The 54,598-nt window shown below is 73.0% G+C and carries 42 protein-coding genes; 25 read left to right on the top strand and 17 right to left on the bottom strand.

Annotation, left to right across the window (positions count from 1 at the left end):
* From IF99_RS0119480 to IF99_RS0119455, 6 genes are all read left to right on the top strand, one after another.
* The coding region (locus IF99_RS0119480) for an alpha/beta fold hydrolase (protein WP_030997857.1) at positions 1 to 1,291 on the top strand (1,291 nt) is incomplete at its 5' end.
* 104 nt (positions 1,292 to 1,395) lie between these two features.
* On the top strand, positions 1,396 to 1,611 hold the full coding sequence (locus tag IF99_RS0119475; RefSeq protein WP_030997856.1) for an MbtH family protein: 216 nt from the start codon (positions 1,396 to 1,398) through the stop codon (positions 1,609 to 1,611).
* A gap of 219 nt (positions 1,612 to 1,830) precedes the next feature.
* Positions 1,831 to 2,442 (top strand): signal peptidase II, encoded by a 612-nt coding sequence (gene lspA / locus IF99_RS0119470; protein WP_078655170.1) that lies wholly within the window; start codon positions 1,831 to 1,833, stop codon positions 2,440 to 2,442.
* Between the two features lie 181 nt (positions 2,443 to 2,623).
* Positions 2,624 to 3,805, top strand: a complete 1,182-nt coding sequence (locus IF99_RS0119465; protein WP_324604385.1) for an NAD(P)/FAD-dependent oxidoreductase — start codon at positions 2,624 to 2,626, stop codon at positions 3,803 to 3,805.
* Positions 3,690 to 5,075: an MFS transporter gene (locus IF99_RS0119460; RefSeq protein WP_078655169.1), complete on the top strand. Its 1,386-nt coding sequence runs from the start codon at positions 3,690 to 3,692 to the stop codon at positions 5,073 to 5,075. The genes IF99_RS0119465 and IF99_RS0119460 overlap by 116 nt, the downstream gene beginning before the upstream one ends.
* A gap of 227 nt (positions 5,076 to 5,302) precedes the next feature.
* Positions 5,303 to 5,824 (top strand): hypothetical protein, encoded by a 522-nt coding sequence (locus IF99_RS0119455; protein ID WP_030997850.1) that lies wholly within the window; start codon positions 5,303 to 5,305, stop codon positions 5,822 to 5,824.
* Between the two features lie 53 nt (positions 5,825 to 5,877).
* On the opposite strand, the gene katG is transcribed toward IF99_RS0119455, so the two are convergent.
* Both katG and IF99_RS0119445 read right to left on the bottom strand, forming a co-directional pair.
* Positions 5,878 to 8,094 carry a catalase/peroxidase HPI gene (katG, locus tag IF99_RS0119450; protein ID WP_030997849.1) on the bottom strand — a complete coding sequence of 739 codons (2,217 nt, stop codon included), beginning with the start codon at positions 8,092 to 8,094 and terminating at the stop codon, positions 5,878 to 5,880.
* A gap of 556 nt (positions 8,095 to 8,650) precedes the next feature.
* Positions 8,651 to 9,709 carry a LacI family DNA-binding transcriptional regulator gene (locus IF99_RS0119445; protein WP_030997848.1) on the bottom strand — a complete coding sequence of 353 codons (1,059 nt, stop codon included), beginning with the start codon at positions 9,707 to 9,709 and terminating at the stop codon, positions 8,651 to 8,653.
* 367 nt (positions 9,710 to 10,076) lie between these two features.
* On the opposite strand from IF99_RS0119445, the gene IF99_RS0119440 reads away from it, so the two are divergent.
* The 5 genes from IF99_RS0119440 (at position 10,077) to IF99_RS0119420 (ending at position 18,290) form a co-directional block, all read left to right on the top strand.
* Positions 10,077 to 11,153, top strand: a complete 1,077-nt coding sequence (locus IF99_RS0119440) for a DUF1996 domain-containing protein (protein ID WP_030997847.1) — start codon at positions 10,077 to 10,079, stop codon at positions 11,151 to 11,153.
* 197 nt (positions 11,154 to 11,350) lie between these two features.
* Complete coding sequence (locus IF99_RS0119435) at positions 11,351 to 13,096, top strand: discoidin domain-containing protein (protein WP_030997846.1); 1,746 nt, start codon at positions 11,351 to 11,353, stop codon at positions 13,094 to 13,096.
* Between the two features lie 475 nt (positions 13,097 to 13,571).
* Complete coding sequence (locus tag IF99_RS0119430; RefSeq protein ID WP_051703580.1) at positions 13,572 to 15,761, top strand: discoidin domain-containing protein; 2,190 nt, start codon at positions 13,572 to 13,574, stop codon at positions 15,759 to 15,761.
* Between the two features lie 403 nt (positions 15,762 to 16,164).
* On the top strand, positions 16,165 to 17,391 hold the full coding sequence (locus IF99_RS0119425; RefSeq protein WP_030997844.1) for an MFS transporter: 1,227 nt from the start codon (positions 16,165 to 16,167) through the stop codon (positions 17,389 to 17,391).
* 71 nt (positions 17,392 to 17,462) lie between these two features.
* Positions 17,463 to 18,290 (top strand): aldo/keto reductase, encoded by an 828-nt coding sequence (locus tag IF99_RS0119420; protein ID WP_030997843.1) that lies wholly within the window; start codon positions 17,463 to 17,465, stop codon positions 18,288 to 18,290.
* A gap of 123 nt (positions 18,291 to 18,413) precedes the next feature.
* On the opposite strand, the gene IF99_RS0119415 is transcribed toward IF99_RS0119420, so the two are convergent.
* A complete protein-coding gene (locus IF99_RS0119415) occupies positions 18,414 to 19,406 on the bottom strand; it encodes an NADP-dependent oxidoreductase (protein ID WP_030997842.1) in 993 nt (330 codons plus the stop codon).
* Positions 19,407 to 19,557: 151 nt separating this feature from the next.
* Here IF99_RS0119415 and IF99_RS0119410 point away from each other — a divergent pair, with 151 nt between their 5' ends.
* Positions 19,558 to 21,123 carry an ATP-dependent DNA ligase gene (locus IF99_RS0119410; protein ID WP_030997840.1) on the top strand — a complete coding sequence of 522 codons (1,566 nt, stop codon included), beginning with the start codon at positions 19,558 to 19,560 and terminating at the stop codon, positions 21,121 to 21,123.
* Positions 21,124 to 21,589: 466 nt separating this feature from the next.
* Positions 21,590 to 22,924 (top strand): SpoIIE family protein phosphatase, encoded by a 1,335-nt coding sequence (locus IF99_RS0119405; RefSeq protein WP_030997839.1) that lies wholly within the window; start codon positions 21,590 to 21,592, stop codon positions 22,922 to 22,924.
* A 126-nt stretch (positions 22,925 to 23,050) separates the two neighbouring features.
* On the opposite strand, the gene IF99_RS0119400 is transcribed toward IF99_RS0119405, so the two are convergent.
* Positions 23,051 to 24,553 (bottom strand): hypothetical protein, encoded by a 1,503-nt coding sequence (locus IF99_RS0119400; protein ID WP_030997838.1) that lies wholly within the window; start codon positions 24,551 to 24,553, stop codon positions 23,051 to 23,053.
* Between the two features lie 253 nt (positions 24,554 to 24,806).
* On the opposite strand from IF99_RS0119400, the gene IF99_RS0119395 reads away from it, so the two are divergent.
* Entirely contained in the window at positions 24,807 to 25,940 is a 1,134-nt protein-coding gene (locus IF99_RS0119395; protein ID WP_030997837.1) for an aminoglycoside phosphotransferase family protein, read from the top strand.
* A 380-nt stretch (positions 25,941 to 26,320) separates the two neighbouring features.
* Positions 26,321 to 28,318, top strand: a complete 1,998-nt coding sequence (locus IF99_RS0119390; RefSeq protein ID WP_030997836.1) for an N-acetylmuramoyl-L-alanine amidase — start codon at positions 26,321 to 26,323, stop codon at positions 28,316 to 28,318.
* 334 nt (positions 28,319 to 28,652) lie between these two features.
* Here the strand turns inward: IF99_RS0119390 and IF99_RS0119385 are convergent, their stop codons facing one another.
* From IF99_RS0119385 to IF99_RS0119370, 4 genes are all read right to left on the bottom strand, one after another.
* Positions 28,653 to 29,153 carry a hypothetical protein gene (locus IF99_RS0119385; protein ID WP_030997835.1) on the bottom strand — a complete coding sequence of 167 codons (501 nt, stop codon included), beginning with the start codon at positions 29,151 to 29,153 and terminating at the stop codon, positions 28,653 to 28,655.
* 248 nt (positions 29,154 to 29,401) lie between these two features.
* Positions 29,402 to 30,337 (bottom strand): universal stress protein, encoded by a 936-nt coding sequence (locus tag IF99_RS0119380; protein WP_030997834.1) that lies wholly within the window; start codon positions 30,335 to 30,337, stop codon positions 29,402 to 29,404.
* Between the two features lie 318 nt (positions 30,338 to 30,655).
* Entirely contained in the window at positions 30,656 to 31,513 is an 858-nt protein-coding gene (locus IF99_RS0119375; RefSeq protein WP_030997833.1) for an oxygenase MpaB family protein, read from the bottom strand.
* Between the two features lie 88 nt (positions 31,514 to 31,601).
* Positions 31,602 to 32,009 (bottom strand): hypothetical protein, encoded by a 408-nt coding sequence (locus tag IF99_RS0119370; protein WP_051703579.1) that lies wholly within the window; start codon positions 32,007 to 32,009, stop codon positions 31,602 to 31,604.
* Between the two features lie 262 nt (positions 32,010 to 32,271).
* Here IF99_RS0119370 and IF99_RS0119365 point away from each other — a divergent pair, with 262 nt between their 5' ends.
* From IF99_RS0119365 to IF99_RS0119355, 3 genes are all read left to right on the top strand, one after another.
* Entirely contained in the window at positions 32,272 to 33,582 is a 1,311-nt protein-coding gene (locus IF99_RS0119365) for an MFS transporter (protein ID WP_030997831.1), read from the top strand.
* 189 nt (positions 33,583 to 33,771) lie between these two features.
* On the top strand, positions 33,772 to 34,749 hold the full coding sequence (locus tag IF99_RS0119360; RefSeq protein ID WP_030997830.1) for a rod shape-determining protein: 978 nt from the start codon (positions 33,772 to 33,774) through the stop codon (positions 34,747 to 34,749).
* 34 nt (positions 34,750 to 34,783) lie between these two features.
* Entirely contained in the window at positions 34,784 to 35,059 is a 276-nt protein-coding gene (locus tag IF99_RS0119355; protein WP_030997829.1) for a hypothetical protein, read from the top strand.
* Positions 35,060 to 35,171: 112 nt separating this feature from the next.
* Here IF99_RS0119355 and IF99_RS0119350 read toward each other — a convergent pair whose 3' ends face one another.
* The 4 genes from IF99_RS0119350 to IF99_RS0119335 are packed head-to-tail and all read right to left on the bottom strand — an operon-like array spanning position 35,172 to position 39,813.
* Entirely contained in the window at positions 35,172 to 36,560 is a 1,389-nt protein-coding gene (locus IF99_RS0119350; protein WP_051703578.1) for a GH1 family beta-glucosidase, read from the bottom strand.
* Positions 36,557 to 37,492 (bottom strand): carbohydrate ABC transporter permease, encoded by a 936-nt coding sequence (locus tag IF99_RS0119345; protein WP_030997827.1) that lies wholly within the window; start codon positions 37,490 to 37,492, stop codon positions 36,557 to 36,559. The genes IF99_RS0119350 and IF99_RS0119345 overlap by 4 nt, the downstream gene beginning before the upstream one ends.
* The gene (locus tag IF99_RS0119340) at positions 37,485 to 38,489 is read right to left on the bottom strand and encodes a carbohydrate ABC transporter permease (RefSeq protein WP_030997826.1); all 1,005 of its coding nucleotides are present in this window, start codon (positions 38,487 to 38,489) and stop codon (positions 37,485 to 37,487) included. The genes IF99_RS0119345 and IF99_RS0119340 overlap by 8 nt, the downstream gene beginning before the upstream one ends.
* Positions 38,490 to 38,499: 10 nt before the next feature.
* A complete protein-coding gene (locus IF99_RS0119335; RefSeq protein WP_030997824.1) occupies positions 38,500 to 39,813 on the bottom strand; it encodes an ABC transporter substrate-binding protein in 1,314 nt (437 codons plus the stop codon).
* 156 nt (positions 39,814 to 39,969) lie between these two features.
* Here IF99_RS0119335 and IF99_RS0119330 point away from each other — a divergent pair, with 156 nt between their 5' ends.
* The gene (locus tag IF99_RS0119330; protein WP_030997823.1) at positions 39,970 to 41,286 is read left to right on the top strand and encodes an ROK family protein; all 1,317 of its coding nucleotides are present in this window, start codon (positions 39,970 to 39,972) and stop codon (positions 41,284 to 41,286) included.
* A 616-nt stretch (positions 41,287 to 41,902) separates the two neighbouring features.
* Complete coding sequence (locus IF99_RS0119325; RefSeq protein ID WP_030997822.1) at positions 41,903 to 42,523, top strand: NAD(P)-dependent oxidoreductase; 621 nt, start codon at positions 41,903 to 41,905, stop codon at positions 42,521 to 42,523.
* Here the strand turns inward: IF99_RS0119325 and IF99_RS0119320 are convergent, their stop codons facing one another.
* From IF99_RS0119320 to IF99_RS0119310, 3 genes are all read right to left on the bottom strand, one after another.
* Positions 42,524 to 43,087, bottom strand: coding sequence for a 2'-5' RNA ligase family protein (locus IF99_RS0119320; RefSeq protein ID WP_030997821.1), 564 nt, complete (start codon positions 43,085 to 43,087; stop codon positions 42,524 to 42,526).
* Positions 43,088 to 43,216: 129 nt separating this feature from the next.
* Positions 43,217 to 44,578, bottom strand: a complete 1,362-nt coding sequence (locus tag IF99_RS0119315; protein WP_030997820.1) for an NAD(P)/FAD-dependent oxidoreductase — start codon at positions 44,576 to 44,578, stop codon at positions 43,217 to 43,219.
* 286 nt (positions 44,579 to 44,864) lie between these two features.
* Complete coding sequence (locus tag IF99_RS0119310; RefSeq protein ID WP_199806520.1) at positions 44,865 to 48,224, bottom strand: GH92 family glycosyl hydrolase; 3,360 nt, start codon at positions 48,222 to 48,224, stop codon at positions 44,865 to 44,867.
* A 214-nt stretch (positions 48,225 to 48,438) separates the two neighbouring features.
* Between IF99_RS0119310 and IF99_RS0119305 the strand changes: the two genes are divergently transcribed.
* Positions 48,439 to 49,200, top strand: a complete 762-nt coding sequence (locus IF99_RS0119305; protein WP_030997818.1) for a Clp protease N-terminal domain-containing protein — start codon at positions 48,439 to 48,441, stop codon at positions 49,198 to 49,200.
* Positions 49,201 to 49,504: 304 nt separating this feature from the next.
* Here IF99_RS0119305 and IF99_RS0119300 read toward each other — a convergent pair whose 3' ends face one another.
* Complete coding sequence (locus tag IF99_RS0119300; protein ID WP_030997817.1) at positions 49,505 to 50,224, bottom strand: (2Fe-2S)-binding protein; 720 nt, start codon at positions 50,222 to 50,224, stop codon at positions 49,505 to 49,507.
* Positions 50,225 to 50,458: 234 nt separating this feature from the next.
* On the opposite strand from IF99_RS0119300, the gene opcA reads away from it, so the two are divergent.
* The 4 genes from opcA to dhaM all read left to right on the top strand — a co-directional run bounded on the left by opcA (position 50,459) and on the right by dhaM (position 53,857).
* Positions 50,459 to 51,391, top strand: coding sequence for a glucose-6-phosphate dehydrogenase assembly protein OpcA (gene opcA / locus IF99_RS0119295; RefSeq protein ID WP_030997815.1), 933 nt, complete (start codon positions 50,459 to 50,461; stop codon positions 51,389 to 51,391).
* Positions 51,392 to 51,701: 310 nt separating this feature from the next.
* Complete coding sequence (dhaK, locus tag IF99_RS0119290) at positions 51,702 to 52,694, top strand: dihydroxyacetone kinase subunit DhaK (protein ID WP_030997813.1); 993 nt, start codon at positions 51,702 to 51,704, stop codon at positions 52,692 to 52,694.
* Positions 52,695 to 52,793: 99 nt separating this feature from the next.
* Complete coding sequence (gene dhaL / locus IF99_RS0119285; protein ID WP_030997812.1) at positions 52,794 to 53,447, top strand: dihydroxyacetone kinase subunit DhaL; 654 nt, start codon at positions 52,794 to 52,796, stop codon at positions 53,445 to 53,447.
* Positions 53,444 to 53,857, top strand: coding sequence for a dihydroxyacetone kinase phosphoryl donor subunit DhaM (gene dhaM / locus IF99_RS0119280; protein ID WP_030997810.1), 414 nt, complete (start codon positions 53,444 to 53,446; stop codon positions 53,855 to 53,857). Before dhaL ends, dhaM begins: the two co-directional genes overlap by 4 nt.
* A 28-nt stretch (positions 53,858 to 53,885) precedes the next feature.
* Here the strand turns inward: dhaM and IF99_RS30935 are convergent.
* Positions 53,886 to 54,598 (bottom strand): glycoside hydrolase family 75 protein (locus IF99_RS30935; RefSeq protein WP_030997808.1); only part of this gene is annotated, 713 nt, incomplete at its 5' end.

Genomic DNA, 54,598 nt, shown 5'->3' with positions numbered 1-54,598 from the left:
AGCAACCGTCATCCCCCGCCAAGACCACCCCGGCGACACCCGACTCGTCGCCTACATCACCACAGAGGGCGCGGCGGAACCCGAACTCACCGCCACACTGCGCACATTGGCCACCCGGAACCTGCCCGACTACATGGTCCCCACCGCCTACGTCCTCCTCGACACCCTCCCCGTCACCACGAACGGCAAGCTCGACCGGCGCGCCCTGCCCGCACCGGAAATTCCCACCGCCAACCCCGGCCGCGAGCCACGAACCCCGCGCGAGGAAGTGCTCTGCGGCCTGTTCGCCGAGGTGCTGGGACTGCCCTCCGTGGGGGTGGACGACGACTTCTTCGCCCTCGGCGGGCACTCCCTGCTCGCCACCCGGCTGATCGGGCGGATCAGGGAGACCTTGCGTTTCGAGCCGGCCATCCGGGACCTGTTCGCCGCGCCCACGGTCGCCGCGCTCGCCGGCCTCGCGCAGGAGGACGCCGGGGACGGCTCCTTCGACGTGCTGCTGCCGCTCCGCGCGACCGGGGACGCGGCCGCGTTGTTCTGCGTGCATCCGGTCTCCGGGGTCGGCTGGGTCTACGCCACGCTGCTGCGGCACATCGGCCCGCGCCACCCCGTGTACGCGCTCCAGGCCCGTGGACTCCGGGACCCTGAACCCACCGGCACCGGGGAGCAGTTGCCGGGCAGCCTGGAGGAGTTGGTGCGCGACTACGTCGAGCAGATCCGCGCCGTCCAGCCGCACGGCCCGTACCACCTGCTGGGCTGGTCGTTCGGCGGTGTCGTCGCGCACATGATGGCGACGGCGCTCCAGCGGGCGGGCGAGGAGGTCGCCTTTCTGGCGGTGCTGGACGCCTCACCCGAGCCGGTGACCGCCGGAGAGGACGACGAGGACCTCCCGGAGGGCGCCGAGGTCGTCCGGCTGCTCACCGAGTACTTCGGCCCCGGGGAACAGCGGCAAGCGGGGCACCCCGGAGAACGCCCCGCGGGGGATGCTGGAGCACTCGGCGCCGACGGGGTCGCGGCCGTCCTGGACGGCCTGGAGACGCGGCGTCTGGCGGCGGTGGTACGCAACTTCGGGCGTCTGTCGGCCGGGGTCGCGCTGGAACCGTACCGGGGTGAGCTGACTCTCTTCGTAGCGAAGGGCGGCACGGCCACCGCCCCGGAACGGGAGACTCAGTGGGCGCGGTACGTGGACGGCCCAATCGACACGCACCTCGTGGACTGCGCGCACGACGACATGCTGAAGCGCGGCCCGGCCGGGGAGATCGGCCCCGTGGTCGCGCGTCGGATCGGGGGCTGACGGCGCTGTGCCGGAGCACCCGCGGAAGCGTCCCGCGCCGTACGCGGCGCGGGCGGAAGAAGTACTGGGACAAGAACGACTACGAGAGCAAGAGGGAGAACACCATGAGCACCAACCCGTTCGACGACGAGACGGCCGAGTTCTTCGTCCTGGTGAACGACGAGAACCAGCATTCGCTGTGGCCCGCGTTCGCCGAGGTCCCGGCCGGGTGGACCGTCGCCTTCGGCAAGGACTCCCGGCAGGCGTGCGTCGACTTCGTGGAGGAGAACTGGGTCGACATGCGTCCGCGCTCGCTGGTGGTGGCGATGGAGAGCGACTGAGGGTTCGTACCGAAACCCTCAGTATGATCCGGGGGCACGAGCTTGCGTCAGCCCGGAGCCAGGGCCGCCCGCCCGGTACGGCGGAGAGCCGGGTCCGTCCGTTGCCGGGCGGACGCGGCGCGGTCGCGCGCCGGTACCGGCACCGGCCGTCCCCCGCGGGACCGGGGCCGGCGAAGGCGGGCGGGCGCCGGCGAACTACGGACATCGAGGGGGCCGCACATGAAAGAGGCCGGGCAGGCAGCTCAGGCGCGCGACGGCGTGGGGCAAAGGGCGGGTGGACCGACCGCAGGCCGCGGCAGGCGGCGCATCCCGCTCCTGCTGGCGGTGGCGGTGGCCGCCTACGCGATCGACCTGGGCAGCAAGCTGCTCGTCGTCGCACGCCTGGAACACCGGGCTCCCGTCCGGTTGATCGGCTCCTGGCTGGAGCTGGACGTGATCCGGAACTCGGGCGCGGCCTTCAGCATGGGCGCGGCGATGACCATCGTGTTCACGGTGATCGCCGCGGCCGTCGTCGTCGTGATCATCCGGCTGGCGCGGAAGCTGTACAGCGCGCCGTGGGCTGTGGCGCTGGGGCTGCTGCTGGGTGGCGCGCTCGGCAATCTCACCGACCGGCTGTTCCGTTCGCCGGGCGGTCTGAAGGGCGCGGTGGTCGACTTCATCTCGGTGCGCGACTTCAGCGTGATGAACCTCGCCGACTGGGCGATCGTCTGCGGCGGGGTGCTGACCGTGGCGCTGTCCTTCTGGGGGCGGAAGCTGGACGGGACGGGGGAAAGGGGACCGGGGACGGAGTCCTCGTCATCCGCCTCGTCCTCGCAGAGCGGCGGGAGCTGACCGGGCGGGCCTCGGGCCCGCTCCCGACGGCCGGGCGGGGTGGGCGCCCGGCGGTCGCGGCCCCTCTCGTACCCACCGTCTTCGCCGTACCCGTGAACGGTCCGGGCCCTCGTGGCCCGGGCCGTTCCGTGCGTCGCGGGACCGTTTCGGGACACTGGGGGAAAGAGGCGCTGTGTACGACATGATCGTGGTGGGGGCGCGCTGCGCGGGAGCGCCCGTGGCGATGCTGGCAGGCCGGGCCGGGTACCGGGTACTGCTCCTGGAGAAGGCACGTTTCCCGCAGGACAAGCTCTCCTCGCACTACCTCCACCAGCCCGCTGTGGCGCTGCTGGACCGCTGGGGCCTCCTGGGGACGGTCCGGGCGAGCGGCTGCCCGCCCATCGAGCGGGTCAGCTACGAGGCCCCGGGCGTCCGCCTGGACGGCACGCTGCTGCCCGCCGAGGGGCACACGGCGACGTACGCGCCCCGGCGCCACGTCCTGGACCCGATCCTGGCCGAGGGGGCGGTCGCCGGGGGCGCGGAGTTCCGTCAGGGCTGCACCGTGACGGGACTGCTCCGCGAGGGCGGGCGGGTCGCGGGGGTGCGGTTCCGGGCGGACGAGGGGACCGAGCACACCGCGCGGGCCCGGCTCGTGGTCGGCGCGGACGGGATGCGGTCGGCGGTGGCCCGGTTCGCCGAGGCGCGGACCACGGTCGAGAACCCGCCGATGACGTGCACGTACTACACGTACTGGGAGGGGCTGCCCGCGCACTTCGAGCTGTACGAGCGACCGGGCCGCTGGGTCGGGGTCGTCCCGACCAACGAGGGGCGCACGCTGGTGATGGCGTACTTCCCGCAGGCGGAGTTCGGGCGGGTGCGCACGGACGCGCGGGCCGCGTACCTGGAGGCGGTCCGCACCACGGCGCCCGCGCTGCACGCGCGGATGGCGGACGCCGTCCAGACCGAGCGGCTGTACGGCACCGGGGAGCAGCTGAACTTCTTCCGGCGGGCGTACGGACCGGGCTGGGCCCTGGTGGGTGACGCGGCGCATCACAAGGATTCGATCGCGGCGCGGGGCATCACGGACGCGTTCCTCCAGGCGCAGGCGCTCGTCGACCACGTCGGCGCGGAGCTGCGCGAGCCGGCGGCGCTCGACCGGGCGGGCGCCCGGTACGCCGACGACCTCAAGGAACGCTTCACCGAGTTCTACCGGGGGACGCTGAACGTCGCCGAGTTGCGCCTGCCGGAGGAGCGCACCTCCCTCCTCCGTGCCATCGCCCCGAACCCGACGCTGGTCGCCCGCTACTTCGGCACGATCTCGGGGGTGTGCGGGATGGAGGACTTCTACAACGAGGAGTTGCTGGAGGTGCTCGGGGGTGTCTGACGGTGCCGGGGGTGCCCCCGGGGCCGCTGTCGCCGCCGGTGCCGCTCGCGGGGGCGGGCTGGGTACGGGGTTTCGCCGGGTGTGGGCGTCGGTGACGGTGTCCGGTCTGGGGGACGGGATGCGGTTCGCGGCGCTGCCGCTGCTGGCGGCGGAGCTGACCTCGGACCCGCGCCGGGTCGCGGCGGTGGCGCTGGCGGAGCAGCTGCCGTGGCTGCTGATGAGCCTGCCCGCGGGGGTTCTGGCGGACCGGCTGGACCGGCGCCGGCTCATGTGGACGGTGGACGCGGGCCGGGCACTGCTGGTGGCGGGGCTCGCGGTGGCGGTCGCCGCGCACGCGGTGACGATCCCGCTGCTGCTCGTCGCGGGCTTCCTGCTCGGCTGCGGCCAGACCCTGTACAACGGCGCGTGGTCGGGGATCGTACCGATGCTGGTGGCGCCGGATGACCTGGTGCGGGCCAACGCGCGGTTGCAGTCGGGTTTCGTGATCACGGAGACCCTCATGGGGGCCCCGGCGGGTGCCGTGTTGTTCGGGGTGGGCGCGGCGCTGCCGTTCACGGCGGACGCGGTGTCCTTCGCGGTGGCGGCGGCCCTGGTGGTGACGGTACGGGGCGAGTTCCGCACGGGGGCCGGGCCCGGGGCCCGGACGTGGCGGGGATTGCGCCGGGACACGGCGGAGGGGCTGCGCGGGCTGTGGGCCGATGTGCGGCTGCGTCGGCTCTGCGTGGCGTCGGGGCTGACGAGTCTGGTGAGCGGCGGTCTGATCGCCGTGATGGTGCTGTACGCGCGGCAGGCGCTGGGTCTGGGCGGGACGGGGTTCGCGCTGCTGGTGGTGGCTTTCGCGCTGGGCGGGGTGGGAGGTGCGGCGTCGGCTCCGCGCCTGACGGCCCGTCTGGGCGTCGCGCACACGCTGGTGCTGACGGCGGTGGGGATGGCCTTGGCCGCGGCATGCGCGGGAGCGGCGAGGTCGGGCTGGATCGCGGGCGTGTGTGTCCTGGGGTACGGCGCGGCGAATCTGGCGTGGACCGTGACGGCGGTGTCCCGACGTCAGTACCTGGTCCCTGCGGAGCTGATGGGCCGCGTGACGATGGCCTACCAGATGATCACCGGTACCGGCACAGCCCTCGGCACAGCGGCCTCCGGTGCCCTGGCCCACGCCCTGGGCCTGCGGGCCCCTTTCTACCTGGGCGGGGCGGTGCTGCTGGTGACGGCGGCGTTGTCGCGTCGGCGGGCGGGACGGGCACGGGGCGCCGAGGCGCCGGTCAGGAAGTGATCCGGGCTGTGGGGCACCGGTCCGGGCGGCTCGGGCGAGCCGGTGCCGGCACTCGGCGACCGCGAGCCCTACGGGAGGGGCCGATGTCACCGGGGAGCGAGCCGGCCGCTGGTCAACTTGGCTCCGCCCGGCTCCGCCGGACGTGTGATGGAGGCGCGGACATGCGCTCCCGTGGAGTGGGGCAGACATCGGGCGTTCGTACAAGCTCTACTGAACCGAGAACGCTCATGGGACTCATGCGTCTGCGCAGGACCGCCGTAGCCCTGGCTGCCGGGGTGATCGCCTCGGTACTCGCCGCGGTGGCGCCCGCGTCGGCCACACCGGGCGCGGGCGGCCATCACGGCGGTCCGCGGCCTTCCGCCTGCCGACCCGCCAACCACCTGGCGAAAATCACCCAGGCACCCCGCAGCGCCGGACACCACCACTACCGGGTGACGATCACCGCTCCCCGCGGGTACGCCTCCTGCACCCTGGCCGGTTCACCCGTCGACGTGCGCTTCACGCACCACGGGAAGGACAGCGGACTGAGGACCGGCCGGTACGGCAAGCAGGGGCGCGCGGTGGTGCTGAAGTACGGGCACCCGGTCCACTTCGACATCCAGGTACCCACCCACGCCCGCAACGTCCCCGCCGACAGCGTCGGGTTCACGCTGCGGACGCCGAAGGGGGAGATCCCGGGCACCTCCTTCGCGGACGGGAAGCTGAAGGTCGCACGCGGGACACTCGTCGGGCCCGTGCGGGCCGGATGAGGCGGGAGAGGCCCCCGGGGGGAGTTCCCGGGGGCCTCTCGTACGGCGTCGGATCAGGCGACGTCGAAGCGGTCGAGGTCCATCACCTTCGACCAGGCCACCGCGAAGTCCGCGGTGAACTTCGCAGCCGCGTCGTCGCTCGCGTACACCTCGGCGAGAGCACGCAGCTCCGAGTTCGAACCGAAGACAAGATCCGCGCGGGTCCCCGTCCACACCACCCCGCCGTCCGGGCCGGTGGCTTCGTAGGTCCCGCTGTCGTCAGCGGCGGGACGCCAGGAGGCGTCCAGCAGGTTGACGAAGAAGTCGTTCGTCAGGACGCCCGGACGGTCGGTGAGGACGCCGGCCGTCGAGCCGCCCGTGTTCGCGCCGAGAACGCGCAGGCCGCCGACGAGGACCGTCATCTCCGGCGCGGAGAGCCCCAGGAGGTTGGCGCGGTCCACGAGGAGGTACTCCGCGGGCAGCCGGGCCGCCTTGCCGGTGTAGTTGCGGAAGCCGTCCGCCACCGGCTCCAGCGCCGCGAACGACTCGGCGTCGGTGTGCTCGGCGCCCGCGTCCACGCGCCCCGGGGTGAAGGCGACGTCGACGGCGTGCCCGCCGTCGGCCGCGGCCTTCTCCACCGCCGTCGTACCGGCGAGCACGATGAGGTCGGCGAGCGAGACATGGCCGCCGGTCTGGGCGAAGTCGCTCTGGATCGCCTCCAGGCCGGACAGAACGGTCGCGAGGCGCTCAGGGTCGTTGACCTCCCACTCCCGCTGCGGGGCCAGGCGGATGCGGGCGCCGTTGGCGCCGCCGCGCTTGTCGCTGCCGCGGAAGGTCGAGGCGGAGGCCCAGGCCGTGAAGACGAGGTCGGAGACGGAGAGCCCGGAGGCGAGGATCCTCTCCTTGAGCGCCGCGATGTCGGCAGCCGTGAGCGGGGCGCTCTCGGCGGCGGGCAGCGGGTCCTGCCACAGGAGTGTCTCGGCGGGCACCTCGGGGCCGAGGTAGAGGGACTTGGGGCCCATGTCGCGGTGGGTGAGCTTGTACCAGGCGCGGGCGAAGGCGTCGGCGAACGCGGCCGGGTCCTCGTGGAAGCGGCGGGCGATCGGCTCGTAGACGGGGTCGAAGCGCAGCGCGAGGTCGGTGGTGAGCATGTTCGGCGCGATCTTCTTCGCCGGGTCGTGGGCGGCGGGCACGGTGCCTTCGCCCGCGCCGTCCTTCGGCTTCCACTGATGGGCGCCGGCGGGGCTCTTCGTGAGCTCCCACTCGTAGCCGAAGAGGTTGTCGAAGAAGCCGTTGCCCCACTGGGTGGGCGTGCTCGTCCAGGTGACTTCGAGACCCGAGGTGATGGCGTCCGCGCCCTTGCCGCTGCGGAAGGTGCTGCGCCAGCCCAGGCCCTGCTGCTCCAGCGGCGCGGCCTCGGGGTCGTCGCCGACGAGGTCGGCGTCACCCGCGCCATGGGTCTTGCCGAAGGTGTGGCCGCCCGCGATGAGGGCGACGGTCTCCTCGTCGTTCATCGCCATGCGACGGAAGGTCTCACGGATGTCGCGGGCCGCGGCCAGCGGGTCCGGGTTGCCGTTGGGGCCTTCGGGGTTGACGTAGATGAGTCCCATCTGGACGGCACCGAGGGGCTCTTCGAGGTGGCGGTCACCGGTGTAGCGCTCGTCACCGAGCCAGGTGGTCTCCGGACCCCAGTAGACATCGTCCTCGGGCTCCCAGACGTCCACGCGGCCCCCGGCGAAACCGAAGGTCTCGAAGCCCATGGACTCCAGAGCGACGTTCCCGGCGAGGATGAGGAGGTCGGCCCACGAGAGGTTCTGGCCGTACTTCTTCTTGACGGGCCACAGGAGGCGACGGGCCTTGTCGAGGTTGGCGTTGTCGGGCCAGCTGTTGAGCGGGGCGAAACGCTGCTGCCCCGCGCCCGCGCCGCCACGCCCGTCACTGATCCGGTAGGTACCGGCGCTGTGCCAGGCCATACGGATGATCAGGGGACCGTAGTGACCGAAATCGGCCGGCCACCAGTCCTGCGAGGTCGTGAGGACCTCCTCGATGTCACGCTTGACCGCCGGAAGATCGAGCGACTGGAACGCCGCGGCGTAGTCGAAGTCCTCCCCCAGCGGGTTGGCGACCGGGGGGTTCTTCGCCAGGATCTTCAGATTGAGCCGTTCCGGCCACCACTGCCGGTTGCCACCGCCCTGCGTGGGATGGGGCGCGCGGGCGGTGTGCACGACCGGGCAGCCGCCGGACTCCTCGGTCTTCGGGTCGGTGACGATGGCGTCGTGGTTCTCGGTCATGAACATCCTTCCGGACCTGTGCAATTCCTTGAGCACGTGCCAAAGCGCGCGAGGGCGTGCCCGTACAGGGCGTGAGGGGCCCTGTACGGACGGCTTCCGCGCCGCGTCCCGACTCGTACCGGAACCGATCCTACGATGGACTTTGTCCAAGTCAAGAAAAAACCTACCCGGTGCATTACAGGCCGGGCGCTTGTACGGGTCAGGGGGCGTCGCGGAGCGGATCACCACGCGGCTCGGATCACCACGCCACTCGGATCACCACGCGACTCGGATCACGACACGGCTCGGATCACGACACGGCTCGGATCACGACACGGCTCGGATCACGACACGGCTCGGATCACGACACGGCTCGGGTAGGCACCCGGCTCGGGTAGGCACGCGGTCCAGGGCACGGCACGGGCAGGCGCCCTGCCCAGGGCACGGGCGGCGCGGACGAGCACGCCGCGCGGACAAAGCGCGAGCCCGGGTGAGCGGGCGCGGCCCAGGACGCCCGCACGCCATACGGAGAAGCACGCCGCGCAGGCAAGGCACCGGCCGGGTGAGCGGGCGCGGATCAGGAGGAGGCGCGGATGACGAGTTCCGGGTCGAAGACCACCGCGACGGGGTCCGCGGCGCCGCTCTCGATGTGGGTGTGCAGCAGGCGGGCCATCTCCGCGGCCATCTCCTCGACGGGCTGGCGGATCGTCGTGAGGGGCGGATTGGCGGTGACGGCGGCGGTGCTGTCGTCGAAGCCGACGACGGAGACGTCGTCGGGGACCCGTCTGCCGCGTTCACGCAGGACCTGGCACGCGCCCTGCGCCATGAGGTCGTTGGCGGCGAAGACTCCGTCGAGGTCCGGGTGTTCGTCGAGGAGGCGGCGCATCGCCGTCTCGCCGCTGGCGAGGGTGAAGCCGCCCTCGGCGTAGGGCACCCAGGCGTGGCCCTGGCGCGCCATCGCCTCGCGGAAGCCGGTGAAGCGCTCCTGCCCCGCGAGGACGTCGAGGGGCCCGGTGATGGTCGCGACCATGCGGCGACCGCGTGCGAGGAGGTGGGCGGCGGCGAGGGCCGCGCCGTCGCGGTGGGCCAGGTCGACGTAGCTGAGCGGGACGGGCAGCGCGGGGCGGGCGAAGAGGACCGCGGGGACGCCGGTCTCCGCGATGCGGGCGGGGAGCGGGTCGGCGGGGTGGGTGGTGACGACGAGGGCGCCGTCGGCGCTGCCCTGGCGCAGGTAGGCGATCGCCTCGGTGCGGGCCGCCTCGGTCTCGGCGAAGAGGAGGACGGGGTGGAGGGAGTGCGGGCGCAGGTAGCCGATGATGCCGCTCACCGCGCGGCCGAAGAAGGGGTCGGCGAAGACACGGGCGGCGAATCCGGGGTCCGCGTCCTCGCCCTCGTCCCCCGCGCCGGAGACGACGAGCGCGACCGTCCCGGCCTTGCGGGTGACGAGGGAACGAGCGGCGCGGTTGGGGGCGTAGCCGGTGGCGGTGATGGCCTCGCGGACCGCGCTCTGGATGCCGGCGTCGACATTGCGCACGCCGTTGACGACGCGCGAGACGGTGGCCCGGGACACCCCGGCGACGCGGGCGACGTCCTCCAGGGTCGCGGCCCGTCCGCGGGTCTGCGGCTCTCTGCTCATGAGAAGCAGCGTAACCCCTGGGAGAGCGCTCTCCTCCTGCCTCGTCCGAACCGGCGCCAAAGCCCTGCTCAGACGGGGCGGCTGAGCGCTGATCGCAGGCCAACTCCCCTCGGGCAGGCGGCATTAGAGACGGTGGAATCACGGAAACATGGAGTTCATCTTCTCTTGACATGTCTTCGACGACAGCGGAACACTCCCGTTGGGAGAGCGCTCTCTCACTCTCGCCGCTCTGTTCCGCCCGGCCCCTGACGGCGGGGCGGGGCAGGAGCGGAGGAGGGCGCTCCCCTCCACACCCCCACGGACACCAGGAGGTCTCCGCATGTCGAGGAGATCGCGTTTCCGCAGATCGGCCTACGGGTCGGGACTGATGATCACGGCGGGGCTGCTCGCCGCGACGGTGGGGCTGGTGCTTCCGCAGGCGTACGCCGGCGACCAGTCCTCCGCTTCGGCCCCGGCCTCGCAGGCCGCCGCCTCCACCTCGTCGCACGCCGGGATGAACCACGCGCAGGCCGCTCCCCGGGCCTTCGGTGACGACCCCGACGGCGACGGCTACATTCCGGCCGACCCGCCGGTCAGTGCCGAGCCCTCGCAGGCCAATCCCCCGCACCGCTACTTCCACGAGTTCCAGGCGCACTGCTCGGTGACCCACACCGCGCCGGACGACCCGATCGTCTTCCCCGGCCAGCCGGGCGCCTCGCACGATCACACGTTCATGGGAAACGTCTCCACGAACGCCAACTCCACGAGCGCCTCGATGGACGCGGCGAACGGCACCACGTGCGTGGCGCCGGGCGACAAGTCCGGGTACTGGATGCCCTCGCTCTACAAGGGCGACAAGAAGATCCTGCCGGTGGACGTCCAGACCATCTACTACAAGGCGGGAGTCACCGACTACACCAGCGTGCGCCCCTTCCCGAAGGGCCTGCGCTTCCTGGTCGGCAGCCCGATGCAGACCGCGGCGGAGTTCCGCAACCACAAGGGCTTCGTCGAGGGCTGGGAGTGCGGGGACAGCTACTTCAACACCGAGTTCCCCACCTCGTGCCCGACCGGTCAGGACGTCCAGCTCAACATCCGTTTCCAGGCGCCCAGTTGCTGGGACGGGAAGTACCTGGACACGCCCAACCACACGAGCCACATGGCCTATCCGGTGGTGAAGGCGGGCACGAACGACAACGTGTGCCCGGCGGACCACCCCGTGGCGCTGCCGATGATCGAGTTCAAGATGGCGTGGCCGGTCAACGGTGACACGTCCGATCTGCGGCTCGCCAGCGGCGCGGCGCACACGTTCCACTACGACTTCTTCAACGCGTGGGACGACGCGACGCTCAAGGCGATGGTCGATCACTGCATCGTCGGTGGCCTCCAGTGCGACCCCCGGGGCTACGACGAGACGCACCCGGAGGCGGGCGCGGCGCTCGACGAGAACTACGAGTTGCCGAGCTGATCCGGGGTGCGGTGCCGGGGTGGCGCACGCACAGGGGCCGCCCCGGCGCCGTACCGCCCTCGCGCCGCGGCCCCGCCGTACCGTCCTCGCGCCGTGCCCCCGCCGTGGCGGCCCGTACGTGCTGCCGGGAGCCGCCGCACCACGCCCCCACTCCCCCACTGCCCCACCCATGGACTCCGGAAGGAGCCTGCTCTCCCATGCGCAGAATCACCCGCACCCGCGCTCCCCTCGCGGTGGCCGCCGCCCTCGCCGGCGCGGCCCTCGCCCTGCCGTCGCCCGCCGCGCACGCGGCCGGAGACGTCGTGAAGGTCACCGGTTCCCAGGGGAACTGGCAGCTGACCGTCAACGGGCAGCCGTACACCGTCAAGGGCCTCACGTGGGGTCCCTCGCCCAGCGACGCTCCGCGATACCTGCCCGATGTGGCCTCGATGGGGGTCAACACCATCAGGACCTGGGGCACGGACGCCACCAGCAAGCCGCTGTTCGACGCGGCGGCGGCGAACGGCATCCGGGTCGTGGCCGGTTTCTGGCTCCAGCCGGGCGGTGGTCCCGGCTCGGGCGGCTGTGTCAACTACCTGACCGACACCACGTACAAGAACGCCATGCTCGCCGAGTTCCCCAAGTGGGTGGACACCTACAAGGACAACCCCGGTGTGCTCATGTGGGACGTCGGCAACGAGTCGGTGCTCGGACTCCAGAACTGCTACAGCGGCGACGAGCTGGAGCGGCAACGGGACGCGTACACGTCGTTCGTGAACGAGCTGGCGGTGAAGATCAAGGCGGTCGACCCGAACCACCCGGTCACCTCGACGGACGCGTGGACGGGCGCCTGGCCGTACTTCAAGAAGAACACCCCGGCGCTCGACCTGTACGCGGTCAACTCCTACCAGGACGTCTGCGGGGTCAAGGGCACCTGGGAGCAGGGCGGTTACACCAAGCCGTACATCATCACCGAGACCGGCCCCGCGGGTGAGTGGGAGGTCCCGGACGACGCGAACGGGGTGCCCAGGGAACCGGACGACGCGGCGAAGGCGACGGGCTACACGCGGGCCTGGCAGTGCGTCACCGACCACAAGGGGGTCGCGCTCGGTGCGACGATGTTCCACTACGGGACGGAGTACGACTTCGGCGGCATCTGGTTCAACTTGCTGCCGGCCGGCGAGAAGCGGCCCTCGTACTACGCGGTGAAGGAGGCGTACGGGAAGTCGACGGCGAACGACAACAAGCCGCCGAAGGTGGACGCGCTCCAGGTGGAGGGCGGGACCTCGGCGGTGGCGGCGGGGAAGCCGCTGACCGTGTCGGTACCGGCGAGCGACCCGGACGGTGACGCGCTGAGCTACGAGGTGCAGGTGGGGTCGAAGTACATCGACAACGGCTCCGCGCTCACCACGGTCGCCGCGGAGAACCTCCGTGGCGGGAAGCTGAAGGTGACCGCTCCGGACCGCACGGGCGTGTGGAAGCTGTACGTGAAGGTCAAGGACGGCAAGGGGAACGTGGGGGTCGGCACGACGTCCCTGAAGGTCGTGGCACCGCCGGTGACGGGTACGAACCTCGCGCGCGGCAAGACGGCGACGGCTTCCTCGTTCCAGTCGGACCCGACCGGCGGGTGCCCGTGCTGGCCCGAGAAGGCCGTCGACGGGGACAGCTCCAGCCGGTGGGCGAGCGACTGGAGCGATCCGCAGTGGCTCCAGGTGGACCTGGGCTCGTCGAAGGCGATCCGCCACGTGCAGCTCGACTGGGAGTCGGCGTACGCGAAGGTGTACACGATCCAGGTCTCGGACAACGGGAGCGACTGGCGGACCGTGCACGAGGAGACGGCGGGCAACGGCGGGATCGACGACTTCGACGTGAGCGCGACGGCCCGCTACGTGCGGGTGAACGGGACGCAGCGCGGGACGGGGTACGGGTACTCGCTGCACGAGTTCGGGGTGTACGGGGACTGAGAGGGGTTCTTCCAGGGTGCGGGGCCGTGCGGTCCCGTGCTGGTAGTGCGGCGCGCCGCTGAGGCGGTGGCGTGGTACCGGGCGGGCCCCCGCGCCGTCCGGTGCGTGGGCGGGCGCGACAGGCCGGGTGACGGTCCGTCGTGCCCGCTCCACGCGTGCGTACAGGTCCCTTCATTTCTTGGCCACACCCGCCGCGCCAGCGGTTGATTTTCGCCACCTCCTGAAGGAGTGCCTGGCTGGAAATTCTCCCCAAGTCGGCGCGGAGAAAGTGTTATCCAGGGCCTTCCCCCCGGTCGGCGCAGGAGATGTAACGCCCAAGCGAAGGGACCTTGTGCACAACTCTTGACGCTATCCAAGAGGGGGAGAACGATCCCCGAAGAGCGCCGCACTTCGCGCTCGCTTCCCACCCGCACTGTTCGTGCACCACCGCGTCGGCACCCGTGTGCCCGCGGTGACTCATGCCCAGGAGACCGACATGGCTGTGTCCCTGAGTCCGGGAGCCGTTCGCGGCACCCGACCACCTCGAAGAACCCTCGTGGGGCTTGTCGTACTGGCCCTCGCCGCCGCTCTGCTGGCCCTCGTGCCGGCGACGTCCGCGCACGCGGCGCCCGTGCTGCTCTCGCAGAACAAGAACGTCACCGCCTCCAGCGTGGAGAACGGCGGCACCCCCGCGGTGAACGCCGTGGACGGTGACAACGGCACGCGCTGGTCGAGCGCGGCCTCCGATCCGCAGTGGATCACCGTGGACCTCGGTGCGACGGCCTCGGTGAGCCAGGTCGTGCTGCGTTGGGAGACGGCGTACGCGAAGGCGTACCGCGTGGAGTTCTCCTCCGACAACCAGAACTGGACCTCGAAGTACTCGACGACGAGCGGCAACGGCGGCACCGAGACGCTGAACATCAGCGGTGACGCGCGCTACGTGCGGGTCTACGGGACGCAGCGGGCCACGCAGTACGGCTACTCGCTGTGGGAGTTCCAGGTGTACGGCACGACCGGGGGCGGTTCGAACCCCGGCGGCCCGATCACCGGGGGCGGGGACCTCGGCCCGAACGTGAAGGTCTTCGATCCCTCGACCCCGAACATCCAGGGACAGGTCGACTCGATCTTCCAGCAGCAGGAGTCGGCGCAGTTCGGCAACGGGCGCTACCAGCTCCTGTTCAAGCCGGGCACGTACAACAACCTGAACGTGCAGCTCGGTTTCTACACGTCGATCTCGGGGCTCGGCCTCAAGCCGGACGACACGAACTTCAACGGTGACGTGACGGTCGACGCGGGCTGGTTCAACGGCAACGCGACGCAGAACTTCTGGCGTTCGGCGGAGAACCTGGCGATCAAGCCGGTGAGCGGGGACGACCGCTGGGCCGTCGCGCAGGCCGCCCCGTTCCGCCGGATGCACATCAAGGGCGGGCTGAACCTGGCGCCGGCCGGCTACGGCTGGGCGAGCGGCGGGTACATCGCGGACAGCAAGATCGACGGCACGGTCGGCCCGTACTCGCAGCAGCAGTGGTACACGCGGGACAGCACGGTCGGCGGCTGGACCAACGCCGTGTGGAACATGGTGTTCTCCGGCGTGGAGGGCGCGCCCGCGCAGTCCTTCCCGAACCCGCCGTACACGACGCTGAACAACACGCCGGTCTCGCGGGAGAAGCCGTTCCTCTACCTCGACGGGAACGACTACAAGGTGTTCGTCCCCGCCAAGCGGGAGAACGCGCGCGGTGTGTCGTGGAACGGCACCCCGCAGGGGCAGTCGCTGCCGCTGAACCAGTTCTACGTGGCGAAGCCGGGCGTCTCGGCCGACACCCTGAACCAGGCGCTCGACCAGGGTCTCCACCTGCTCTTCACGCCGGGCGTCTACCACCTCAACAAGACGGTGAACGTCAACCGGGCCAACACCGTGGTGCTCGGCCTCGGGTACGCGACGCTGATCCCGGACAACGGGGTCACGGCACTGAAGGTCGCCGACGTGGACGGCGTGAAGCTCGCGGGCCTGCTGCTGGACGCGGGCGCGGTCAACTCGCCCTCGCTCCTGGAGGTCGGCACGGCGGGCTCGCACGTGGACCACGCGGCGAACCCGACCTCGCTCCAGGACGTCTTCGCGCGGGTCGGTGGCGCGGGCCCCGGCAAGGTCACGACGGCGTTCGTGGTGAACAGCGATGACACGATCATCGACCACACGTGGATCTGGCGGGCCGACCACGGGGCCGGCGTGGGCTGGGAGACCAACCGCGCCGACTACGGGCTGACCGTCAACGGCAACGACGTGCTCGCGACGGGTCTGTTCGTCGAGCACTTCAACAAGTACGACGTGCAGTGGAACGGTGAGCGCGGGCGCACGATCTTCTTCCAGAACGAGAAGGCGTACGACGCCCCGAACCAGGCGGCGATCCAGAACGGTTCGATCCAGGGGTACGCGGCGTACAAGGTCGCGGACTCGGTGACGACGCACGAGGGCTGGGGGCTCGGCAGTTACTGCAACTACACCGCCGACCCGGGCATCCGGCAGGACCACGGCTTCCAGGCCCCGGTGAAGCCGGGCGTGAAGTTCCACGACCTGCTGGTGGTCTCGCTCGGCGGGATGGGTCAGTACAACCACGTCATCAACAACACGGGTGGCGCGACGAGCGGGACGTCGACGATTCCTTCGACGGTCACCTCGTTCCCGTGACGAGGCCCGCCCCGCTGCCGGGGGCGCGCTGAGGGAGAGTGAGTGAAGCGGCCGGTCCTTTCGGGGGCCGGCCGTTTCGTCGGGTGCGCCCCGGGGTCAGGTGGCGGGAACGGCCTCGTCCTGCCGGGTGGTGGCGCCGGCGGCGAGGTGGAGCACGCGGTCGGCGAGGGCTGAGCCGACGGGAGCGGCCGCACCTGGGGCGGTCCCAGGGGATTTTTCCTCGGGGACCGCCCCTTTGCCGTTTGCCGGACTTCGAGGTGCGCCGTCACGCGCCGTGCGCGGACGCTCTCGTTTACTCGCGCTTGCTTTTACAGCGCGTGCGCAAGTATTGTCCATGCATGTAAGCGGCTTCCGCATATATCTGGGGCTCGCAGATACCAAGCTCTTGAAGGGTTCTTTCCTCATGCCTCTGGCGCTTCTGGCCCTCGCCATCGGGGCCTTCGGGATCGGCACGACCGAATTCGTGATCATGGGGCTCCTGCCCGAGGTCGCCGATGGCTTCGGGGTCTCCGTGCCGACCGCGGGGTTCCTGGTGACGGGGTACGCACTCGGCGTGGTGATCGGCGCCCCGATCATGACGCTGCTCGGGACCAGGATGCCGCGCAAGCGGATGCTCATGCTGCTCATGGGCCTGTTCGTCATCGGCAACGTGATCTCCGCCGTGGCCCCGGTCTTCGGCGTGATGCTCGCGGGGCGGGTCGTCGCCTCCTTCGCGCACGGCGCCTTCTTCGGCATCGGCGCGGTCGTCGCCGCGGGTCTCGTGCCGCCCGCCAAGCGGGCCGGAGCCATCGCTCTCATGTTCACCGGGCTCACCGTCGCCAACGTCGTCGGCGTACCGCTCGGCACCTACGTTGGCCAGGCGGCGGGCTGGCGCGTCACCTTCCTGGTCGTCGCCGCGCTCGGCGTCGTCGGGATGCTCGGCATCCTCAAGCTCGTCCCCGAACTCCCGCGTCCCGAGGGCGTGCGCCTGCGCCACGAGCTGTCGGCCCTGCGCGATGTGCAGGTCGTCCTCGCGATGGCGATGACCGTGCTCGGCTTCGGCGGGGTCTTCGCCGCCGTCACCTACATCGCCCCGATGCTCACCGAGGTCGCCGGATTCGCCGACTCCTCGGTCACCTGGCTCCTCGTCCTCTTCGGCGCCGGCATGGTCGCGGGCAACCTCGTCGGCGGCAGGTACGCGGACCGCAGGCTCATGCCGATGCTGTTCACCGTGCTCGGCGCGCTCACCGTCGTCCTCGCGCTCTTCACCGTGACGGCCCACTCGGAGCCGGGAGCGGCGGTGACCCTCTTCTTCATCGGCGCCCTCGGCTTCGCGACCGTCCCGCCGCTCCAGAAGCGGGTGCTCGACCAGGCGTCGGGGGCGCCCACGCTGGCCTCCGCGGTCAACATCGGCGCCTTCAACCTGGGCAACGCCCTCGCTGCCTGGCTCGGCGGCCTCGTCATCGACGCGGGCTTCGGCTACACCTCGCCCAACTGGGTGGGCGCCGCGCTCGCCTTCTCCGCACTGCTCCTCGCCTTCGTCTCCGCCGGGCTCGACCGCAAGCGCCCCGCGACCGGCGACGCGAGCGCACCGGCGGCCCACCCGGTCGCCGGTCCGGAGCGGACCCCCGCCGCGCACACCGCCCTCTGACCACTTCCCCGCCGGACGGACGCCCCTGACAGCGCCTCGCTCCGGTCCCCTACGCGAAAGAAAGCACCACCATGAGCGCCCTCTCCCCCACCGTCACCCTCAACAACGGGGTCGTCATGCCCCAGCTCGGCTTCGGGGTCTTCCAGGTCCCCGACGAGGAGACGACCGCCGCTGTCGCGAGTGCCCTGGAGGCCGGTTACCGGTCCGTCGACACGGCCGCCGTCTACGGGAACGAGCGCGGCGTCGGGCGCGCGCTCGCCTCCTCCGGCGTCCCGCGCGAGGACCTGTTCGTCACCACGAAGCTGTGGAACGACGACCAGGGCTACGACGCGACGCTGCGCGCCTTCGACGCCTCGCTCGCCAAGCTCGGCCTGGAGTACACCGACCTGTACCTCATCCACTGGCCGACACCCGCCCGCGACCGGTACGTCGACACCTACCGCGCCCTGGAGAAGCTCCTCGCCGACGGGCGCACCCGCGCCATCGGCGTGTCCAACTTCCAGCCCGCGCACCTGGAACGGCTCGTCGCCGAGACCGGCGTCGTGCCCGCCCTCAACCAGGTCGAGCTGCACCCCGGGCTCCAGCAGCGCGAACTGCGCGCCACGCACGCCAGGTTCGGCATCGCGACCGAGGCGTGGAGCCCGCTCGCGCAGGGCGCGCTGCTGGAGGAGGACGTCCTGACGGGGCTCGCGGCACGGCACGGCCGCAGCCCCGCCCAGATCGTGCTGCGCTGGCACCTCCAGAGCGGGAACATCGTCATCCCCAAGTCGGTGACCCCCGCCCGCATCCGCGAGAACCTCGACGTCTTCGGCTTCACGCTGAGCGACGACGACATGGCGGCCGTCGACGCGCTCGACCGCGGGCTGCGGACGGGCCCCCACCCGGACGAGCTGAACTGACGGACCGGCGGAGCGGGAGGGGGGTCGTGCGCGGTGCTGCGCACGGCCCCTCGTCGCGCGCGCTGCTCACCGCGCGACCGCACCCCGCACCGGTGCCGGGCCGTACGGTCCTCCCCCTGCGGGTCAGTTCTCGCTGATTCGCAGGACCTGCTTGCCGCGCACCCCGCCCTTCTCGCCGCGCGCGTACGCCTCCGCCGCCTTCTCCAGCGGGTGGACGGCATCGACGTGCGGGCGCAGCGCCCCCTCCTCGACGAGCGCCGTGATGCGGCGCAACGCCGCCCCGTCCGGCTCCACGAGGATGCCGGTGAACCGGACCCCGGCCGCCGTCGCGCGCTCCTGGATGTCACCCGCGCCGCTCGACGGCACCGTGATGAGCAGGCCGCCCGGCCGCAGCACCGTGAGCGAGCGGGCGCTCGTGTCGTCCTTCGCGCCCACGAGGTCGAGCACCGTGTCGACGCCCGAGACGTGCTCCTCGAAGCGCTCCCGGCGGTAGTCCACGACCTCGTCCGCGCCGAGGGTGCGGAGCCACGCGTGGCGCGACGCGCTCGCCGTCGCGATGACGTGCGCGCCGATGTGGTGCGCGAGCTGGACCGCCAGATGGCCCACGCCGCCCGACGCCGCGTGGACGAGGACCCGCTCGCCCCGGCGCAGCCGTGCGGTGTCGACGAGCGACTGCCAGGCGGTGAGCGCGGCGAGCGGCAGCGCGGCGGCCTCGTCGAAGTCCAGGCCCTTCGGGATCGGCGCGAACTGGCGGGCCGGTGCGGCGACGTACTCGGCGCAGGCCCCGGCCGTGCGGGGGAACCACGGCATCCCGAGCACCGCGTCGCCCGGCTTGTACAGCGTCACCCCCGTGCCGACCTCTTCGACCGTGCCCGCGACGTCCCAGCCGGGCACGAGCGGCGGGCTCGCGAGGCTCGCGGCGGCGCCGAGGCCCTCGCGGGTCTTCCAGTCCACCGGGTTCACCCCGGCGGCCCGCACACGCACGAGGATCTCGGTGGGCACGGGCGCCGGGCGCGGCACGCGGTCCAGGCGCAGGACCTCGGTGCCGCCGAAGCCGGTCTGGACGAGGGCGCGCATGGTGCGGTCGGGGCGGTCCTTCGGGGTGCTGTCCGTCATGGGTCGGGTTCCTTCCGGGGCTGTCGTGGGTCGGGGGCGGCGGTACGCGGCTGGGAGGACGCGGCGTGTGCGACGGTACGTGCGCGGTGGTCCTTCCGCGTCCATGCAACACCCTCGTGCGGGTCCGGCGCGGGCGGGGCACGATAGGGGAATGCTCCTGGTGACGCTCGTGGACGTGTCGGACGCCGTGGCCGCGACGCGGTCCCGCTCGCGCAAGACGGAACTGCTCGCTGAACTCTTCCTGGCCGCCGGGCCCGAGGACGCGCCGCTCGCCATCGCCTACCTCTCCGGGCGGGTTCCGCAGGGGCGGATCGGCGTCGGCTGGAGCACCCTGCGCGACGCGCCCGCGCCCGCCGCCGCCCCCTCGCTGACGCTCCACGACGTCGACGCCGCACTCGCCGGACTCGCGGCCGTCGCGGGCAAGGGGGCGCAAGCGGAACGGCGACGGCGGGCGGCGGCGCTGCTCGGCGCCGCGACCGAGACGGAGCAGCGCTTCCTCGTCGGGCTGCTCACCGGGGAGGTGCGGCAGGGCGCGCTCGACGCGATGGCGGCGGAGGGGCTCGCGGCGGCCTCCGGGGTGCCCGCGGAGGAGGTGCGGCGGGCCGTGATGCTGCGCGGGGCGCTCGTGCCGGTGGCGCGAGCGCTGCTCGCGGAGGGGCGCGCGGCGCTCGGCGCGTTCCGGCTGACGGTGGGGCGCCCGGTGCGGCCCATGCTCGCCGCCACGGCGGGCTCGGTCGCGGAGGCGCTCGCGGCGCTGGGCTCGTGCGCGGTGGAGGAGAAGCTCGACGGGATCAGGGTGCAGGTGCACCGGGACGGCGAGCGGGTCTCGGTGTGGACGCGGACCCTGGAGGACATCACGGAGCGGCTGCCCGAGGTCGTGGAGGTGGCGCGGGCGCTGCCGGTCGAGCGGTGCGTCCTCGACGGCGAGGTCATCGCGTACGACGAGGCGGGGCGGCCCCGCACCTTCCAGGAGATCGCGGGGCGGACGGGCTCGCGCACCGACGTCGCGAAAGCGCGGGCGCTCGTGCCGGTCGTGCCGGTCTTCTTCGACGTACTGCTCGTCGGTGAACAGGAATTGCTGGACGCGCCGTTCGCGCGGCGCCACCGCGAACTCGCCGCGCTCGTCGGGGAGGAGCACCGGGTGCGGCGGTACGTGGCGGAGGAGTCCGGCGCGGGGCCCGGGGCACCCCCGGCGGCCGACGTGCTCGCGGGGGGCGAGGACTTCCTCGCCGAGACGCTGAAGCGCGGGCACGAGGGGGTCGTGGTCAAGGATTTGGACGCGCCGTACAGCGCGGGGCGGCGCGGCGCGGCATGGCGGAAGGTCAAACCCGTGCACACGCTCGACCTCGTCGTGCTCGCGGCGGAGTGGGGGCACGGGCGGCGCACGGGCAAGCTGTCCAACCTGCACCTTGGGGCGCGCGGAGAGGACGGCGAACTGGTCATGCTGGGCAAGACGTTCAAGGGGCTGACCGACGCGATGCTCGCCGAGCAGACGGAGAGGCTGCTGGAACTGGCGGTGTCCGACGACGGCCACACGGTGCGGGTGCGGCCCGGGCTCGTCGTGGAGATCGCCTTCGACGGGGTGCAGCGGTCCTCGCGGTACCCGGCCGGGCTGACGCTGCGCTTCGCGCGCGTGATCCGCTACCGGCCGGACAAGACGCCGCAGGAAGCGGACACCGTCGAGGCGGTGCGGGAGGCGGGGGCCGGGGCGGTGTAGCGCGGTCGCCGGCGCGAGAGGGGCGGGCGGGTCGCGTACGGGCCGGGAGGAGGCGGCGAGCGGGGGCGGCGAGGGGTGTGATCGGGACGCGCGGGCCCCGACCGGAGACGGTGACATATGCCGGAGGCACCATCGGTTCGGGTGTTGCCAAACGGCTTACGCGGCGGGCGAGGCTGTGTCACAGTCGTCACGTCGCCGCTCCGGCGGCCGGTCGCGCCCGGGGCGTGCCCGCCGGGAGGCGTGCTCGTCCGTCCAGTCGCGGGGTCGGCGTCCCGGCCCGTGATGTGTACGCCGTATCGGAGCCGCCATGCCCCCGCCCGCCTCCACGGACCGCCCCGTGCCACAGCTGTGGCAGGACGGCGCGCCCTCCGTGCTGCGGCCCCGGCGGCCCGTCGGGGAGCCGGCTTCCCGCACCGGCCCGCACGCGGGTGCGGACATCCCTCCCGGCGCGGATGCGCCTTCCGGGATGGACCTGGCTGAACTCGACTCCCTGCTCCGGGCCTTGCGCGCCCGGCGCGCCACCGGCGCGCTCCCACCGCACGTCGGCGGCGCCGAGTGGGATCTGCTGACGGACGGCGCCCGCTGCTCCGCCGAGTTCGCGGCGATCCTCGGCCGCGATCCCGCGCTCCCCGCGCCCGGACTCGACGAACTCCCGTCCTACGTCCACCCCGAGGACCGCCCCGCGCTCACCGCCCTCATGACCGGCTGCCTCGTGGACGGCCGGGCGCTCGACGGGACCCTGCGACTGCTGCGCGCGGACGGCGGCGAGCGCACGGTGCGCCTGCTGGGCGAACCGGTGCTCGACGCCGAGGGGTGCACGGCTTCCCTCTGGCTCGTCGTCCGCGAGACGACACCGGGGACGGCTCACCGCGCCGCGCCGCCCGCCCCGCCCGCCGCACGCGAGGAGCACCGGCTCGCCGTGGCCCTGCGGGACAGCGTGCTGCCGCCGTGGCAGGGCCCGGTGCGGTTCCCCTCCGGCGGCCCGCACCCGGCACCCACCGCCACGACGCCCTTCGGCGAGGCCGCCGCGCCCGTACGAAGTCCCGCGCCCGTACGGCGTCCCGCTCCGCCGAAGGCACGACGCTCCCGCCGACGCGCCTCGCCTCCTCCCCCGGCCCCGTCGCGGACGGGCGAGGCCCGCCCGCCGACGCTGGATCTGACCGTGCTCAGGCCGGGCGGGCCGCCCGGCGCGAGCAGCGGTCACTGGTACGAGGCGGCGGAACTCCCCGACGGCTCGACCCTGTTGGCCGCCGGTCAGGTGGCCGGGCACGGGCTCGCCGGGACCACGGACACGGCGACGCTGCTCGGCGCGCTGCGCGGCATCGCGCTCACCGGGGCGGGTCCCGGCGCGCTGCTCGACGTACTCGGTCAGGTCGTGGGCGCGGGCCACACCCCCCTCGCGTCCGCGCTGTGCTGCCGCGTCCGGCCCGATTCCCCGACCCTGGTCTGGGCGCAGGCGGGACACGCGGCACCGTTGCTCTTCCGCGCGGGCGCCGGGCGGTCCCTGGAGCGACCCGCGGGCCATCTCCTGGGCGCACCGCGGGACATCGGGCACGCCGAGCACTCCGCCGCGCTGGCAGCGGGCGATCTGCTCGTGCTGCGCAGCGGGGGTCCCGTACCCGCCGCCGTCCCGGCCGGTACCGGGCGGGACGAGGACGACGCCCTGCTCGCGCTCGCCCCGCGGCTCGCCGGGGTGACCGGGGCCCGGGACGCCGCGCGGATCATCGGCGAGGCGCTGCGCACCGGCACGGACGCGGACGGTGGTGAGGACTGTCTGCTGATCGCACTCGTGCGGGAGTGACGCGCCGAGGGCCGGGAACGCGGCCCTTTTGTCCAGGGACGTGACGCTTCCCTGCGGGGGACCCGCGACGGACCGGGTCCGGGCGCCCGCGACGCGCCGGGTTCACGCTTCGGCGGCGCGCCGGGTTCAGGCTCCCGCGACGCGTCCCGTGCCACGGCTCCTCCCCGGCGACTTCGGCATGACGCGCTCGATGTCGCCGCGCAGCACGTCGATCTGCGCGTGGCCCGCGTACCGCCCGGTGAGGCGGTACATCTGCCGCAGCCGGTCCCAGGTGCGCAGCGAGGACGTCTCGCCGATCGACTGGAGCGCCAGCCGGGCGTAGAAGTCGGCCTGTTCGGGGTCGTTGCCGAGGAAGCACGCCGAGGCCATCGAGAGGTGGTCGAAGATCTGCGAGCGCTGGCGTTCGGCGTTGCGCAGGGCGAGGGCACGCTTGGCGTGGGCCTGGGCGACGGGGGCCGCGGTGGGGTCGTGCTCGGCGAGGGTGCGGTAGGCGAGGGCCTGCATCCCGTACAGGTCCGCCTCGTCGAACATCTGCATCCAGCTCAGATGTTCGCCCACGCCCTTGTCGGAGACGAAGAGTTCCTCCGCCTCGCCGAGCGTGCGGCGCATCGCCTGGCCGTGGCCCATCGAGGCGTGCGCCCACGCCTCGATGGTGCGGAACATCGCGCGGGTACGGGGCAGGGCGTTCTCGCCCGCGCCCGAGCCCGCGAGCTTCATGAGGTCGAGGGCCTCGCCCGGCTCGCCCAGGTGGATCTTCTGGCGGGCGGCGCGGGAGAGCGCCTCGCTCGCGCGCGGGCGGTCGCCGCCCTCGCGCGCCGCGTGGGCGGCGATGAGGAAGTACTTCTGCGCGGTGGGTTCGAGGCCGACGTCGTGGGACATCCAGCCCGCGAGCACCGCGAGGTTGGCGGCGACGCCCCAGAGCCTGCGCTGGAGATGGGCGGGGTGGTGGTAGGCGAGCATCCCGCCCACCTCGTTGAGCTGGCCCACGACGGCCTTGCGCTGGAGGCCGCCGCCCCGGGAGGCGTCCCAGGCGCGGAAGACCTCGACGGAGTTCTCCAGTTCGTCGATCTCCTGCGCGCCGACGGGCGCCGCTTCGTAGCGGTCCCAGCCCGCCTGCTCGGCGTGGAGGGGGTCGCCCTCGTGCGGCCGGTCGGCCGCGAGGACGGGGTCGGTGTGGAGCCAGTCGTGCATGGCGGTGCTGAGGGCGGAGCCCGCGGCGAGCGCGGCACCCGCGCCCACCAAGCCGCGTCGGTTGAGCATGAGGTCCATTCCCGTGAATTCGGTGAGGAACGCGGCCGTCTTCTCGGGCGCCCACGGCACACCGTCGGGGTTGTCGACGCTCCCTCCGGTGTGCGCGCCCCCCGCGCGCCCGCGCCTGACCAGGCCGAGATCCTCTATGGTCACGACACGGCCGAGACGCTCGGTGAACAGGGCGGCCATCACCCGGGGCACGGGGTCGCGGGGGATCTCGCCCACCTCGATCCAGCGCCGTACGCGCGAGGTGTCGGTGGCCAGCTGGGGGTGGCCCATGGCCGCCGCCCGCCGGTTCACCAGTCGCGCGAGTTCGCCCTTGGACCAGCCGGTCATGCCGAACAGGTCGCCAAGGCGGGTGTTGGGTTGTCCGCTCACGTCAAGCCCCCAGGTTCTCGGCTGACTTGACACTAACGGCCCGTCACGTGCGGAGCGAGTATTCGCCAGGGTTCGCCAGGGTCCGCCAGATGGTCTGCCACGGCGCGCCGGGTGTCGGGTAGGAAGCGCGCCAACCCGGCCCGGCGGCCTGCCGGCACTCCCCAGGGTGCCGCGGGTCGCCGGGGCGGGCGGGCGCGTCCGATGCGCGGGCCCATGAAGGGCTCGCGGGCCCAGGAAGGGATACGCCCACCCCATGTACACCGCTCAGTCCCCCCTCTCCGCGCCACCCCGTGCGCCACGTGCGCGCCAGCCCGGTGCCCCTTTCCTCGACCCCGCGCGGGCGGCCGCCGTGCCCTTCGGCGCCGTTCAGCCCCGTACCCGGCGGACGCAGGGGGCGCCGGGCCCGCAGCGGCTGAGCGGCCGGCTCGATCTGTCGGGGCCGCAGGGCGCGCAGTTGCGTGCCGCGGTCGCGGCGGTGCACCGCATCTGTCCCGACTTCCACCCGGTCCAACTGCTGCGCCGCAACGGGCACTCGGTGCTCCTCGCGGGCACGACGGGGCGGGCGACCGTGGTCGCGAAGTGTTTACTGGACCGTTCCCCGGTCTGGTCGGGACGCGTCCGGCAGGAGATAGCCGCCTACCGCGCCTTCGTACGACAGCGCCCGCCGGTGCGGGTACCGCGTCTCGTGGCGGCCGACCCGGACCAGGGTGTCCTGGTCGTGGAGCGGATGCCGGGCCGCCCGGCCGCGCTTCAACGCCACCCGGCGCACGCTCCGGGGCGCGCCGATCTGCGGGCCGCGCTCGCGGCGTTCGCGCGGGTCAACTCCTGGCGTCCCGCCCCCGGGACCTTCGACACCCCCCTGGACTACGGGGCACGCCTCGCGCGTTTCCACGAGCTGGGGATGCTGACCGACCGTGACCTCGACGACCTGCAGAAGCTCCTGCACGGGGTCGCGGCAGGGGCGGGCCGGGGCGGGATGTGGCAGTTCAACCACGGGGACGCACTCCTGTCGAACGTGCTGCTCTCGCCCGCGGGACCGGTGCTGCTCGACTGGGACCGGGCGGGCTGGTACCTGCCGGGGTACGACCTGGCGACGCTGTGGTCGGTGATCGGGGACGCACCCGAGGTGCGGCGGCAGATCGCCCAGCTCGCGCAGGCGGCGGGCCCGGCGGCGCGGGACGCCTTCCTCGTGAACCTGATGCTCGTGCTCACGCGCGAGATCCGGACGTACGAGAACGCGGTCCAGCGCACGATGCACGACAGCGTCCCGGTCTCCGTTCCCGGGGTACCGGCCTCCGGCGAGGAGCAGCGGCTGCTGCTGCGCCGGCTCCACGACGACTGCGCCACGGCGCGGCGGGCGGTGCGCGCGGCGGTCGGTACCCGCTGAACCGCCCCGCCCGGCACGGGTGGCCCGCGGCACGGCCCGGCCGCGGGCCCCGGGGATCTCGTACGGGACGGGCACGCGCCACGCTGTCGACGAAACGTTTCCTCGTCGTCCGCGACCGAAGGGGTGGAATTCCCTGCCTCCGGCGGCGCCCCGCGGCGCGTACTGCCGGGGGTCGGCCGGACGGGAGCGGCATGTCGGTGCTGGCAGCGGAGCGGAGGGCGCGCACCCTCCATTGGTCCACTCCTGTGGTGGTGCCGCAACCGGGGCCTGACATGGGGATTCCCTTGCCCGGAGCGTGATTGACGGATCGTCGGGGAGCGGGTACCACTGGCACGTCCGGTCACGACACTCCAGCGCGTCCACTCCCCCAGGAGGCTGCTTTGCGAGGAATTTCCCCCGTCCGCTCCAGACGCCGGACGGCGGCGGTCGCTTTCGCCTCGTCCGCCCTGCTCCTGCCGCTCCTCGCGGCGTCGCCCGTCGGGGCCGCGCAGGCTCCTGTCGCGCAGGCCCCCTCCGGCCGGGACGCCGGGCGGCTCCAGGACGCCTTCACCGCCGCCTCGGCCAGGTACCACGTACCGAGCGAGGTCCTCCTCGGCGTCTCCTACCTCCAGTCGCGGTGGGACGAGCACGGTGGCGCGCCGAGTGTCAGCGGCGGCTACGGGCCGATGCACCTGACGGACGCGCGGACCGCGCTGGCCGGGGTCGTGACGCACCCGCACGGCGAGGGCGCCGAGGACCCGCGCGGCGACACGAGCCGCCCTCTCGGCCCGAGCGCGCACCGTACGGACACGCGCTCCGGCAAGCTCCCCGCGCGCCTGGAGACCCTGCCGAGGGCGGCGTCCCTCACCGGCATCGACGCGGCCACGCTGCGCCGTGATGCGGCGGCCAACATCGCGGGGGGCGCGGCGCTCCTCGCGGCGGCGCAACGCGCGCAGGGCCGGCCACTGAGCCAGGACCCGGCCGACTGGTTCGGCGCGGTCGCGGCGTTCTCGGGCGCCGAGGACAACGCGGGCGCCGCCTCGTACGCCGAGGACGTCTTCGCGGTGATCCGCGACGGGCAGCGGCGCACGACGGACGCGGGGCAGTCGGTCGCGCTCCGCGCGGACGCGCGGGCGAAGGCGCAGCCGCGGCAGTTGCGCGCCATGGGCCTGAAGAAGACGGACGCGGGGCCGACGGAGTGCCCGCCGACGGTGGCCTGCGAGTGGGTGCCCGCTCCGTACGAGGAGTACGGGGACGGCGACTACGGCAACCACGACCTCGCCGACCGTCCGCACGACCAGTCCGTCGACTCGATCGTCATCCACGACACCGAGGAGACCTGGGACAGGACGCTCGACCTCGTCCAGGACCCCACGTACCTGGCGTGGCACTACACGATCCGCTCCACGGACGGGCTCATCGCGCAGCACTTCCCGACGAAGGACGTCGGCTGGCACGCGGGCAACTGGTACGTGAACGCGAAGTCGGTCGGCGTCGAGCACGAGGGCTTCCTCACCGCTCCCGACGCCTGGTTCTCGGAGGCGATGTACCGGTCCTCGGCGCGGCTCGTGAAGTACCTCGCGAAGAAGTACGACATCCCGCTCGACCGGCAGCACATCCTCGGCCACGACAACGTGCCCGCGACGACGGCGTCGGGCATCCCGGGGATGCACACCGACCCGGGCCCGTACTGGGACTGGTCGCACTACTTCGCGCTGCTCGGCAAGCCGGTGCGCGCCACGGCGCTGCCGTGGTCGGACGTCGTGACGATCGCGCCGAAGTACGAGGCCAACAAACCCGCGTACACGGGTTGTTCGGCGGACGACCCGGCGGCGGCGTGCCCCGCCCACGGGTCGAGCGAGCTGTGGCTGCGGCAGTCGCCCTCGGACGACGCGCCGCTCGTGAAGGACATCGGCCTGTACCCGAAGGGCGAGGACACGACGACCGGGGTCAACGACGTCGGCGCGCGGGTGTCGAGCGGCCAGCAGTACGTCGTCGCCGAGCGGCGCGGCTCCTGGGTGGCGCTCTGGTACAACGGGCAGAAGGGGTGGCTGAGGAACTCCCTGCTCAAGCCCGTCGCCGTGCCCTCGCAGGGGCTCGTGGTGACGCCGAAGAAGGGGCGCGCGGACGTGCCGGTGTACGGACGCGCCTACCCGGAGGCCTCGGCCTACCCGGCGAACATCACGCCGCAGGCGCTGTCCCCGTTCCCGTACAAGCTCCTGGCGGGCCAGCGGTACGTGACCGGCGGGAAGGTGCGCGGCGAGTACTTCTACTCGCCGACGTTCGACACGACGGACCACAAGGTGGTGCGCGGTGAGAACGAGTACTACGAGATCCAGTTCGGGCACCGGGTGGCGTATGTGAACGCCGATGACGTGACGGTGTCGCGCGTGCGCTGAGACGGGTGAGCGGGGCCGGTCCTTTCGCGAGGGCCGGCCCCGTTGCGTGCGGCGGCGACCTCGCGGGTGGGCTTCGTGCGGGCCAGGATGCCGCGCGGACGGAGGCGAGGGCGTCGGTTCCCGCCAGGAGTGCGGGAGGGCGGTGTGCGCGGAGGCGGCGAGGAGGTCGGCTGCTGCGGCGAAGGCACTTACGGACAAACCGTGCGGAACCCCCGTCAGCGCGTGACCAGCGGCCCGAGCGGCGGCTACGGCCCGTGGGCAGCGCATTCCGGACAGCGGGAGAGGGGCCGTCCGGGTGAGGCGCCGGGGGCGCGGGAGGGGCGCGGGGCTCTGGTCAGCCCTGCTGGAACATCGCCGCGGGCAGGGGCTTGAGGAGTGCGTAGAGGTCGTCGGTGATGGGGCGGTCCCAGGCGGCGATGGTGACGAGCACGTTGTCGCTGCGGTCGAACTGCACGCAGGAGATGCGGCCCTCGGAGAGTTTGAGACGGCGCACGATGAGGAGGTTGTCGCCCTGCATGACCGGCATGTCCTCGACGTCGACGACCTCGACGTCCTCGTCGTTCTCCAGCGCCAGCAGGAGTTGCGCGACCTCGAAGGGGACCTGTTTGTCGGCGAGTTCACGGGCGGGCGAGCCGGCCGGGAGGTTGCCGATGATCATGGCGGGTCCGCGGCCGCCGAAGAGGTCGTACTGGAGGAAGACTCCCTGACAGCTGCCGTCCTGGGCGGGCAGGAGCCCCGCGACGAGGTTCCCGGGCCAGTCCCCCGGGTCCATGGCCAGGACATCGAAGTCGGGGCCCGCGGGCGTGGCGGGAGGACGGCGGCGGAGGAACGACATGCGGCCCATGGTACGTGTCCCGCTCCGGTCACGAGCGGGCACCCCTGCGTAACCGGAGTCCCTGGAGAGGGGGTGCGGGGGTGGCGGAAAAGGGGTGGTGGGGCGGAGGCCGCGCGAGGTGGGCCGAGAGGGACGCGGGGCGTACGACGGGGGCGGGGCGGCCCGTGTCGCCCGGCCGCCCCGCCCTCTGCCCCTGCCGCGCCGGATCGGCCCCATGTCACCGGGCCCGCCCCTGTCCGCGGCGCGTCTCAGGCCGCCGCGTCCGCCTCGCTCTCCGCCTCGTCCTGCGCGGTGAGCGGCACGACGGCGACGGGTGCGGCGGCGTGGAGGAGAACGGCCTGAGTGACGGAGCCGAGGATGCGGGCGGGCTGGAGGAGACGTCGGCGGTGGCGGCCCACGACGACGAGTTCCGCGCCGTTCGAGGCGGCGACGAGGTGCCCGGCGGCGTCCCCCGCGGCCACCGACACGAGGGCCTCGACACCGGGGTGGGCCGCGCGGTGCGGGTCGAGGTGGTCCTGGGCGAGGTTGAGGCACTCGGCCTCGGCGGCCTCCTGGTCCTCGACGGTGGGCGTGTAGTCGCCCACGGCGGTCCAGGCGAGCGTGGGCCAGGGGTAGGCGACGACGATGTGGACCGCGGCGCCGCGGCGTGCGGCCTCGCTGAAGGCGAAGGCGAGCGTCGAGTCGTCCTTGAGGTCGACGGGCAGGCCCACGACGATGCGCGGCCCGTCGGGCACCTCGGTCGTCACGTCCTCCGGCACGGCGCGCCCCGGGCGCGGCACCACGACGACGGGGCAGGCGGCGTCGCGCGCGGCGGCCATCCCGTTGGAACCGAGCAGGAGACTGGCGAAGCCGCCGCGCCCGCGTGAGCCGAGGACGAGGAGCTGGGCCTCGGCACCCATCTCCGGCAGGACGGCGTCGGGCGCGCCCTCGACCGTGACGAACTCCAGGACCGGAAGCCTGCCGTCGCGCCCCTCCAGGTCCGCGCGCAGCCGGTCGAGCACCGGGTCGCCGACCTGTTCGGGCCCGGCGGCGAGCACCTCGGGCTGCGTCCAGGCCGCGTACTGGCGCACGTGCACGATCCGCAACACGGCCTCGCGGAGCCGGGCCGTCTCGATCGCCCAGTCCAGGGCGCGGAGGCTGTCCTCCGAGCCGTCCACGGCCGCTACCACCGGCAGCTCACTCATGATGTCCTCGTTCCCGGCGCCCCGCTCTCACTCGGCGCCTGTTGAGCCCCTACAGCTCCAGCCTTCCCCGGTGGAGCGGGATGTGCCAGGGCCGAAAGACCCCACCGCTGGCATCATCTGTCAGCCCTCCTGCCCCCGCATCCGCGCGGCACGCGAACGCTCCGGCATATGCCGGGATCAGTCGCCAGCAGGGGCGTTTCCCCGTTCGTCGGCGGGTTCCCGGCACGTTCGGCTCGTGGGTCCGTCCACCGGCGCGTCCGCCGCCGTGAGGAATGGCAGGACGTGCCCGAGGAAGGCGTGGGGGCCGTGGCGCGGGGCTCAGGTGGGGATGCGGCGGCTGGGGCGGGCCTGGGGGCCGAGGCGGGCGATGGCGGCGTGGATGTATTTCGGGGGCATCTGCCAGCGCAGTTCGCCGGGGACGGCGCGCAGCAGGCGTGCGGTGGAGCGCAGTCGGCGGGTGACGACGGCGGGGGGCGGGGCCTCGCGCCCGTAGAGCGCGTGGGCCCAGGGCGGCAGGGAGCCGTAGGCGAGGGCGGAGACGCGGCGCCAGAGCAGGGCGCGGGCGGGCAGCAGCGGGAAGGGGACGGGTGGGCGGCGCAGGAAGTCGTCGACGACGCGGGCGTCGGCACCCACGGCGAGTTCGTCCTTCACGCTGCGGAAGTAGCTGTCGAGTTCTCCGACGGTGGCGGGGACCTGGGCCGGGTCGAGCCCGACGAGGCGGGCCCCTGTGCGCTGTTCGGCGACGTAGCGGTCGGCGGCCGTGTCGTCGAGGGGGAAGCCGGAGCGGCGCAGGGTGTGGAGGTAGGAGGAGACCTCGGCGCAGTGCACCCAGAGCAGGAGCGCGGGTTCGTCGACGCCGTAGCGTTCGCCGGTCTCGGGGTCGGTGGCGCCGAGTCTGCGGTGGACGCCGCGTACGCGCGCCGCGGCGCGTTCGGCGGTGGGGGTGTCGGCGTACGTGGTGGCGGCGACGTAGCGGGCGGTGCGGATCAGGCGGCCCCAGGCGTCCTGGCGGAAGTCGGAGTTCGCCATGACACCGCGCAGGGTGCGCGGGTGGAGGGCCTGGAGCCACAGGGCGCGTACGCCCGCGATCCACATGGCGGGGTCGGCGTGGAGCTGCCAGGTCACGGTTCCGGGCCCGTAGAGGCCGGGGTCGGGGCGGGAAGGCTGCTCGGCCACGGCGAAACCTCCGGGAGAGTGGTGCGTGCCTGAGCTGATTGTCTCCCGACAGGGCGGGCTTCGCGGTGGGGGGTGCGGGCCACGACGTTCAGCGGGCGGAGAGCGTGGAGAGGAAGCGGGCGCAGGAGGCGGCGCAGTCGCGGCAGGCGGCGACGGCGTCCTCGGCGCCGGGCAGCCGCGCGCAGTGGGCCGCGCAGTCGAGGCACGTGGTGCGGCACCAGTCGAGGCGGAAGCGGAGTTCGTCGTCCCCGGGGTCGTGGAGGGGGTCGGCGCCGAGGAGCCTGGCGGTGCTGTCGCAGACCTCGACGCAGCGCAGGGCGCGCAGCACCGCGGGGTCGGCGGCCGGAATGCCGCAGTGGCGGGCGGTGAGGGTCGCCGCGGCGCGGCAGGACGCGGCGCAGGCGAAGCGGTCCTCCAGGTAGCGCACGAGGTGATCGCGGTCCCAGAGGTCCTCGGAGGCGGGCGGGATGCGGGGCGCGGCGGACGCTTGTGCCACGGCGGTCTCCTCTCGGGCGGCCCCGGTCCCGGGGTGGGGGTGCGTTCGAGGGGCGCGTTGCCGCGCAGGGCGCGGGCAAACGCGGGTACGGCTTCAGGGATGCCGCCGACGACGCGAGCGAACGGACACGGAGCGGGGTGCGGCCATCGAGCGAGGAGCGCCGGGACAGGAAGCGAGGTACTGCGGGGCGCGGCGCGGCACGAGGTGTGACCGGGCGTGGCAGGAGGTGTGGCGGGGCCCCGTCCGGGAAAGGGTCGTGCGCATGACATACACGTCCCCCGACTCCACCGACGCTCCCGGCTCCCCCGCCCCGGGCTCCCCCACCCGCCGCCCGGTCCGGCAGCTCGCGGCCGCCTCTGTCGGCAACGCCGTCGAGTGGTACGACTGGTACGCGTACACCTTCCTCGCCACGTACCTCGCCGACCAGGTCTTCCCCCGGAGCGCCGACAACTCGCTCGTCCCGCTGCTCTCGACGTTCGCGGTGTTCGCCGTGGGGTTCTTCATGCGGCCGGTGGGCGGGCTGCTCATGGGCGCGGTCGCCGACCGGCGGGGGCGGCGGGCCGCGCTGACGGTGACGATCCTGCTCATGGGCGGGTCCAGCCTGCTCGTGGCGCTGACCCCGACGTACGCGGCGGCCGGGCTCCTCGGCCCGGTCGTGCTGGTGCTCGCACGCCTGCTGCAAGGTCTCTCGGTGGGAGGGGAGTTCGCCGCCTCGACGACGTTCCTCGTGGAGTCGGCCGGGCCCGGCAGGCGCGGGCTCTTCTCCAGTTTCCAGTACGTCTCGACGACGATCGGCCAGCTCATCGCCTCGGGCGTCGCGGCGCTGCTCGTGCGGGTGCTGAGCGAGGGACGGATGGAGTCCTGGGGGTGGCGGCTGCCGTTCGTGCTCGGCGCGGTGCTGAGCCTGGCCGGGTTCTGGATCAGGCGAGGTGCCGAGGAGACGCGGGACGCGCCGGGAACCGCCGAGCGCCCGCCGCTCTTCGAGGCGCTGCGGCGCCACCCGCGGGCCTCGCTCCTGATCGGCGGGATCACCGCGGGCGGCACGCTCGCGTACTACACGTGGACCTCGTACCTGCCGACGTACGCGGAGCTGAACGCGGGCGTCGCGAAGGGCGACGCGCTGCTCGCCTCGACGCTCGCGCTCGCCTTCTTCGCGGTGCTCCAGCCGCTGGCCGGGCTGCTCTCGGACCGCTTCGGGCGGCGTCCTCTCCTGCTCTTCTTCGGAATCGGCTTCGCGCTCCTGTGCGTGCCGCTGCTGCGGCTGCTCACCGGCTCCTTCGTCTCGTTGCTGCTCGTGAGCTGTGCGGGGATGGTGCTCCTGACCGGGTTCACGTCGATCTCGGCGGCGGTGAACGCGGAGGTGTTCCCGGCGCGGGTGCGGGCGGCGGGGATCGGCTTCCCGTACTCGCTGACGGTGGCGCTCTTCGGCGGCACGGCACCCTACGTGGGGACGCTCTTCAAGGAGTGGGGCCGAGCCGGGCTCTTCCCCTGGTACGTCGCGGTGCTGTGCCTGGTCTCCTCGGCGGTGTACCTGCGGCTCCCGGAGACGGCCCACCGGCCGCTGGAGCGCTGAGCACGGGGCGCGGGCGCACCGGCCGCCTCGCGCGCGTACCCCCTCTTCCTCCTCCCCTACCGGCGGCGCCCGGTGTCGACCCGATCGGCGCTCGCGGACTTGCCGGGGGCCGGAGGGCGCGCGAGCGTCGCAGCGAGGGCCCGGCGCGGCACGCGGGCGTTGACCGGCGCGGAAACGGGAGTGGGCACCATGGGCACGCGGAGCAGGCAGGTGGCGATCGACCTGGGCAGTGCGCGACTGCGGCTGCGCGACCAGCGGCAGGCGTGGTCGTTTCCGCACGTCGCGATCGTCGACGAGGAGGGTTCGCTGCGGGCCTGGGGGGATCAGGCGCTCGCGATGGCGGGGCGGCTGCCGCCGCGCCTGCGGCTCGTGCGACCCGTCGCGGCGGGCGCGGTGGCGGATCTGCCGCTCGCCGCGCGGCTGCTCGGCTCGGCGCTGCGCGCGGCCTCGGGGAAGTCGCGGCGGCTGCGCGGGGCGCAGGCGGTGGTGTGCGTACCGGATCACGCGACGTCGCTGGAGCGGCACGTGCTGCGGCAGGTGTGCAAGGACGCGGGCATCCACCAGGTGCGCTCCGTGCCGCACTCGGTCGCGGCGGCGGCCGGAGCCGGGGTGAGCGGGAGCCCGGCGGGCGCGCTGCTCGTGGACATCGGCGAGCACCGCACCTCGGCGTCGATGATCGCGCTCGGCACGGCGCTCGTGACGCGGACGGTCAAGCGGGGCGCCGGCAGTGTGGACGCGTGGCTCATGCGCCACGCGCGCGACGAGCACGCGCTGACGATCGGGGCGCGGGTCGCCGAGGAGGCGAAGCTCGCGGCGGCGCTGGAGACGGGGGCGCGGCTGCCGGTGCGGGGGCAGGACAGGGACGAGGGGCTGCCGCAGGTGGGGGAGCTGACGGTGGCGGAGATCCGCGCGGTGCTGCGCCCGGTGTACGAGGACGTGGCGCGGCTCGTCACGGCGGTGCTCGACGCCTCGCCGCAGGAGCTGGTGGACGACGTCTTCGAGCGGGGTGTGCTGCTGCACGGGGGCGGAGCGCGGTTGTACGGCCTCGACGCCCATCTGCGGCAGGAGCTGGCGATGCCGGTGCACGTCGTGGAGTCGGGGGCCGACACGGCGGTGGAGGGGGCGTGGCTGCTCGCCGCCAAGGGCCCGGTGCTCGAACTCGCGTGAGGGATCGGCCGACGGAGCGGAGAGGTGAGGGCGTATGACGGCTGCGGCGGGGCTGGCGCTGATGATCGTGGGGGCGGTGCTGCGGTACGCGGTGACGTGGCGGTTCGCGTGGGTGGATCTGCCCGTGCTGGGGAACATCCTGCTCGTGGGCGGTTTGGCGGGGCTCCTGCTCGGTCTGGTGCTCGCGCGCAGCAGACGGCGGCTGGCCCTCGCGGTGGAGCGGGCCCGGGAGTCGGCGGGGTGGTCGGCGTCGGGCAGTGACGCGTATCCGCCGGAGCCCTACTACCGCGACCAGTACCCGCCGCGCTGAGCGGGCGCGCCCTGCGGGTGCCGCTCGGCCGGTACGCGCACCGCGTGGACGCGGGACGCCGCCGCACTCCTCCTCGGGTGCGGCGGCGTCGCGTGCGGGCGCCGGGGGCGGGTCAGGCGGCGTGCCGGGTGCGGGCGCGGTGGCCCGCGACGAGTTCGGCGTAGCGGCGCCCGGAGGACTTCACGGTCCGTCCTTGCGTCTTGTAGTCGACGTGGACGAGGCCGAAGCGCTTGTCGTAGCCGTAGGCCCACTCGAAGTTGTCCATGAGGGACCAGGCGAAGTAGCCGGCGAGCGGGGCGCCCTTGCGGGCGGCGCGGGCGCAGGCGGCGAGGTGGTCCTCCAGGTAGCGGATGCGCTCCGGGTCGTGAACGGAGCCGTCGGAGCCGACGACGTCCGGCCAGGCCGAGCCGTTCTCGGTGACGTGGATCTTCCGCGCCCCGTACTCCTCCGTGAGCCGGAGCAGCAGGCGTTCGATGCCGTTCGCGTCGATCTCCCAGTCCATGCCGGTGCGGGGGATGTGGAGGCGGCGCACGGCGCGGGCGTGGGGCGGGGGGCCGCCGGGGTCGTCGGTGACCACGGCCGGGAAGTAGTAGTTGAGGCCCAGCCAGTCCAGCGGCTGGGCGATGGTGTCGAGGTCGCCCGGCTGTTCGGGCAGGGTGACGCCGTAGACGTCGAGCATGTCCTCGGGGAAGCCGCGGCCGTGCACGGGGTCGAGCCACCAGCGGTTGGTGTGGCCGTCCATACGGCGGGCCGCCGCGGCATCGCCCGCGGAGCCGGTGGCGGGGTCGACGGGGTTGAGGTTGAAGACGATGCCGACCTCGGCGTCGGGCGCGGCGGCGCGGACCGCCTGGGTGGCGAGGCCGTGGCCGAGGAGGAGGTGGTACGAGGCGCGGACGGCGGCCTCGATGTCGGTGAGGCCCGGAGCCATGGTTCCTTCGAGGTGCCCGATCCAGGCGGAGCAGAGCGGCTCGTTGAGGGTGGCGAAGCTCTTGACGCGGTCGCCGAGGCGGTCCGCGACGACCTCGGCGTAGCGGGCGAAGTGCTCGGCGGTCTCGCGGCGGGGCCAGCCGCCCCGGTCCTGGAGGGCCTGCGGGAGGTCCCAGTGATAGAGCGTGACGAAGGGGTCGATGCCCTCGGCGAGGAGGCCGTCGACGAGCTTGTCGTAGAAGTCGAGCCCCTTGGCGTTGACGGGTCCGTCGCCGCCGGGGATGACGCGGGGCCAGGCGACGGAGAAGCGGTAGGCGCCCGCGTTCAGTTTCTTGATGAGCCCGATGTCCTCGCGCCAGCGGTGGTAGTGGTCGCAGGCCACGTCGCCGGTGTCGCCGCCCGCGATCTTGCCGGGGGTGTGCGAGAAGGTGTCCCAGATCGAGGGCGCCCTGCCGTCCTCGTCGACGGCGCCCTCCACCTGGTACGCGGCGGTGGCCACGCCCCAGGTGAAGTCCTCGGGGAGTGCGGCGTAGTCGAGTCCCTCGGTCACGGGCGTCCTTTCGTCGCGGGTCATTTGACGGCTCCCGCGGTGAGCCCGGTGACCAGGTACTTCTGGAGGAGCAGGAAGCCGGCCACGACGGGCACGCTGACGACGAGGGACGCGGCCATGACCTGGTTCCAGTAGACGTCGTTGAGCGTCGAGTAGTTCTGGAGGCCGATGGCGAGGGTGCGGGTCTCGTCGTTGGTGAGCACGGAGGCGAAGAGGACCTCGCCCCAGGCCGTCATGAAGGCGTACACGGCGACGGCGACGATGCCGGGGATCGCGGCGGGCACGACGACGCGGAAGAGCGCGCCGAGCGGTCCGCAGCCGTCGACCATGGCGGCTTCGTCGAGTTCCTTGGGGACCGAGTCGAAGTAGCCGATGAGCATCCAGATCGCGAAGGGCAGCGAGAAGGTCAGATACGTGATGATCAGGCCGAGGCGCGAGCCGAAGAGCGGGATGCCGGTGGCGTTGCCGACGTTGACGAAGAGGATGAACAGCGGCAGCAGGAAGAGGATGCCGGGGAACATCTGGGTGGAGAGCACCGAGACGGTGAAGACGCGCTTGCCGCGGAAGTTGTAGCGGCTGACCGCGTAGGCGGCGAAGATCGCGATGATCACCGAGCAGATCGTGGCGGACCCGGCCACGATGAGCGAGTTGCTGAAGTAGTGCGCGAGCGGCACCGTCTTCCAGATGTCGATGTACGGCCGGATGGTGAGGCCGCTCGGTATCCAGCGGAACTGGCCGGTGACGTCCTTGAGGGGCTTCAGCGAGCTGGTGACCATGACGAAGATCGGCAGCGCGACGAAGACCGTCAGGAGCGTCAGGAAGATGCCCCGGATGGCGTTGAAGGCGCGCGGTGGCGCCATCGGGGAGCGCCCGGTGTGGAGCACCTGCGTGCTCTTGGCCGCCGGCTTCTCGCCGGGAGGGTCGGCGGTCTTGGCGACGGGGGCGGCGCTAGACATCGGAGCCCTTCTTCCTCGACGTGAAGAACAGGTACAGCCCCGTGACCACGAGCAGGAACAGGAGCAGCAGGACGGACATGGCCGAGCCGGTGCCGAAGTTCCAGGTCACGAAGGAGGACTGGTAGATGTGGATGGAGATGAGGTCGGCGTTCTTCGGTGCCGAGTCCCCGAAGAGGAGGTACGGCGTGTTGAAGTCGTTGAACGTCCACAGGAACAGGACGAGGACGAGGACCTGGTTGACGGGGCGCAGCGAGGGCAGGGTGATCTTGCGGATCTGCTGCCAGGTGCCGGCGCCGTCGAGGGCCGCGGCCTCGTAGAGGTCCTTGGGGATGTTCTGGAGCGCGGCCATGACGATGAGGAAGGCGAAGGGCCAGGTCTTCCAGACCGCGACGACGACCAGGGAGATGAAGCTGTTGTTGCCGATGAGCCAGAAGGAGCGCTCGTCGGTGAGGTGGAGCTGGTCGTGCAGGACGTGGTTCACCATGCCGTTGTCGTGCTGGAGCATGAAGTTCCAGGTGATGACGGCGGCGTAGATGGGCAGCGCGTACGGGGTCAGGAAGAGCGCGCGCAGGAAGCCGCGGCCCTTGAAATTGTCCTGGAGGAAGATCGCGGCGGCGACGCCGATCAGCCAGCAGAAGGCGACGGCGAGGACGCAGAACGCGCAGGTGACCCAGAAGGAGTGGAGCAGGGCCTCGCCGACCGGCTTGTCGAAGTCGACGGCGAGTGCGAAGTTGTCGAGGCCGCTCCAGGGGGCCTGGCCCCAGTTGCGGATGTAGAACTGGGTGAGCTCCTTGAAGGCCATGAAGATCCCGACGACCATCGGGATCATGTGGATCAGGAGCTCGAAGAGCAGGGCGGGCAGGAGCAGCAGGTAGGGCAGGCCCACGCGGCGGAGCCGGTCGGGAAGGACCGGCTTGCGCCGCTTCTTCTTCCCGGCCGGGCCGGGCCCCGCGAGGGGGCCCGGCGTCGCCTGCGCTTCGGGCAGGGTGTCGGTCATGTTCAGTTGCTCACTTCGGCATCTGCTGCTCGGCCTTGGTCAGGGCGGCCTTCACTGCGGCGGTCGTGATCTCCTTCTTGCCCGCCGCGTCGGCCCACAGGTCCTTGATGGCGGTACCGACCGCCGTCTCGAACTGGGCCTCGTTGGGCACCTGCGGGAGCGCGGTGGCGCTCTTGAGCAGGGTGTCCTTGATGGCGCCCGCGCCACCCTGGCTGAACGCCGGGTCCTGCTGCGCGTCCTTGACCGGCGGGACGGAGCCCCAGGTCTTGTTGAGGTAGGTCGACTCCTCCTTGCTCGTCATGAACTTGACGAACTTGAGGGCGCCGTCCTTGTTCTTCGTGTTCTTGAAGACCGCGATGTTGATGCCGGCGACCATGGAGTTGGTCTGCTTGCCGGGGCCCGGGGTGCCGGACTGGACGGGGACGGGCGCGACGCCGTAGTCGTCGGCCTTCATGCCGTGGGCCTGGAAGGTGCTGTCGGCGGCCTGCCACAGGACCATGCCGACCTTGCCGCTGGCGAAGTCGTTGAGGCTCTGGTTCTGGTTGTACTCGGCGTTGCCGGGGGCGATGATCTTGTCCTTGCCCATCCAGTCCACGTACTGCTTGACGGCGGCGACCGCGCCGTCCGAGGTGAAGGTGGGCTTGCCCTCTGCGTCGAAGAAGTCGGCGCCGTGCTGCTTGCCGAGGACGAACGCCTGGTGGATGTTGTTGGAGAGGTTGCTGCCCTCCAGGGCCGTCCCCCAGACGTCACCCTTGGTGAGCTTCTTGCCGTCGGCGACGAACTCGTCCCACGTGGCCGGGGGCTTCGCGATGCCGGCGTCGGCGAAGAGCTTCTTGTTGTAGTAGAGCGCGTACGACAGCGAGTACAGCGGGACGGCGGCCGGGTCCTTGCCCTCGGCGCCGGTGGAGCCCACCGCCGAGTCGACGAAACGCTCGCGCCCGCCGATCTGCTTGAACGCCGCGTCGTCGAAGTCCATGAGAGCACCGGTGGCCTGGAGCGAGGCCGACCAGGTGTTGCCTATGTTGAGGACGTCGGGGCCCTCACCGGAGGTCGTGGCGGTGAGGATGCGGTTGAGGAGGTCGGACCACGGGATGACCTCCAGCTTGACCTTGATACCGGTCTGCTTGGTGAACTTGGCGAGTTCCTTGGTCAGGACCTTCTTGTCCACCGCCACGCTCGCCCCCTGGTTGGAGGCCCAGTAAGTGAGGGTCTTGGGCGAGGAGTTGTCACCTCCGCCGGTGTCGCTCCCGCCGCCGCAGGCGGTGGCGGTGAGCGCGAGAGTGGTGACGAGACTGGCAGCGGCAGCGGCTCGCAGTCTGCGCATGTCGGTATGCCCCTTTCCGGGGGGTGGCCAAGGAAGAGTGAAGGCGTTCAGTCCCTGAACGGCCTCACGGCTTAATTTAGGACGTGAGTTAAAACCTGAGAGAAGGTCGCGTCAAGGGCTCCGGCGGGGGTATGTTGCGGTCCGGGAAGGGGCAAGATGGTGCAACGGCACAGACGAACCGTGCGTGACCTGCGAAGAGGCAACCGCGCAGCTGTTTTGCAACGGTTGTATTTCGACGGCCCGATGAGCCGTCAGGCACTGCTCCCCGCCACCGGCTTGAGTTCGGGTTCCATCAGCAACGTCGTCACGGAGCTGACGGCGGACGGGCTCCTGGAGGAGGCGGGTGTCGTCGAGTCGGACGGCGGCAGGCCGCGCACGCTGCTGCGCGTCGCGCCCGGCGCGGGGTACCTCGTCGGGGTCGACATCGGTGAGACGAAGGTGCGCACCGAGCTGTTCGACCTGGCGATGTCCGAACTCTGCCGCGCGGAGACGAGCCTGACGGGCGTCGGCTACGACGTGGACCTCATCGTGCGCGCCGTCGCGGAGGGGATCACCGCGGTGCTCGCCGAGGCGGGGGTCCCCGCGGACCGGCTGCTCGGTGTGGGCGTCGGCGTGCCGGGCATCGTGGAGCGCCCCGAGGGCGAGGGCGCGCGCGTCTACGGGCAGACGATCGGCTGGGACGCGGTCCCGCTGGAGACGCTGCTGCGTACCGCGACCGGGCTCCCCGCCGACGTGGGGATCTTCGTCAACAACGGCGCGAAGGCGCTGGGGCAGGCCGAGTTGTGGTTCGGCGGCGGCCGGGGCAGCGAGGACGTCGTCATCGTGCTCTTCGGTTCAGGTGTCGGCGCGTGCATAGTGACCCGGGGCGCGATCCAGGGCGGCACGCACGGCAGCCCGAGCGAGTGGGGCCACCTCACCGTCAACGTCCGTGGCCGCCGCTGCCGTTGCGGGGCGCGGGGCTGCCTGGAGGCGTACGCGGGGGCCGAGGCGCTCCTGGAGCGCTGGCGCGAGGTGGGCGGCACCCTGCCGGAGGGGGCCAGCGAGGAGGAAGGGGTCACGGCGCTGCTCGCGGCGGCGGACCCGGCGGGCGGGGGCGGGGCCGATCCGGTGGCCGTCGCGGTACTGGAGGAGACCGCCGAGTACCTCGGCGCGGGACTCTCCGACCTCATCAACCTCTTCAGCCCCGAGCAGGTCCTCATCGGCGGCTGGGCGGGGCTGCAACTCGGCCCGCACATCCTCCAGTCGGTACGCCGCCATGCCGACAGCTTCGCGCTGCGGCGCCCCGCCGGGAAGGTCTCGATCGGTCTCGGCCTGCTCGGCGCGGACGCGGTGACGGTCGGCGCGGCGACGCTCGTGCTGGCCGACTTCTTCACCAACGGCGGGCGCAGAGAGGCCCCGTTGCGCGAGGAGGACGTCGCCGAGGCGGTGACGGAACGGCGGACGGCGCACGTCCTGGGCGGCAACCAGGTGTAGTGACCCGAAGCTTTGTGCACACGGCTGCTCGGTGGATGGCCGCCGAGTGCGGTCCGGCGCCGCAGGTGCTGGTGGGCGCCCGGCTCGGAGAGCCCGAGCATCCCGGCGATCTCGTGCCGACGCGGGGCACGCCTTCGCGGCCCGGGCTCCTTCGGGGGCTCCCGGACGCGGGCCCCGTGGGGCTCGGTCGCGCCCTCAGCGGCTCACGATCCTGAGGGTTCCGGAGCGTGAGCCGGACGCTGGTCGCGGACGCTCCCGTCCCCGACGGCGACCGGCGTTCCCGTCCCTGCCACGCCCACTCCCCCGGAGCGGCCGGGCAGCGCCCGTCCGCAGCCGGCCGCCCCCGTTCTCACGCCTTCGGCCGCAGCTTTCCTCCGTCCGTGGCCCCATTCGGGTGTGCGGGGCGGGTGGGTCCCGGCCAGGAACGGCGAATCCTCGGGGAGGGGATGCAGGGTGGTCGGGTCCGTCGAGCCGCCGTCGAGTGCCGGAGGCTCCCGAGACGGCCCCCGGGGGCCGGACGGTGCGGACGGGTCACGTGACTTGCGCCGGGGGCCCGGTCGCGCCACGTTCGTACTGTTCCCGTTGTCGTCCCCCGTTCGGAAAGGCGCGGTGCCTCATGCGGATCACCGTCTTCGGCGCCTCCGGTCGCGCCGGTCGCGCCTTCCTCCACGCCGCCGCGCGGGCCGGGCACGAGTGCACGGCCGTCGTACGTGACCCGGAACGCCTGGCGGGCGCGCCGACGGCGCGGATCGTCCGCGGCGGGCCCTTCGACGAGGGCGAGGTGAGCGAGGCGCTGGCGGGGGCCGAGGCCGCCGTCATCGCCTACGCCCTGCGCGGGGGGCGGCGCAACGTGCCGCTGTACTCGCGCGGGACGCGCACCATCGTCGACGCCATGCGCACGGCGCGGGTGCCCAGGCTCCTGGTGCTCTCGGAGGCGGCGTACGGTCCGCACACGGCGGGGCCGCTCAACCGCACCGTCTCGGCGCTGTACCGGGCGACGGCCCGCCCCGTGATCCGGCAGCGCGAGGAGCAGGACGCGATCATCGCGGCGAGCGGCCTGGACTGGACGATCGTGCGGCCGGTCATCCTCGTGGAGGGTCCCGCGCACGGGCACCGCGGGGACCCGTTCACCCCGCACCACTCGCGCGCGCCGCGCACGACCTACGCGGACCTCGCGCACGTCCTCCTCGACGCGCTGGACGACCCGGCGACGTACCGGCGCGATCTCTACCCCTGATCAGCCCCGGGCCCCCTCGCCCCCGAGCGGCAGCGCGCTCTCCTCGCGCCACTCCCCCGCCGCCGTGTACACGGTGAGGCTGAGGCGGCTCACCTCGGCGTGCAGCGGGAGTGCCGTGCCGTACTCCGCCTCCAGCGGCCCGTACACCGCGCGGTCGGTGCCGGGTGCGGCGTGGGTGGCGAGGGTGAGGTGCGGCGGGAGCCCTCCGGGGCCGAACAGACCGCGGTAGGGGACCGCGTCGGGCCAGGCGCGGCGCAGCGCGGTGGTCAGCCGGTCGAGCACGGGGTGCGGATCAGGGGCGAGGTAGAGGACGCCGGGGAAGTGGCCGAAGCGCGTGAGGCGCAGGGTGAAGGGTGGGTGCGCGGCGACGAGGGCGGCGAGCGCCGCGCGGGACGCCGGGCCGAGCGAGGCGCGCGGCACGAAGGGGTGCAGGACGCTCACGTGGGCGGGGAAGCCGGTCGTGACGAGCGGGTCGGCCGCCGGGACCCGGACGCTGAGCGAGGTGTCGCCGACGCGATCGCCCCAGTCGGCGGTGGGCTCGGTGGCGGGGCGGGTCGCGGGCACGGAGGGCATGGTCCCACGAGGCGGCGGTACGGGCCGGGGCGCGTCCCCCGTACCCGTACCGCCCTCGTGCCCGCTGAGGACACGCGTGCTCAGGACACGCGTGCTCAGGCCCTCAGCGCCTTCCGTCCCTCAGTGCACGGCGTGGAGCGCCGCTGTGTGTTCGCGGATCTGGTCCGGGGTGAGGTAGACGTCGGTGTGCTCGAACTCCTTGAGCGTGCCCGCCTTCTGGTCCTGGAAGCCGGTGCGGACGAAGTCGTCGCCCGCGATCGCGTTGAGCATCCAGTTGGTGAGGACACGGGTCTTCGCCACGCCCGTGCGCAGCGCGGACCAGTGGTAGCCGCGGGCGACGGCCTGGGCGGGGACGCCGCTCAGGTTGACCCCGAGCGGACGCGAGACCGCGTCGTGGCCACCGAGGTCGACGACGAGACCGAGGTCCTTGTGGGCGTACGGCCGCAGGGGCTGGTGGAGGATCGTCGCGAGGACGTTGTCGGCGGCGATACGGCCCTGGCGCATGGCGTGCTGCGCGGTGGGCGGGCAGATGGCGTCCTCGCCCTTGGTGAGGTCGGGCACCGCGGCGGCGTCGCCGAGGGCGAAGACCCCGTCCAGCCCGGGGACCGTCAGCTCGGGGGTGACGGCGAGCCTGCCCCGTACCGTCTCGCGCTCCAGCGTCGCCATGAGCGGGCTGGCCGCGACGCCGGCGGTCCAGATGAGAGTGCGGCAGGGCAGGGTGCGGCCGTCCGTGAAGGTGACCTTCTCGGGGCCCGCCTCGGCGATGGAGACGCCGAGCGAGACCTCGATGCCGCGCTGGGTGAGGACGTCGAGCGCGGCCTTGCCCAGCTCGTCGCCCAGCTCGGGCATGAGCTTCGGCGCGATGTCGATGAGGTGCCACTTGATGAGCGAGGGATCGAGGCGCGGGTAGCGCTTGACCGCGCTCGTGGTGAGGCGCTGGAGGCACGCGGCGGTCTCGGTGCCCGCGTAGCCGCCGCCGACGACGACGAACTGCAGGCGCGAGGCGCGTTCCTCCTCGTCCTCGCTCGCGTCGGCGAGGTCGAGCTGCGCGATGACGTGGTCGCGGACGTAGGCGGCCTCGGCGAGCGTCTTCATGCCGCGCGCGTTCTCGGTGAGCCCGGGGATGTCGAAGGTGCGGGTGACGCTGCCGGGGGTGAGGACGAGGACGTCGTACGGTTCGTCGACGATCTCCCCGGTGACCTTCTGGACGATGCAGATCTTCTTCTCGGGGTCCACGCCGATCGCGCCGCCGGGCAGGATGCGCGTGCGGTGCTTCTGGCTGCGGCGCAGCGAGACGGCGACGGACTGCGGCGTGAGGACGCCGGAGGCGACCTGCGGGAGCAGCGGCAGGTAGAGCTGGTACGAGAACGGCGCGACGAGAGTGATCTCCGCCCGGCCCGGTGGGATGCGGCGTTCGAGCCTGCGGACGCACCCCACCCCGGCGAAACCGGCGCCCACTACGAGAATCCTGGGTCGTGCCACGATTGCGTCCCTTCTCAGGGGTCTGTGCGGTCTCCGGGCCGGTGTGTGCGTACCCGGTCCCGGACGGCTTCCGCTCGCCTGCCCGCTCAGCGGCGTGTGTCACGGACCATCTTTGCCGAAGGGGCTGGGACGCGCTTGTCGAACAGGGCGGAAGGGGTGCGCCGGGGCGCGGGCTGCGCGTGCCAGGCAAGGGGCCCGGACGCGGGGGCGACCCCGTATCCGGGTGGGACACGGGGCCGCTGCCCGCTCGTGCGCGCGTGCCCGCCTCGTCGTGCGGGCCGGCCGGTCAGCCGGTCGTGGCGGCGAAGACGTGCAGGACGCCTCCTTCGCTGGTCTTGGGGAGGGTGATGCTCGCGAGGGTCTTGCCGCTCGTGAGGGTGACGGGCGCGGTGGCGAAGAGGTAGGCGTTGACGGGGTCCTTGCCGCCGCCGAGTGTGTCGCGGTAGGCGGAGGTGACGGCGACGGTGTTGCCGTAGGAGGGCTTGTCCCCGCCGCCGCCGAGGGTCCAGTCCGAGAAGCCGAGGTCGGCCTGCTGGGTCGTGCCGTCGGTGTAGGTGAGGGTCATGGTGCCGTGCGTGTCGCCCTCGGCGGCGCTGCCGAGCAGGCTCAGGCGGGTCGCTCCGTCCTTGGCGGGGACGGTGAGGGTCTGGCCGCCGCCGGCGACCTCGATGTTGTCGGGTTCGCCCGCGCCGGTCGCCGGCAGCGTGAACGTGAAGTCGCCCGAGGTGACGGTCTTGCCGGGGGCGGCGCCACCGGCGGCGAGGGCGGCGGCGGAGTAGCTCCAGCCCTCGCCGTCGAAGTTCGCGCCGGGCTTGGTGTCGTCCTCGGAGACGCCGTCGTTGTTGAGGTTCCACAGGACGCTGTTCTTCGCGGCGACCGTGACGGTGAGCTTCGCTCCGGGCAGTTCCTCGCCCGAGGCGGTGCGCAGCGTCACCGGGATCGTGCGGAAGCCCTCCTTCGCGCCCTCGGTCGCGGCGACGGAGAGCGTCGTGCTCGCGGTGCCTCCTGAGGGGACGGCGAGGGTGCCGGACGCGGGGCTGACGGTGAGTCCTTCGGGCACGTCGGCCTTCCAGGTCACCGTCTCGGCGCGGTCCTGGAGAGTGCGCACGGTGAGGTCGGTGCGGGTGTCGTCGCCACCAGGTGACGCTTTGAGGGCGCTCGGGCTCGCACTCGTGAAGTACGTGTCACCGCCGCCGGGGAAGGACGGCGGGGCGTCCGAGGCTGCCGTGCCCCACGTGGTGCCGGGGTGCGTGGCGAGCGTGTAGTCGAGGGTGCCGCCGTGCTTGACGAGCGTGTCCGGCACCCAGGTCTTCGTGCTGGCCCTGCCGTTGACGCGCAGGCCGTGGATGTAGAGGTGGCCGGCGTCGGCCGCCGGGGCGTTGACCGTGATGCGCTTGCCGTGGCCGGTGTGGACGACGGCGCGGGGGAAGAGCGGCGCGGTCAGGACGAGGTCGGCGCGGCTGGGGTTCTGCGGGTACATGCCGAGCGCGGAGAACACGTACCAGGAGGACATGGTGCCCGCGTCGTCATTGCCGGGGATGCCGCCGGGCTTGTCGGTCCAGAGCTGGTCGACCTCGGCGCGGACGGTCTCCTGGGTCTTGGTGGGAGCGCCCAGGTAGTTGTAGAGGTACGGGGTGTTGATGTCAGGTTCGTTGGTGGGGTCGTAGCGGGTCGCGTCCTTGGCGGAGAAGTCGAACTTTCCGTTCTGATCGCGGAAGAAGGCGTCCAGGCGGGCGACGGCCTTGTCGTTGCCGCCCATGGCGCGGGCGAGGCGGGCGACGTCGGAGTAGACCATCCAGGTGTAGCGGGCGCTGGTGCCCTCGACGAAGCCATTGCCCGTGCCGGGCGTGAAGACGCCCGCCCAGGTACCGTCCGCGTTGCGGTTGCGGATGTAGCCACCCTCGGGGGTCGCTGCCGGGTCGAAGACGTGGGTCCAGTTGCCCGAGCGGTCGAGGAACTTCTTCTGGTTCTCGCGGTCCCCGGTGACGCGGGCGAGTTCGGAGAGACCGTAGTCGGCGGCCGTGTCCTCCAGGGTCTCGGCGGCGCCGCCCCAGCAGTGGCAGTCGTCCGCGGGCACGTACCCGAGCTTGAGGTACTGGTCGAGCCCGGGGCGCTGGCCGACGCACTCGACGTTGCAGCCCGCGCTGTCGGAGTCGTTGGCGGTCGGTACGGTCGCGGCCCGGACGAGGGACGCGAGCGCGCCCCTGACGTCGAAGTCGGTGCCGCCGAAGGCGTGGATGCCCGCGAGCGCCGGAGCGGAGGGGTCGCCGGACATGACGCTGGTCTTGCCGTGCTGGAGGAGCCAGCGGTCCCACTCGCCGCCTCGCTGGGAGGCGTACTGGTAGAGGGACTGGGCGTAGTCGCTGCCGGTCTTCGGGTTGAGGAGCGACAGGAGCTGTACCTGGGCCCTGTACTGGTCCCAGCCGGAGAAGGTCCCGTACTGGGCCTTCTGGCCGTGCGAGAGGCGGTGCGTCTTGTCGTCGGCGCCCGTGTAGCGGCCGTCGGTGTCGCTCGTGAGGGTCGGCTCCAGCATCGAGTGGTAGAGCGCGGTGTAGAAGGTGCGGTACTGGGCGTTCGTGCCGCCGCCGACCTGGATCGCGCCGAGCGCCTTGTTCCAGGCCCGGCCCGCGTCGCGTGCGACGGCGTCGAAGCTCTTGCGGGACGGGTTCTCGGCGCGGAGGTTGGCCTCGGCGCCCGCCTGGCTCACGTAGGAGATCGCGACCTTCGCGCCGACGTCGGTGGTGCCCTTCGGGAAGGTGACGTAGGCGCCGGAGCCCTTGCCTGCGACGGGGTTGCCGCTGGAGCTGTAGCCGGTGCCGCCGCTCGCGTCGGTGGTGTCCGGGCGCAGGGTCTCGTCCTGCCAGGTGCCGGTCTTCGCGAAGGGGGTGTCGAAGTGGATCGTGTAGTGCAGCGTGTAGAGCGCCTTGCGGTTGTTGGCGCTCTGCGGGCCGCAGAAGTTTCCGGCGTCGATGGAGCCGGTCACGGTCTTCCGCGCCGCGTCGACGTGCACGCGCGCGTCGGCGCTGCCGGACTCGGCGTTGGAACCGCGGACGAGGAAGCTCGCCGTCTTGCCCGCAGGGAAGCCGAAGCGGCCCGAGCCGGTGCGCTCCGTGGCCGTGAGGGCGGCGGAGGTGCCGTTGGCGAGCTTCACCTCGTAGCGGCCGGCGCTCGCCTTCTCGTCGTCGTGCGAGAAGGCGGAGGCGTAGACGGAGTCGTTCGTGTCGGCGGTGGGCGAGGTGGTGACCTCGCCGGGGTAGGGCATGAGCGGGACGTCGCCGTTCGCGCCGGAGCAGCCCACGCCGTTGAGGTGCGTGAGGCTGAAGCCGCGGATCGAGGTGGCGTCGTACTGGTAGCCGCCAGGGGCGGGGTTGGAGACCTGGTTGCCGCGGGTGGTCTGGGGGCTGAACGCGAGCATGCCGAAGGGGCGGACCGCTCCGGGGTAGGTGTTGCCCGCGTTGGCGGAGCCGATGAGGGGATCGACGTACCCGGCCGGGTTCCGGACCAGGGCGGTGTGCCCGGTCTTCGCGACCGGGGGCGTGGCGGCGGTGGCGGCCGGGGCGAGCGCGGTGAGGCCGAGAGCGGTCGCCGCGGTGAGGGCCAGGAGGCCACCGGCCGTGGTGCGGGCGGGACTTCTGCGTTGCGTCACTCTTCTGACACGTTCCTCTCCTCGGTGAGCCCGGGCCGTACCGGACAACGTTGTCAGGCGCGAGCGATGCTCCTCCCGAGGCTGAAGGGACGTCAAGGGGTGAGAGGCAAGAACGTCCTGAACGCCAGTCAGGACACGAGTCCCGGGAATCCGGCCCACCCGCTGCGCAACCAAGGGTTGACACCTCTTTGACTGTCAACCTAGGGTTGCATGCATGACGGAGCAGACACCGGCACATCGCGCAGTACGGCTCGACGACCTGATCGACGCCATCAAACGGGTCCACACCGGGCCCCTGGACCAGCTCACGGACGCGGTGCTCGCCGCGGAGCACCTCGGGGAGGTCGCGGACCACCTGATCGGCCACTTCGTCGACCAGGCACGCCGTTCGGGCGCCTCCTGGACCGATATCGGCACCTCGATGGGCGTGACACGGCAGGCGGCACAGAAGCGGTTCGTGCCGAAGGACTCCGGCGAGGCGGCGGACCTCGACCCCCAGCAGGGCTTCAGCCGGTACACGCCGCGCGCACGCAAGGTCGTGGTGGCCGCGCAGACCCGGGCACGGGAGCACGGGCACCCGCGCATCGCGCCCGTACACCTCGTCCTCGGCCTCCTCGACGAGCCGCAGAGTCTGGGAGTCATCGTGCTCGCGGATCAGGGGGTGACGCGCGAGGCGGTACGGGAGGCCGCCGAGGCGGCGCTGCCGCCGCGCGGCGAGGAGGACCTGCCGACGCTCATCCCCTTCGACGCGGCGTCGAAGAAGATCCTGGAGCTGACCTTCCGCGAGGCCCTGCGCCTCGGCCACAACTACGTCGGCACCGAGCACCTGGTGCTCGCCCTCCTGGAGCACGAGAACGGCGAGGGCCTCCTCGCGGGCCTCGGCGTCGACAAGGACCGCACGACGGAACTCCTCGCGGGCCACCTGCGGCGCATCCAGGCGCAGGTGGAGGAGGCGAGGCAGAGCGAGAGCGGCTGACGGAGGCGCTTACCTGGAGGCGGTGGGCCGCAGGCGGCCTATAGCCTCCAGGTAAGCGCAGGGCGCGGACCGGTCCGTTCGGCCGGGCCTCTGCCCCCCTCACAAGGAGAGCGCAAGTACGACCGGGCACCGCAACCGAGGGTTGACGCGGAGGTCCGGTCGTGCGGCGTGCGATGTCCGCCAGGAAAGCGCGCGAGAGAAGGGACGCGGGGCTTCAGCGGGTGACGCGCCCGGAGGGGCGGAGGGGTCCGGCGGCCGTTGATCTCCGCGTGGCTGTGCCGGCTGAGGGGGACGGGAGCCGCGTTCAGTCCCCCGCGCGCCCCCGTGCCCCCTGCAGGACGCAGTCGCCGCACAGGGTGCCGCGGGGGGTGCGGTAGTAGAGGCAGCAGCTGTTGCGGCGGTAGGCGACGCCGAGGTCGGGGTCGTAGAGGTAGGCGCCGTTGTCGCCGAGGTCCGGGGTGCGCAGGAGGCGGGCGGCGAGGGGGCCGGGGTCCTCGGGTGCGCCGGGGAGGCGGTCGAGGAGGACGCGGACCGTGCCGGTGAGCGCGGAGGCGGTGTTGCCGCGCAGGGTGTGCGGGGAGAGGCCGTAGCGGCCGCGCAGGTGGGCGTGGAGCGGGGCGAGGTGGGCGGTGAGGAGGGCGTGCAGGGCGGGGACTGGATCCTCTGTCGCGGGGCGGGCGGCCGGTTCGGGGGCCCACAGGCTCGGCGCGCCTTCGGGCGAGAGCGTGAAGCGGAGCCGGTCGGGGCCGAGGGCGGGGACGCCGCCGCCGAGCGCCACGGTGCCGAGGGCGAGGGACCACAGCCGGGCGACATGTCCGAGGTGCACGGTCGAGGCCGCGACGCGTCCCGCACCCGTGCCGAGGCGGGCGCCGACGAGGACGGTCCAGTCGTCGAAGGCGGCGCCGGGAAGCTCGGCGAGGGGCCGGTAGGAGGCGGCGTCGGACGGCGGCGTGGTGGCGACGGCGAAGTAGGGGCCGAGCGGGGCGAGCCGGGCGAGGAGGCCGGCTGTGGTGGGGGCCGTCATGGGCTGGTGTCCGTTCCCGGCGCGGGGGCGCGCCGGGAACGGATCGTTTCACAGTGCCGGGTGGCTGCCGCCCGGGGCGGGCGCGCTCGTACGCTGAACGCGGGACGCGACCGGTGCTCCGGGAGTCCGTGGCCGCCGCGGGCGACCGTCCGGAGGTCGCGTGGGGACGGCGCGACGCGTCCGTACGACTCGGTACGGCGCTCGTACGACTTGGGACGGAGCAACGCGCACACCATGAGGATCGATCTCACCGACACCACTTCCAGCGACATCAACAAGACCCTCGTGTCCGCCCGCCGGGCGCTCGGCACCCCGACGGTGGGGCGGGTGCTGACCCTGCTCGTCGTCACGGACGAGGAGGACGCGTACGACGCGCTGCGCGCCGCGGGAGCCTCCGCGCGCGAGCACCCCGCGCGCATCCTGCTCGTCATCCGCCGCACCTCCCGCAGCCCGCACCGCCGCGCGAGCGCGCGTCTCGACGCCGAGGTACGGGTGGGCGCGGACGACGCGGGCGCGGGCGAGATCGTGGTGCTGCGGCTGTACGGGGAGGTCGGCAAGCACGCCGACTCGGTCGTGCTGCCGCTGCTGCTGCCCGACGTGCCGGTCGTGGCCTGGTGGCCGTACGGCGCGCCGGAGGACCCGGCGGGCGATCCGCTGGGCGCCCTCGCCCGGCGACGCATCACCGACGCGTACGCCTCCGAGAACCCGGTGGCCTTCCTCGCGGGGCTGCGCCGCTCGTACACCCCCGGCGACACGGACCTCGCGTGGACGCGGCTCACGCTGTGGCGCTCGACGCTCGCCGCCGCGCTCGACCAGGTCCCCGGACCGGTGCGGTCCGCCGTGGTGGAGAGCGAGGCGGACAACCCGAGCGCGGAGCTTCTCGCGCGGTGGCTGGGCGTGCGGCTCGGGGTGGAGGCCGAGCGGGTCGTCACGGGCGGTCCCGTGATCACGGCGGTACGGCTCGGCACGGCGGCCGGGGAGCTGAGCGTGGAGCGGCCCGACGGCCCGCTCGCGAGCCTCGCGCTGCCCGGGCGCCCGCCCCGCCCCCTCGCCCTCCAGGTGCGCGCGCTGCCCGAGCTGCTCTCGGAGGAACTGCGCCGGCTCGACCCGGACGAGGCGTACGCGGAGGCGCTGCACGCGGAGGCGAGGACGGGCGCGACGTCCTGAGGCCCGAGGCCGCCACGGGCCCCGCCTCGGCCGTACGCCCGGGGCGGGGCCTTCGCGCGTCAGGGGGCGGTGGATGTCCCGGTACGGGGCTGCCTCCCGACCGGGCGGGTGCACGCGGTGCCCGGCCGGACGACGTGACGCGGCGCGGGCCCAGCGCGGTGCGGTGGCGCGAGATCCGTCGCAACAGGTGCGCGAACGCGCCGCGCGTCCCACACTTGAGCCTGCGCTGTGTGTCCGTCCCGGTCCCCGTGCCGGCGGCAGGCGGCAGGCGGCACCGCGCGACGGAGACGCCCACGCCCTCGGAGGCACCGTGAAGATGCTGATCAACGTCGCGGAGACCGTCGTCGCCGACGCCCTGCGCGGCCTCGCGGCCGCGCATCCCGAACTGACCGTGGACATCGAGAACCGAGTCGTGGTGCGGTGCGACGCGCCCGTGGCGGGGAAGGTCGCGCTCGTTTCCGGAGGCGGCTCGGGGCACGAACCGCTCCACGCCGGGTTCGTCGGGCCCGGGATGCTCGACGCGGCCTGTCCCGGCGAGGTGTTCACGTCGCCCGTACCCGATCAGATGGTGCGCGCCGCCGCCGCGGTCGACAGCGGTGCCGGGGTGCTCTTCATCGTGAAGAACTACACCGGGGACGTCCTCAACTTCGACATGGCGGCCGAACTCGCCGAGGAGGAGGGCATCCAGGTCGCGAAGGTCCTCGTGGACGACGACGTCGCCGTGACCGACAGCCTGTACACGGCGGGTCGGCGCGGCACCGGCGCGACGCTCTTCGTCGAGAAGATCGCGGGTGCCGCGGCCGAAGAGCGCCGCCCCCTCGCCGAGATCGCCGACCTCGCGACCCGCGTCAACTCCGCCTCGCGCAGCTTCGGCGTCGCACTCTCCGCCGTGAGCACTCCCGCCAAGGGCGGCCCCACCTTCGACCTGCCGCCCGGTGAACTGGAACTCGGCGTCGGCATCCACGGCGAACCCGGCCGCGAGCGGCGCCCGATGATGACCTCCGGCGAGATCGCCGACCTCTCCGTGCACGCCGTGCTCGACGACCTCGGCGGCGAAGGACCCGTGCTGCTCCTCGTCAACGGCATGGGCGGCACACCGCTCCTGGAGCTGTACGGGTTCGCCGCCGAGGTGCATCGCGTCCTCGGTGAACGCGGCGTCCCGGTGGCGCGTTCGCTCGTCGGCAACTACGTCACGTCGCTCGACATGGCGGGCGCCTCGGTGACGGTGTGCAGGGCGGACGAGGAGCTGCTGCGCCTGTGGGACGCCCCCGTGGCCACCTCCGGGCTGCGCTGGGGCCGCTGAGGCGCGTACCGCCTGCACGGGCACGTACGAGCGCGCCGCGGGGCACGATCGGCCGCACGACGTGACAGGCGCGCACCACGGGACGAAGGGGTGAAGGACATGGGTGACGACGGCAGGGACACGGGCGGTGCCGGTGGGACGGGCACGCTCGACGCGGCGTTCTTCCGGCGGTGGCTCGACGCCGCCGCCGCGCTGATCGAGGAGGAGGCCGAGCGGCTCACCGCGCTGGACTCGGCGATCGGCGACGCCGACCACGGTGCCAATATGCGGCGCGGCTTCTCGGCCGTGCGCGAGTCGCTCGCCGCCGACGAGCCCGCGAGCCCCCAGGCGGTGCTCGCGCTCGCCGGGCGGCGGCTCGTCTCCACGGTCGGCGGGGCCTCGGGCCCGCTGTACGGGACGCTGCTGCGCCGGACGGGGAAGGCGCTCGGCGAGCGCACGGACCCGGACCGTGCGGAGTTCGCCGCCGCGCTGCGCGCCGGGATCGAGGCGGTCTCGGCGCTCGGCGGCGCCAAACCGGGCGACAAGACGATGATCGACGCGCTCGTCCCTGCCGCCGAGGCGCTGAGCACCTCGTGGACGGCGGCGGCGGAGGCGGCGCGCGAGGGCGCGGCGGGGACGGTGCCGCTGCGGGCGCGCAAAGGGCGGGCGAGCTATCTGGGCGAGCGCAGCGAGGGGCACGAGGACCCGGGGGCGGCGTCGGCGGCGCTCCTCTTCGCGGCGCTCGCGGACACGGCGGGGAAGGCGGGGGCGTGAGTACGGATCAGGGTGGCGTGGGACTCGTCGTGGTCTCCCACTCGGCGACGGTCGCGCAGGCGGTGGCGCGGCTCGCCGCGCAGCTCACGGGGGCGCCCGACGACGTCAGGATCGAGGCGGCGGGCGGTACGGAGGACGGCGGCCTCGGGACGAGCGCGGACCTCGTGGTGCGGGCGGCGCGCGCCGTGGACCAGGGGGCGGGGGTCGCCCTCCTCGCCGACCTCGGGAGCGCGGTGCTCACCGTCAAGGCGCTGCTCGCCGAGGGCGGCGAACTGCCCGGGCGGAGCGTGCTCGTGGACGCCCCGCTCGTCGAGGGCGCGGTGGCGGCGGCCGTCGCGGCCTCGGCGGGCGCGGACCTGGAGGGGGTGCGGGCGGCGGCCGCCGAGGCGTACGACTACCGCAAGCGGTGACGTCCACGCGGGGCCGTGGCAGGCCCCGTCAGGGCGCCGTCTCGCGCAGGTAGCGGGCCACGCGGGCCCGTCCCGCCGCGCGGGCCGCTCCCGGGTCCTCGACCGGGTGGACGCGGGTGTCGGGGAAGAGCAGGTACAGGACGTCGTCCTGCGTGCCCGCCGCTTGGGGCGCGCCGCCGAGACCGAGCGAGAGCGCGGCGGCGTACGAGGCTTCGCCGATGACGTCGGCGGGCCCCGTGTCACCGACGACGGCGTAGCGGACACGGGCCTTGTGCACGAGTACGGCGAGCGTGCCGCCCGTGACTCCCGAGTCGGCGGGACGCCACCGCGCCGAGGGGCCGGGGACGACGACGTACGGGACCTCGTCGGCGCTCAGCGGGCGCCCGTCCGAGCCGTTCCAGGCGGTCGTCTCCTGGAAGTACGGGCCCGAGGCCGCGTTGCACACGGGACCGGGCCGCCCGTCGCAGTCGATGTCGAGGTCGGCGGTCCAGTGCAGCGTGCCGCCCGCCCCCGCGCACACGGGCACCTCGGGTGCGCGCGCCGCGTCCCGCCGGAAGAGCCCGGCGGAGACCTGTCGGCAGGAGCGGGCGGCGCGCGAGCGGAGGGCGTCGGCGGAGGCCGCGGCGCGGCGGGGCGGGGAAGGAGGAGGCGAGGCCGCCGGGGAGGCGGCGGGGGCGGCGGGGGTGCCGGTGGAGGGGGCGGGGGTGCGCGCCGGGGGACGCGTCGCCCGTGAGGCGAGGG

It is taken from the genome of Streptomyces sp. NRRL F-5630, from assembly GCF_000719475.1.
Lineage (GTDB): Bacteria > Actinomycetota > Actinomycetes > Streptomycetales > Streptomycetaceae > Streptomyces.
This window is presented reverse-complemented; position numbering and strand designations above follow the sequence as displayed.

What these genes read in the sequence shown, in the direction of transcription:
- IF99_RS0119420 (WP_030997843.1), top strand. Translation starts at nt 17,463, where the DNA reads ATGAGCGCCCTCTCCCCCACCGTCACCCTCAACAACGGGGTCGTCATG.
- IF99_RS0119465 (WP_324604385.1), top strand. Translation starts at nt 2,624, where the DNA reads ATGATCGTGGTGGGGGCGCGCTGCGCGGGAGCGCCCGTGGCGATGCTG.
- IF99_RS0119475 (WP_030997856.1), top strand. Translation starts at nt 1,396, where the DNA reads ATGAGCACCAACCCGTTCGACGACGAGACGGCCGAGTTCTTCGTCCTG.
- IF99_RS0119365 (WP_030997831.1), top strand. Translation starts at nt 32,272, where the DNA reads ATGACATACACGTCCCCCGACTCCACCGACGCTCCCGGCTCCCCCGCC.
- IF99_RS0119355 (WP_030997829.1), top strand. Translation starts at nt 34,784, where the DNA reads ATGACGGCTGCGGCGGGGCTGGCGCTGATGATCGTGGGGGCGGTGCTG.
- IF99_RS0119330 (WP_030997823.1), top strand. Translation starts at nt 39,970, where the DNA reads ATGGTGCAACGGCACAGACGAACCGTGCGTGACCTGCGAAGAGGCAAC.
- dhaL (WP_030997812.1), top strand. Translation starts at nt 52,794, where the DNA reads ATGGGTGACGACGGCAGGGACACGGGCGGTGCCGGTGGGACGGGCACG.
- IF99_RS0119455 (WP_030997850.1), top strand. Translation starts at nt 5,303, where the DNA reads ATGGGACTCATGCGTCTGCGCAGGACCGCCGTAGCCCTGGCTGCCGGG.
- IF99_RS0119445 (WP_030997848.1), bottom strand. Translation starts at nt 9,709, where the DNA reads ATGAGCAGAGAGCCGCAGACCCGCGGACGGGCCGCGACCCTGGAGGAC.
- opcA (WP_030997815.1), top strand. Translation starts at nt 50,459, where the DNA reads ATGAGGATCGATCTCACCGACACCACTTCCAGCGACATCAACAAGACC.
- IF99_RS0119385 (WP_030997835.1), bottom strand. Translation starts at nt 29,153, where the DNA reads ATGTCGTTCCTCCGCCGCCGTCCTCCCGCCACGCCCGCGGGCCCCGAC.
- IF99_RS0119395 (WP_030997837.1), top strand. Translation starts at nt 24,807, where the DNA reads ATGTACACCGCTCAGTCCCCCCTCTCCGCGCCACCCCGTGCGCCACGT.
- IF99_RS0119415 (WP_030997842.1), bottom strand. Translation starts at nt 19,406, where the DNA reads ATGACGGACAGCACCCCGAAGGACCGCCCCGACCGCACCATGCGCGCC.
- IF99_RS0119405 (WP_030997839.1), top strand. Translation starts at nt 21,590, where the DNA reads ATGGACCTGGCTGAACTCGACTCCCTGCTCCGGGCCTTGCGCGCCCGG.
- IF99_RS0119340 (WP_030997826.1), bottom strand. Translation starts at nt 38,489, where the DNA reads ATGACCGACACCCTGCCCGAAGCGCAGGCGACGCCGGGCCCCCTCGCG.
- IF99_RS0119350 (WP_051703578.1), bottom strand. Translation starts at nt 36,560, where the DNA reads ATGACCCGCGACGAAAGGACGCCCGTGACCGAGGGACTCGACTACGCC.
- IF99_RS0119430 (WP_051703580.1), top strand. Translation starts at nt 13,572, where the DNA reads ATGGCTGTGTCCCTGAGTCCGGGAGCCGTTCGCGGCACCCGACCACCT.
- IF99_RS0119380 (WP_030997834.1), bottom strand. Translation starts at nt 30,337, where the DNA reads ATGAGTGAGCTGCCGGTGGTAGCGGCCGTGGACGGCTCGGAGGACAGC.
- lspA (WP_078655170.1), top strand. Translation starts at nt 1,831, where the DNA reads ATGAAAGAGGCCGGGCAGGCAGCTCAGGCGCGCGACGGCGTGGGGCAA.
- IF99_RS0119360 (WP_030997830.1), top strand. Translation starts at nt 33,772, where the DNA reads ATGGGCACGCGGAGCAGGCAGGTGGCGATCGACCTGGGCAGTGCGCGA.
- IF99_RS0119435 (WP_030997846.1), top strand. Translation starts at nt 11,351, where the DNA reads ATGCGCAGAATCACCCGCACCCGCGCTCCCCTCGCGGTGGCCGCCGCC.
- IF99_RS0119300 (WP_030997817.1), bottom strand. Translation starts at nt 50,224, where the DNA reads ATGACGGCCCCCACCACAGCCGGCCTCCTCGCCCGGCTCGCCCCGCTC.
- IF99_RS0119335 (WP_030997824.1), bottom strand. Translation starts at nt 39,813, where the DNA reads ATGCGCAGACTGCGAGCCGCTGCCGCTGCCAGTCTCGTCACCACTCTC.
- IF99_RS0119440 (WP_030997847.1), top strand. Translation starts at nt 10,077, where the DNA reads ATGATCACGGCGGGGCTGCTCGCCGCGACGGTGGGGCTGGTGCTTCCG.
- IF99_RS0119410 (WP_030997840.1), top strand. Translation starts at nt 19,558, where the DNA reads ATGCTCCTGGTGACGCTCGTGGACGTGTCGGACGCCGTGGCCGCGACG.
- IF99_RS0119325 (WP_030997822.1), top strand. Translation starts at nt 41,903, where the DNA reads ATGCGGATCACCGTCTTCGGCGCCTCCGGTCGCGCCGGTCGCGCCTTC.
- IF99_RS0119345 (WP_030997827.1), bottom strand. Translation starts at nt 37,492, where the DNA reads ATGTCTAGCGCCGCCCCCGTCGCCAAGACCGCCGACCCTCCCGGCGAG.
- IF99_RS0119425 (WP_030997844.1), top strand. Translation starts at nt 16,165, where the DNA reads ATGCCTCTGGCGCTTCTGGCCCTCGCCATCGGGGCCTTCGGGATCGGC.
- katG (WP_030997849.1), bottom strand. Translation starts at nt 8,094, where the DNA reads ATGACCGAGAACCACGACGCCATCGTCACCGACCCGAAGACCGAGGAG.
- IF99_RS0119305 (WP_030997818.1), top strand. Translation starts at nt 48,439, where the DNA reads ATGACGGAGCAGACACCGGCACATCGCGCAGTACGGCTCGACGACCTG.